Here is a 57484-nt window from a genome sequence, read left to right as displayed (position 1 = left end):
AATACCTTTTTTTATCATTAGCTTCACTATTTGAGAAGCTACATATTCACCCATACTATCATTTAAGCGTCTTCCAGCTAAAATTATTTCAGGATGATAACCAAATTCTTGTGCTCTTTGTGCTAAATAATAAGGATCTACTCCAATACAATGCCCACCAACAAGACCAGGTTTAAAAGGTAAAAAATTCCATTTTGTTGCCGCGGCTGTTAAGACTTCTTGTGTATCAATATTCATTAAATTGAAAATCTTAGCCAACTCATTAACAAAAGCAATATTAATATCTCGCTGTGAATTTTCAATAACTTTAGCTGCTTCTGCAACTTTTATTGTCGGTGCTAAATGTGTTCCTGCTGTGATTACAGATTTATACAAAGCATCTACTTTCAATCCAATTTCTGGAGTTGATCCTGAAGTTACTTTTAAAATTTTTTCAACGGTATGTTCTTTATCTCCTGGATTTATTCTCTCCGGAGAATATCCAGCAAAAAAGTCTTCGTTAAATTTCAAGTTTGAAACTTGTTCGAGAACTGGCACGCATTGTTCTTCTGTTACCCCAGGATAAACAGTTGATTCATAAACAACAATATCACCTTTTTTTAAAACTTTACCAACAGTTTCGCTTGACTTGTAAAGAGGCGTTAAATCTGGCCTATTATTTTTATCAACTGGGGTAGGAACGGTAACAATATAATAATTACAGTCCGCAATATCATTTAACGATGTTGTGCAATAAAGTCCTTTGTTTTGATTTGGCTTATCTACCAAAACTTTTTGCAAAACATCATCTTCAACTTCTAAAGTTGTATCTGTTCCCGATTTTAAGGAATTAACTCTAGATTCGTTTATATCAAAACCAATAACTGGGTATTTTGTAGCAAATAATCGTGCTAAGGGAAGGCCTACATAACCTAGACCAATAACTGCAATTTTTACATTATTTTCCAACTTCATATTTTTTTAATTTAATTTGGTCACTAAAACTCACAGCTTCGCCGTTCTCAGTCACATAACCCTGACTCAGATACCTAAATTAATGATTTTCGCGCAAATATAGTATATTAAGTCTAGTAATTCAATACGGTTTCCCGTATTACACTGAAAACCTTTATTTGCACTAAAAATTAACATTTACAATCATCTACTAATCAGACCGTAAATAAATACTTTATAAAAAAAACAGAAGAAAAAAATTCTATAAAGATTTTTCCTCCTGTTATATTGCATGAAATTTCACAACTATTTATACTTTATTTTCAATACGCACCCCAAAGCCTCCAATACTAAAATATAGTAATTATTAGACACTTCTTGTACAATTGCATTCTGATTACTAAATGCCCCTGATTCTAATTTAATTTTATCTCCAACCTGAATACCAGATACGGAAACTTCACTTAAATTCGGAGCTTTTAAACTTGTTTTAATAATTTCGATCTCTTGATCTTTTACAATTGCTGGTTTTCCTAACCAGAATAAATATCTCACAACTCCAGCAACTTGAAAAACCAAATTACGTTCTGAATCGGGTAATTGAACAAAAACATAGGAATTAAAAAGAGGAGTCTCAACTTTCTTTTTTCGGTCTGACCACTGTTTTACCTGAGTAATCATCGGGCAATAACATTCTATTCCCAACTGATTAAGCTTATCTGCAACTTTTTTTTCCCACTTCGGTTTTGTATAAACTACGTACCAATTCATTCTCTTTCATTTATCATTATAAAATACAAAACAATTTATGACCCGATACCGTTATAAACGAATCCGATTGCCTCTAATTGTTTAGCATCTAAAATATTTCTTCCATCAAACACAAAAGCTGGTTTATGCATAGAATCGTAGATCTTTTTCCAATCGTAAGTTGTAAATTCATCCCACTCTGTTAAAATGGCAATTGCATGAGCATCTTTACATGCTTCATAAGCGTCTTCAAAAGCATTTAAAGCTTTTATATTTTCTTCTTTTGCTCTTGTTTCTAAATAATCTAAATCGTTTAGCATTTTATTTTTAGAAACTTTCGGATCAAAAACCGAGATTTTAGCCTGTTCATTTATCAAATCATCTGCAACATAAATTGCCGCCGACTCTCTTGTATCGTTTGTGTCTTTTTTGAAAGCCCAACCTAAAAAAGTAATTTTTTTATCGGCTACTGTATTGTATAATGTCTGAACAATTTTATTAGAAAATCTTCTTTTTTGATGATCATTCATGATAATTACCTGCTCCCAATAATCTGCGACTTCGTTCAATCCGTATGACTTAGCAATATAGACTAGATTCAGAATATCTTTTTGAAAACAAGAACCACCAAATCCTACTGAAGCCTTTAAGAATTTTGGCCCAATTCTGCTATCCATACCAATCGCTCTAGCTACTTCATTTACATCTGCTCCTGTTTTTTCGCAAAGCTCAGACATTGCATTAATTGAAGAAATTCGCTGTGCCAAAAATGCATTTGCTGTAAGTTTAGATAATTCAGACGACCAAACATTTGTTGTCAAGATTTGATCTTTTTTTACCCAATTCGAATAAACTTCTACTAACGAATTAATAGCCTCTTCACCTTCTGGAGTTGTGTCGCCACCAATCAAAATTCGATCTGGATTTAACAAATCTGTTACTGCTGTTCCTTCTGCCAGAAACTCTGGATTAGATAAAATTTGGAACTGAACACCATTTCCTGTATTGTCTAATATACTTTTAATAGCTTCTGCGGTTCTAACTGGCAAAGTGGATTTTTCGACAACTATTTTATTTTGCTTCGCAACTCGCGCAATTTGTCTTGCACATAATTCGATATATTTCAAATCAGCTGCCATTCCTTTACCTTTTCCATAAGTCTTCGTTGGCGTATTTACGGAAATAAATATCATTTGAGCTTCATCTATTGCTTTATCTACCTCTGTAGAAAAAAACAGATTTCGCCCTCGTGCTTCTGCAACAATCTCAGAAAGACCTGGTTCATATATCGGAATATTTTCAGGATTTGGATCATTCCAATCTGCTATTCTTTGTTCATTTAAATCAACAACTGTAACTTGAATATGCGGGCATTTTTGAGCAATAACCGCCATTGTAGGTCCACCAACATATCCTGCACCAATGCAGCAAATTTTTGTAATTTTCATTTGATCTATTTTATCTTGATCTTAACTTTATTTTAAATTATTCCAATACCATTCAACAGCTTCCTTTAATCCATCTTGCAAAGAATATTTTGGATTGTAACCCAGATTCTGTTTTGCTTTTTCGATACTTGCTAATGAATGCGGTATATCTCCCGCCCTATTCTCTCCGTATATAACTGGAACATCTTTTATTTTTGGATCAAACTCGGATAGATATTCTTTTAAATATTTAACTAAATCATTTAATGTATTTCTATCGCCAAATGCAGTATTGTAAACGGAATTAATAGCTTCTGGATTTTGACTAGTCATTGCCAGCTCATTCATTTGAATTACATTATCTATGTATGTAAAATCACGAGAGTAATTTCCATCGCCATTGATTACTGGACTTTCATGATTCATAAATTGCTTTACAAACTTTGGAATGACAGCTGCATAAGCTCCATTTGGATCTTGCTTTCTTCCAAAAACATTAAAATATCGAAGTCCAATTGTTTCTAATCCGTAAGTTTTGCTGAAAATTTCTGCATAGAGCTCATTCACATATTTAGTAATTGCATACGGAGACAATGGTTTTCCAATAACCTCTTCTACTTTTGGCAATCCTTGAGAATCTCCATAAGTTGAAGAACTTGCGGCATATACAAATCGTTTTACTTTAGCATCTCGTGCTGCAGTAAGCATATTTAAAAACCCAGAAACATTTACGTCATTTGTAGTAATCGGATCTTTTATGGATCTTGGAACAGAGCCTAAAGCTGCTTGATGCAAAACATAATCTACACCTTCAACCGCCAAATTACAATCGGCCAAGTTTCGAATGTCTCCTTCTATTAATTTAAAATCAGAATTATTTAAAAAATCTTTTAAATTATGACGGTGACCTGTAGAAAAATTATCCAGACAAACTACTTTATAACCTAAACCTAAAAAATACTCAGTCAAATTTGAACCTATAAATCCAGCTCCTCCTGTAATTAAAATTGTATTTTTTGTTTTACTTTCCATTTATAAAAGTTTAGCTTTTTTTAATTCGATTTAAAAATTTCTTCCAAAATCCATTTTTAACCTCTTCTTCGTGATAACCATTCGAATAAGCTCCGTAACCATATCCGTAGCCATATCCACTACCATATTTGGCTTTATTTTCATAACCATTCAAAACAATACTCACATTATTCAATTCCCCACGCTTAAGTCTGGTATTTAACAACGTTATCATATCCTTCTTAGTATAATTTTGTCTCACAATATACAAAGTTACATCTGCAAACTGAACTAACTCTAAAGAATCTGCTACCAAACCAACTGGCGGAGTATCCAAAACTATATAATCATATTTCTGTTTCAATTCGTCAATCAATTCTTTCATTGCATCACTTAAAATTAGCTCTGAAGGATTTGGAGGAATTGGTCCAGAAAGTATTACATCTAAATTTGGAACTGGTGTCGAATTAGTAATCTCTTCTAAGGTATTTTGCCTTATTAAATAATTGACAACTCCCAAAGATGATTGTATTTGAAATTCATCTGCTAGTCTTGGTTTTCTTAAATCCAAACCAACGATTACTGTTTTCTTTTCGCTTAAGGCAAAAACTGTAGCTATGTTTATAGAACAGAATGTTTTACCTTCTCCACTAATTGACGAAGTTATCATTAACGTTTTGGATCCGTTTACTTGCTGTTTTTTATACAAAAACTGAAGAGAAGAACGTATCCCTCTAAATGATTCCGAAAGAGCAGATTTTGGTTTTTCAAAAACCGCCATACTACCTGAATCTTTATTAAGACCAACTACACCAAGCAATGGAATTTGAGTCAGTTTACTAATATCTTCACTATTCTGAATTGAATTATTAACGAAGAAAATCACTAAAACAAAAAGCAATGGAACCAGAATCCCTAAAAATAAAGCCATTATATAATTTACAGAAGTTTTAGGGCCTATTAATCCTCCGCCAATATCTTTTGCAGGATCAATAAAATGAATATCTGATAAGTTAGACGCTCTTACTATTTCAGCTTCATTTCTTTTCTGAAGAAATTCTGTATAAATATTATCATTTAAATCATATTTTCTTTTGATTTTCAATAATTCTTGCTGTTCAGCAGGAAGTCTTTTAACAGTGCTTTCAGCCTGGCCAATTTTTGCGTTTACTAGAGATAAATCATATATTAAAGATGCTTTTGCTGTAACAATATTCTCTTGAAGAACATTTTTTACCGCAGCCATTTGATTATCAAAATCTTTAAATATTTTTTCACTTTTAACGGCATAAGCCATTTCTGATCTCTGAGTAGAAAGTGCAATCAGCTTAGAAACATTTGCAACAATATTTGGATCCTCAATTCCTGCAACAGAAGGTGCTGGCAATCTTGAATAATCTACACTACTGTTTAAATAAGATTTTAACGAATTATAGTAGGCTATTTTTCTAGTCAATTGATCTTTTTGAACATCAAAATCCATTATTTTTTCTGAAACTTTAGAGCCTCCGTCTTCAATTTCATAGATATTTTTATCCTTTTGAAAAGATTTTAATTCATTACCTGTTTGCTTGAGCTGTGATTCCATTGCAACAAGAGTACTATCAATAAATCTAATGGTATTAGTTGCAAATTGGTTTTTGCCATCAAGCTGTATTTTAATAAGCATTTTTACAGTAGAATTCAAATAATCAACCATTCTGGTTTTATTTGTTCCCTGCATTGACAAAGTTAGTAGCGATCCACCGCTTTTTCCTGCATCTACATTTATTCCTCTATATCCAGATACAGTTCCATCAAAATCATTGAATCGAACAAAATATTCTTTTCCTTTATAGAAACCTGGATTATCTGTTATTTGAAGTTTCCAATTCAAAAATGGTAAATTAACACGCTCTCCTACTTTATATTTTTTAATAAAAGTTACAGGCTGTACTGATGTATTACTATAAGAATTGTTACTATAAGTTATGAGCGAAACCGAATTATTTTCAAATGGAATTTGAATTTGATATTCGTTTTCACTTAAAAACTTTATGCTAAGTAGTGTATTTGCAAGCTGTCCTTTCGTTTTATCAATATCGATATAAAAAGGAACGGCTCCATAAGAATCTATTAAATTATATTTTCCTTGCTCTAAATAATCTATATAAAACTGAAGCTTATCGACCACCAATTCGTTATGAGATCTTGACTGAAGAATTGTAGAAATACCATTTACTTGATCTGAAATTCCTCCCCAATTGAAAACCAAACTTGTATTTGAAGTAAAAAAAGGATTGCTTTCTTCTTTTATAGAAATCATCGTCTGCATTCCGTAAATTTTTTCTTTACGAATGTTTATTTGGTAAGCAATTGTGAAAGTAATAATCAAACTGACAAGAAACCATTTCCAGTAACTTGCAATTTTTAACAGAAACCCCTTAAAATCAAAGTGAGAATGATTTTCAAAAATGGCAAAATCTTTAATGTCTAACATTTTAAAAATCTATTTTTATTTTATAATTAGGTAAACTGTTGTTGCTAAAGACAACAATGTAATTATTGTCCCTACAGATTGTATCCCTGTCTGTCCTGTTCCCCAAGTTTTTTGTTTCAATGGCTTTACATAGATATAATCATTTGGCTGTAAATAATAATATGGAGATTTCATTACGTTTACATCTGTCAGATCAATATTATGCATTTGAACTCCAGTAGGTGATTGGCGAATTACTGTTACTTCTTTTCTATTTCCAACTGTAGTAATATCTCCCGCATTTGCAACAGCTTCTAAAATGGTTACATTATCTTTAAATAATGTTTTAGTTCCAGTACTTCCAACTTCTCCATTTATAGTATACCTGAAACCAGCTAACTTAACCGTAACAAAAATATTAGCTTCACTTTTAAAATATTCTTCGAGTAATTTTTTTTCAATTTTTACTCGAACCTCTTCAAGAGTGTACCCAATAACATTGATTTCCCCTAAAATTGGCATTCTAATATTTCCATGATCATCAACTGTAAATCCGTCAAAATAGAGCCCTGCTTCTGATTTTGAAGTTTGACCTCCCTCACCCTCTGTTGTATTAAAAATAGAAACCAATTTTGGATCAATTGCTTTTATATTAACACTTATAATATCATTTACCTGTAATCTATATGGCTTTGATTCTACAGCTGCAATAGATGTTTGCTCACCCGAATCGTTTTTATCCTGTAGATAAACCAAATCTTTAATTGGAATACATGAGGTAAATAACACTGAAATTAATAAGAATAGAAAAAAGCTCTTTTTTGTCATTCGTTCAATTTTATCGCAAATATAGTTTTCCTTTAGTGTAGATAAAAACTATATATTATTTGGGGGTTAGTTATTTAATTATTTTTAAATGTTTTTTCAAAAGGCACTCTATGTAAAATACTTCGGCCAAGTGTTATTTCGTCTGCATATTCCAATTCATCTCCAACAGATATGCCTCTCGCAATTGTAGAAATTATAATCTCCGAATCTGCAATTTGCTTATAGATATAAAAATTTGTTGTATCACCTTCCATTGTTGAGCTTAATGCAAAAATAATCTCAGAGACATCTCCTGATTTTACTTTTGCAACCAAACTAGAAATATTTAGCTGATTTGGTCCAACTCCTTCAATGGGTGAAATTTTACCTCCAAGCACATGATATATCCCTTTAAACTGCCCAGTATTTTCTATAGCCATAACATCACGAATATCCTCTACAATACATATTGTTTCATGATTTCTAACTGGGTTAGCACAGATTTCACAAATTTCAGTATCAGAAATATTATGGCAACTTTGACAAAACTTAATATCCTCACGCATATTTAACAATGCTTGAGACAAAAAACCAGTTTGCTCTTTCGGCTGTTTTAACAGATGAAGAACTAGTCGAAGAGCCGTACGCTTACCTATACCAGGTAATTGTGACATTTCGTTTACTGCTTTTTCAATTAATTTTGATGAAAATTCCATGACGACAAAAGTAATACTTTTAATGGTTCAGCCTACATTAAAGCCATTAAATTCAAGGCTTAACAATATTGAAAAATCATCAAGAAATAAAACCTTTTTCAGCACTTTAAACAATTTATCATTATCGCTTTATTGTATTTTCTTTAAGACCTTTGCAATATTTTTTAATATTGATTTGTAGCTAACAAAACCAATGTACAAGCCACTTCTTTTTCAATATTGTTTAAATCCAACAATTGATATAATTCTGGGTTTTCAGTTCCTGGATTAAAAATTACCCTTTTAGGTTGCGCTTCAATTATATAATTATAATAGTCTCTTTGACGAGCTGCATTTAAATACAAAGTAATAGTATCAATATTTTTTACTGGTATTGCTTTAGTCTGAATTTTTACTCCAGCAACTTCTCCTGCTTTTTGACCAATTGCCAAAACAGAATGTCCTTTTCCAACCAACATATTAACGGCTCTATATGAATAACGTTCCGGATTTGTAGATGCTCCTATAACCAATGTTTTTTTACTTTTCATAGTTTTTATTTAGACTGCAAAAGTAATCAAAAAGAACGATTTAATTTTATGCCTTTGATTTAGAATCAATAACAAATAAAAATATTATCATAACATAAATTCATGTAAAAGCATCAAAAAATAACTACATTTACTTCACTAACCAATATAATATGGAATTATTTATTTACTTATTTGCCGCTTTATTTTCGGTACTAAACCCGATTGGAACCGTACCAATCTTTGTCGGATTAACTCAACATGACTCTCAAAAGGAAAGATCTCGAATCTCACTTTGGACAGCAATCAATGTTTTTATCATATTACTGGTTTCTTACTTCATAGGCCAATATGTTTTAACTTTTTTCGGAATCAGTATAGATGCCTTAAGAATTGCGGGTGGAATTGTAATCGTAAATTCTGGTTTTTCTTTACTTTCTGGAAAATTCAACAAAAAACGAGGAATCAATAAAAAAATTGAAAATGAAGCGCAACACAGAAATGATATTGCACTCACTCCATTAGCAATACCAATGCTTGCTGGCCCTGGATCTATGTCTCTTTTAATTGCTTTTTATCAAGAACATCATGAAATAAACGAAATCATAATTTCGTCGCTAGCTATTCTTGCTATAGCTGTAGCTATTTTTGCCATTTTAAAAAGCGCTCATTATTTGGCTAGAATTCTAGGAGCTTCTGGAATTGTTGCTATTTCTAGGATTGTCGGATTTATTGTTATCTCAATTGGCATCCAGTATATAGTAAGTGCCATTGTAAATATTATCAAAGGAAATTTTTAATATAAATAAAAATTTTCTCCAAAAAGAAAGGGCTGCTATTTTCAATAAAATATCAGCCCTTTCTTTTTATGTATTTATTTTTAGCTTCTTGGCAAGAAAACTTCTGCCATCATACATCTCGCACTTCCTCCTCCGCAAGCTTCGATTGTATCTAAACTTGAACTTAAGATTTCTGCATGATTTTCTAATTGGGCAATTTGCTTCGGAGTCAAACTCTGATGTGCAGATGCGCTCATCACTATATATCTCTTATCATCTTTTCCGCGAACTTCCAGCATATTTCCTGCAAAGTTATTTACCTGCGCTTCTGTTATTAAAATAATTTCTTTATTATCTGCTTTTAGATTATCCAAAACCATTTTGCGTTCTTTCTTATCATCAATACAATCAGCACAAATCACAGCAAAACTTTCACCTAAGCACATCATTACATTCGTATGATAAATTAGCTTGCGCTCTCCATCAACCGTTTGAAAAGCTTCAAAAATTACAGGAGCATAATCAAAATCTTCACAGAATTCGATAAACAATTCCTCGTCAGCTCTTGGTGATAATGCACAGTATGCTTTTCCGTTGGCTCTATCTAACAATAAACTTCCCGTTCCTTCTAAGAAAATACCATCTTCTTCTGCAGAAGTGTAATCCATGATATTAGAAATTTCAAATCCTTTTTCTTCCAATGTATCCAAAATATCTTCACGACGTTCCTGGCGACGATTTTCTGCAAACATAGGATAAAGTGCTACATCTCCATTTTCATGAAATGAAATCCAATTGTTTGGAAAAATACTATCCGGAGTATCGGTTTCTAAATTATCATCTACAACAGTGACATCTACCCCAACTGCTCTAAGTTTTTCAACAAAAGCATCAAATTCCTGTTGTGCTTTAGCATTAACAGTACTTGGTAAAAGTCCGTCCAATACTTTTTGATAATAATTATTTACCGCCGTCTGCTCATTCATTCTGAATGCAACTGGACGAATCATTACGATTGAATTTGTTGTCTGCTTCATGTTATTTTGTTTCAGGTTTCAAGTTTCAGGTTTCACGTTAGAAAAACATGAAACCTGAAACTTGAAACAATTATTTTTTTTAATCTCTAATTAATGGGAGCGTCGAACATCTCAACAATCCTTCTTGTTTCGCAATTTCCGCATACGGGATTTCTTCAACCGTAAAACCATTTTCACGAAGCCAGTTATTTAGTCTTGTAAAGTTTTTTTCAGAAACTACAATATTTTCATCAATAGAAAATACATTCGAAAACATATTATACATTTCGTTTCTTTCAATATGAAAAAGATTTTCTTTCCCGAAAAGATTTACTAAATACAAATAATCTGCTTCTTCACGGAAGCCTCTTTTGTAAATAATTCCTTTATCTTTTCCAACAGGCTGAAAACAGCAATCTAAGTGCAAGGCATTATCACGTGCCTCCAATTTAGATTTCACCAAATCGAATTCTTTTACAATCTTATTTGGAAATAAAGATTTAATGTAATTTACACCATGCATGTTAGTTCTGGCAGTAATGTAATCTTTATAGTCACTTCCTTTGTAAGTTCCAATAAAAATATGATCATTCCAAAGCATAACATCACCACCTTCTATATGAACTTCTTCTGGAGGTCGAACCACTTTTAATGGATCGATCTGATCAATTACATATTGTATAGCATCTAACTCATGTTCTCTATCTGGCAGAATATTCGATTTTACAAAAATATCATCAATTACAAATCCAATATCGCGAGCAAAAATCTGATTATAATTTTCAATCATTTCCGGACGATAAACAGTTACATCATACTTTTTAATAACAGCGTTAAAAGCATCCATTTCAGCAACCATATCTTTTTCTACAGGATAAGTTCCTGCCTTAATATGTTCCAATGATTTAGGGTCATAAGCCTCTTCTATAGTTGGAGTTGGCCCATTATGAACAGCAGAACCCAGAACTACAGCACGAAGTCGAGACGTTTCGTTCTTTACATTTAATTGCAACATAACTTTATTATATTTTGAGCAAATATAAAAAAAGCTTCACAGTTAAGTGAAGCTTTCGTTTTTTATTTATTAGACTTGAACTCTCTTAATGGATGTCCAGTATAAATTTGTCTTGGTCTTCCAATTGGCTCTTTATTTTCACGCATTTCTTTCCATTGCGCAATCCAACCTGGTAATCTTCCAATTGCAAACATAACAGTAAACATATCTGTTGGAATTCCTAAAGCTCTGTAGATAATTCCAGAGTAGAAATCAACATTTGGATATAAGTTTCTTGCTTTAAAGTACTCATCTTCAAGAGCGGCTTTTTCTAATTTTCTTGCGATCTCTAAAATCGGATCTTCAACACCTAAAGTTTCTAAAACTTCTGTTGCTGCTTTTTTGATGATTTTAGCTCTAGGATCGAAGTTTTTATAAACTCTGTGTCCGAATCCCATTAAACGGAACGGATCATTTTTATCTTTTGCTTTCGCTAAGAATTTATCAGTATCACCACCATCTTTATTAATTTCTTCCAACATTTCAAGTACTGCTTGGTTCGCTCCACCATGAAGTGGTCCCCAAAGTGCAGAAACTCCTGCAGAAACTGAAGCAAATAAACCAGCATGAGAAGAACCTACCATTCTAACTGTAGAAGTAGAACAGTTTTGTTCGTGATCTGCATGAAGGATAAATAATTTATCTAAAGCATTTACAATTACTGGATTTGCAGCGTAAGGTCCTGTAGGCAATTTAAACATTAATTGCATAAAGCTTTCTACATAACCTTTCGTGTTATCATAATAATTTAAAGGATAACCCATAGATTTTCTATAAGTCCATGTAGCGATTACAAGAAATTTTGCCATTGTTTTACAAATAGCCTCATACATTTCTTTTTCGTTATCAACATTTACCGCTTTTGGATTAAATGCTGTTAAAGCACTTGTTAAAGCAGATAGCACTCCCATTGGGTGAGCTGTTTTTGGGAAACCGTCAATGATATTTTTCATTTCTTCGTTTACCAAAGAATGTTTTTTAATACCATTTTCAAAGTCTTCTAATTGTTTAGCCGAAGGAAGTTCTCCAAAAATCAAAAGATAAGATACTTCTAAGAAACTAGCTTTTTCGGCAAGATCTTCGATTGAATATCCTCTGTAACGTAAGATTCCTTCTTCTCCGTCTAGGAAAGTGATTTCACTTGTACAAGATCCTGAATTTTTATACCCTGGATCAAGTGTAATATAACCTGTTAAATCACGTAATTTGTTGATATCGATAGCTGATTCGTTTTCGCTCCCCGTGATTACTGGAAGTTCAATCTTCTTACCATCTATTTCTAATGTAGCTATTTTTGACATAATATACTGGAAATAATTCTTTAAATAATAATTTATCAAATCTAATGAATTTAAGACTAATTAAAAAAAGAATACTGCTATGAATTTGTTAAAAGTCCAAAAAAAAACCATCCGCCGCGGCGGATGGTTTTTCTTCCAATATATAATTTGTTCAATTATTTGATTTTAAAAGCATTTAAACCAGGAAAATAAGCAGTACTTCCTAATTCTTCTTCAATTCTCAATAATTGATTGTATTTAGCCATACGATCTGAACGAGATGCAGAACCTGTTTTAATTTGACCACAGTTTAAAGCTACAGCTAAATCTGCAATTGTATTATCTTCAGTTTCTCCAGAACGGTGAGACATTACAGATGTGTAACCAGCATTTTTAGCCATGTTTACAGCTGCAATAGTTTCAGTTAAAGTACCAATTTGGTTTACTTTTACTAAAATTGAGTTAGCAATTCCTTTTTGAATTCCAGTAGACAAACGCTCAACGTTAGTTACAAACAAATCGTCACCAACTAATTGTACTTTGTCACCAATTTTATCAGTTAAAGCTTTCCATCCATCCCAGTCATCTTCATACATACCATCTTCGATAGAAATAATTGGATATTTTGCAGCAAGTTCAGCTAAATAATCAGCTTGCTCTTCAGAAGTTCTGATTTTTCCAGTTTCACCTTCAAATTTAGTATAATCGTATTTACCGTTTACATAAAATTCAGAAGCAGCACAGTCAAGAGCGATCATAATTTCGTCACCGAAAGAATAACCAGCTTTTTCAACTGCCAATTTGATCGTATCTAAAGCGTCTTCAGTTCCACCAGCCAAGTTTGGAGCAAAACCTCCTTCGTCACCAACAGCAGTACTTAAACCTCTATCGTGTAAAACTTTTTTCAAACTGTGGAAAATCTCAGTTCCCATTTGCATAGAATGTGTAAAAGAAGTCGCTTTTACAGGGAAAATCATGAATTCTTGGAATGCGATAGGCGCATCAGAGTGAGAACCACCATTGATGATATTCATCATTGGAACTGGCAATGTATTAGCAGAAACACCACCTACATATCTGTACAATGGCAAACCAAGTTCGTTAGCAGCAGCTTTTGCAGCAGCTAAAGAAACACCTAAAATAGCATTAGCTCCTAATTTAGATTTATTTGGAGTTCCATCTAAATCAATCATTAATTGGTCAATTGTATTTTGTTCGAAAACAGAAGTTCCAACCAATTCTTCAGCAATAACAGTATTTACATTATTCACTGCGTTCAAAACACCTTTACCTAGATAAGCTTTACCTCCATCACGTAATTCAACAGCTTCGTGTTCTCCAGTTGATGCTCCAGATGGAACAGCAGCTCTACCTAAAACTCCATTTTCAGTTACTACATCTACTTCAATAGTAGGATTACCTCTAGAATCAAGAATTTGTCTTGCGTGAACTTTAATTATAATACTCATTATTTTTGTTTTTTATTAATAAATTATATTTTTTTTTCGAAAGTATAAAAATATTTAATACTAAAAACTCATTTTAGTCATTAAGCACCTTTATTTATTAACTACATCGTTTTAGACTTTGCTAGTTTTTATATTCTCCACAAATTGATCAAATAAATAAGACGAATCGTGTGGTCCAGGACTAGCCTCTGGGTGGTATTGTACTGAAAAACAATTCTTATTTTTCATTCTCATACCTGCAACAGTATCATCATTCAAATGTATATGTGTAAGCTCTAATTCTGGATGACCTTCTAAAGCTTCTCTTTTAACAGCGAATCCGTGATTTTGAGAAGTGATTTCACCTTTACCTGTAAGAAGATTTTTTACCGGGTGATTGATTCCCCTGTGTCCTCCAAACATTTTATAAGTTTGAACCCCATTAGCCAAAGCTATAATTTGATGCCCTAAGCAAATTCCAAATAAAGGTTTATCTTCTGCTATAATTTTTTTAGCCACATCAATTACTCCATGCAACGGATCTGGATCTCCAGGACCATTTGACAAGAAATACCCATCAGGATTAAATGCAGTCAGCTCCTCGTAAGATGTATTGTACGGAAAAACTTTGATGTAACAATCTCTCTTCGCAAAGTTTCTTAGTATATTTTTCTTAATCCCAAGATCAAGCGCAGAAATTTTATAAGTCGCATTCTCATCTCCAACAAAATAAGGTTCAGTTGTTGAAACTTTTGAAGCTAATTCTAAACCTTCCATGTTTGGAACATTCGCTAATTCTTTTTTCAAATCTTCAATTGAAGTACCATCTGTACAGATTACGGCATTCATTGCACCATTATCACGAATATAGCTTACTAATGCTCTTGTGTCAACATCAGAAATGCAAATCAAATTCTGTTTTGCAAAATAATCTTCCAAACTTCCAGAAGCACCTACTCTTGAATAATTAAAACTAAAATTTTTACAAACTAAACCAGCAATTTTCACGCTGTCTGATTCAACTTCTAAATCATTTATACCATAATTCCCAATATGCGGATTAGTAGTAACCATAATTTGACCAAAATACGAAGGATCTGTAAAAATTTCTTGGTATCCTGTCATTCCAGTATTAAAACAAACTTCACCAAAAGTTTTACCGCTGATACCGATAGACTTCCCATGAAAAATAGTTCCATCACTAAGTAATAAAATGGCGCTTTGTCGTGTTGTGTATTTCATTCTTTAATTTGTATTGTTTTTTTTTAATTGGCATGAAACTCAAAAAGCTTCATTAATAATTAGATATTTTGCAAATTTACTTCTTTAAGAGAGTCCTTCCAAGATTTTTTAAAACTTTCAATCGTAAAAATAAAACCGATCATTTTAAATAAGTTACATTTTTTCAGCTTTAAAAAAATCAAAAAAAAAGGATAAACTAAAAATTAGTTTATCCTTTTAATATTATAGAATGATTACTCTCATAATTATTCAGAAGCTTCAGTAGTCGTTTCTGTTTCAGCAGCAGGAGCTTCTGGAGCAGCAGTTTCAGCTTTTTTAGCTTTACCACCACGACGGCTTTTAGCTTTTTTAACTTCTTTTTTACCTCCGTTGTAAAGTTCATTGAAGTCAACAAGTTCGATCATCGCCATATCAGCGTTATCTCCCAAACGATTTCCAACTTTAATGATACGAGTGTATCCTCCTGGACGGTCACCAACTTTAGCAGCTACATCTCTGAACAAATCAGTTACTGCATATTTGCTACGTAAGTAAGCAAAAACAATACGACGATTGTGAGTCGTATCTTCTTTTGACTTTGTGATTAAAGGCTCAACAAATTGTTTAAGCGCTTTAGCTTTAGCAACAGTAGTGTTAATACGTTTGTGCTCGATAAGAGAACAAGCCATATTAGCCAACATAGCTTTTCTATGTCCAGTCTGTCTGCTTAAGTGATTGATTTTTTTTCCGTGTCTCATGACGTGTTTTTTAAAACCTTCATCTTGCTACTATCCTCTTTGGAGAGCAAAATACGAAGTGGTTTATTCTTTATCTAATTTGTATTTAGCTAAATCCATTCCGAAAGTTAAATTCTTAACTGCAACAAGTTCATCAAGTTCAGTTAAAGATTTTTTACCGAAATTACGGAATTTCATTAGGTCATTTTTATTGAACGATACTAAATCACCAAGTGTATCAACTTCAGCCGCTTTCAAGCAATTTAATGCTCTCACAGATAAATCCATATCAACAAGCTTAGTTTTAAGCAATTGTCTCATATGCAATGACTCTTCATCATACGATTCTGTTTGTGCAATTTCGTCAGCCTCAAGTGTAATTCTTTCATCAGAGAACAACATGAAATGGTGAATTAAAACTTTAGCAGCTTCAGTAAGAGCATCTTTTGGATTAATAGATCCATCAGTTTTGATTTCAAAAACTAATTTTTCGTAATCTGTTTTTTGCTCTACACGGAAATTTTCGATTGCATATTTTACATTTTTTACCGGAGTAAAAATAGAATCTGTAAAAATCGTTCCAATTGCAGCATTCTGTTTTTTGTTCTCTTCAGCAGGAACGTATCCTCTACCTTTTTCGATTGTTAAATCGAAGTTCAATTTGATTTTAGAATCTAAATTACAGATAACAAGGTCTGGATTCAAAACTTGGAAACCTGAAATAAATTTCTGGAAATCACCTGCTGTCAATTGGTCTTTACCTGAAACAGAAATAGTAACTGATTCATTATCGATATCTTCAATCTGACGTTTGAAACGTACTTGTTTAAGATTAAGGATAATTTCTGTAACGTCCTCAACAACACCTGAAATAGTAGAAAACTCATGATCTACACCTTCGATACGAACAGATGTAATTGCATAACCTTCTAACGCTGAAAGCAAAACTCTTCTAAGTGCATTACCAACTGTCAATCCGTAACCAGGTTCTAAAGGTCTAAACTCAAATTTACCTTCAAAATCGGTTGAATCGATCATGATAACTTTATCGGGCTTTTGAAAATTAAATATTGCCATAAATTTCGACTAAGTCAATTATTATTTGTTGTACAACTCTACGATTAATTGTTCTTTAATGTTTTCTGGAATCTGAAGTCTTGCAGGTACAGAAACGAAAGTCCCTTCTTTAAGATCATTATTCCAAGTAATCCATTCATAAACATGACTTGAATTTGATAAAGAACGTTCGATAGCTTCTAAAGATTTAGATTTTTCACGAACTGCAACTTTATCACCAGGCTTAAGGTGGTAAGAAGGAATATTAACAACCTCTCCATTTACAGTAATGTGTCTGTGAGAAACGATTTGACGCGCACCTCTTCTAGATGGAGCAATTCCCATTCTAAAAACAACATTATCTAATCTTGCTTCGCATAATTGTAATAAAACTTCACCAGTAACTCCTTTAGTAGCTGATGCTTTTTCGAATAAATTTCTGAATTGTTTTTCTAAAATTCCATAAGAATATTTAGCTTTTTGCTTTTCCATTAACTGAACAGCGTACTCAGATTTTTTTCCTCTTTTTTTAGCCATCCCGTGTTGTCCAGGTGGGTAATTTCTTTTTTCGAAAGATTTATCATCTCCGAAGATTGCCTCGCCAAATTTACGAGCGATTTTGGTTTTAGGACCAGTATATCTTGCCATTTTAAAAAAAATTTAAGGTAGAAATTATGAATTCAGGTCTAATCCTTCGATAATCTTGCTCTACCTTGTTTATACTATAAATAAATAAAATTAAACTCTACGTCTTTTTGGAGGACGACATCCGTTGTGCGGCATTGGAGTAACATCAATAATTTCAGTAACTTCAATTCCACCGTTATGAATAGAACGGATAGCAGACTCACGTCCGTTTCCTGGTCCTTTTACATAAACTTTCACTTTTTTCAATCCAGCCTCAAGTGCTACTTTAGCACAATCTTCTGCTGCCATTTGAGCTGCGTAAGGAGTATTCTTTTTAGAACCCCTGAAACCCATTTTACCAGCTGAAGACCAAGAGATAACTTCACCTTTCTTATTAGTTAAAGAAATAATAATGTTATTAAAAGTGGCAGAAATATGAGCCTCACCCGTTGATTCAACGATAACTTTACGTTTTTTTGCAGTTGCTTTAGCCATATTACTTATTATTTAGTTGCTTTTTTCTTGTTAGCAACAGTTTTTCTTTTACCTTTTCTTGTTCTTGAGTTGTTTTTAGTTCTTTGTCCTCTTAATGGAAGACCAGATCTGTGACGAATACCTCTGTAACAACCGATATCCATTAAACGTTTAATGTTTAAAGAAATTTCAGAACGTAATTCTCCTTCGATTTTATAAAAAGAAACAGCTTCACGAATTGCTCCGATTTCGTCGTCATTCCAATCTTGAACTTTTTTATCTTGGCTTACTTGAGCTTTTTCTAAAATCTCAATAGCTCTACTTTTTCCTAATCCGAAGATGTAGGTAAGTGCAATAACACCTCTTTTGTTTTTTGGGATATCTACCCCTGCTATTCTTGCCATAATTATCCTTGTCTTTGTTTAAATCTAGGATTCTTTTTGTTTATTACGTACAGTCTCCCTTTTCTACGCACGATAATGCACTCGGCACTTCTCTTTTTTACTGATGCTCTAACTTTCATAGTGAATATCCTTTAATATCGATAAGTAATTCTTGCTTTTGACAAATCGTAAGGACTCATTTCTAGTTTCACTTTATCACCAGGTAATAATTTGATGTAATGCATTCGCATTTTACCAGAAATATGAGCAATTACAATATGTCCATTTTCTAACTCTACACGGAACATTGCATTAGATAATGCTTCTATAATTGATCCGTCTTGTTCTATTGCTGATTGTTTTGCCATAAATATATTAAGCTACCGCTTTTCTATTTTTACCAGTCTTCATTAAACCATCATAATGTTTATTTAACAAGTATGAATTGATCTGTTGAATAGTATCTATTGCAACACCAACCATAATTATTAAAGAGGTACCTCCAAAAAACATTGCCCAAGATTGTTGTACATCCATAATACTTACAACAATAGCTGGGAACACAGCAATCAAAGCAAGGAATAAAGATCCTGGGAAAGTTATTAAAGACATCACTTTATCAAGGAAATCAGAAGTTTCTGCTCCCGGACGAACGCCTGGAATAAAACCACCGCTTCTTTTTAAATCATCAGCCATTTTGTTAGTAGGAACGGTGATTGCAGTATAAAAGAATGTAAATACAATAATTAAAGTTGCAAAAACAAAATTATACCAGAAACCAAACATATTACTAAATGCACCAACAATAGATTGTGATGTATCTGATTTAGACAATCCAGCCACCGCTGCAGGGATAAACATAATTGCCTGAGCAAAAATGATTGGCATAACTCCAGAAGCATTAAGCTTTAGAGGAATCCATTGTCTATTACCACCTGCTAAATCTTGTTCGTAATCTCCAGTTGTTGTACGACGAGCATACTGAACCGGGATTCTACGTACTGCCATTGTAAGCAATACACAAGAAATGATAACTAACAGCCACACAATAATTTCAATAACTAATAACATTGGACCTCCATTGTTATTGGTAACACGTGTTGTAAACTCTTGAATAAAAGCTTGCGGTAAACGTGCTAAAATACCAACCATAATTAACAATGAAATACCATTTCCAATACCTTTATCTGTAATTTTCTCACCAAGCCACATAGCAAAAATTGTACCAGTAACTAAAATGATAACTGACGAGAACAAAAATTCAGGTGAATTAAAGCCTAGCAAAAATGCATTACTAGGCAATGTTCTGTATAAATTATAGATATAAGTTGGACCTTGAACCAATGTGATAGCGATTGTCAACCAACGAGTGATTTGATTAATCTTTTTTCTACCACTTTCCCCATCATTTTGAAGTTTTTGTAAATATGGAATCGCAATCCCCATTAACTGAACAACAATAGACGCAGAAATATAAGGCATGATACCTAAGGCAAAAACTGAAGCCTTAGAGAAAGCACCCCCGGTGAACATGTCTAGAATAGATCCTAGACCATTTTTAGTTTGTCCCGCTAAACCAGTCAATTGCGTTGCGTCAATTCCAGGAAGCGTAACGTGTGCTCCAAAACGATATACTAAAAGTAATCCTAAAGTAATTAAGATTCTATTCTTTAGTTCTTCGATTTTCCAAACATTACTTATTGATTCAATAAATTTCTTCATCTTAATAGATAAGTTATATAGTTACAGCTTCTCCTCCAGCAGCTTCGATAGCAGCTTTTGCAGTAGCAGTAAATTTGTGGGCAGTTACTTTTAATTTTGCTTTCAATTCTCCTCTACCTAAAATCTTAACGATTTCATTTTTAGAAGCTAGACGATTTGCTACGAAATCTGTCATAGAAACAGAATCAGTAATTGCACCATTGTCAACTAATAATTGAAGAGTATCTAAATTAACACCTTCGTATTCTTTACGATTGATGTTTTTGAAACCAAACTTAGGTACACGTCTTTGAAGTGGCATTTGCCCTCCTTCGAAACCAATCTTTTTAGAATAACCAGAACGAGATTTAGCTCCTTTGTGTCCTCTTGCAGCGGTACCACCTTTTCCAGAGCCTTCTCCTCTACCTAATCTTTTATTTTGATTGTGTGTAGATCCTTCAGCAGGCTGTAAGTTACTTAAATTCATAACAGTATTTGTTATTTAGCTTCTTCAACAGAAACTAAGTGTTTAACTTTGTTTATCATCCCAAGGATAGCAGGATTTGACTCATGCTCCACAACTTGTCCAATTTTACGTAGACCTAAAGCTTCTAAACCTCTCTTTTGAGAAAGAGGGCAGTTGATTTTGCTTCTTACTTGTTTTACTAATAATTTAGCCATAATTTCCTAATTAACCTTTAAAAACTTTTTCTAAAGAAACGCCTCTTTGTTTTGCAACAGTATGAGCGCTTCTCATTTGCAATAAAGCATCAAAAGTTGCTTTTACTACGTTATGTGGATTTGATGATCCTTGAGATTTAGACAATACATCGTGGATACCTACCGACTCAAGAACTGAACGAACAGCTCCACCAGCAATAACTCCTGTACCATGAGATGCAGGAATTAAGAATACACGCGCACCACCAAATTTACCTTTTTGTTCGTGAGGAACAGATTGTCCGTTCAAAGGAATTCTAACTAAGTTTTTCTTAGCATCTTCTACTGCTTTCGCAATTGCTTCAGAAACGTCTTTAGATTTTCCTAATCCATGACCAACTACTCCATTTTCATCACCTACAACTACAATAGCAGAAAAACCGAAAGCTCTACCTCCTTTTGTAACTTTAGTAACACGATTAACACTAACTAGACGATCTTTTAATTCAAGACCACTAGGTTTTACCAATTCTACATTTTTGTATTTAGACATAATATATTAGAATTTAAGTCCAGCGGCTCTTGCGCCTTCTGCTAATGATTTAATACGACCGTGATATAAATATCCACCTCTATCAAAAGTGATGGTATCAATCCCAGCTTTTAACGCTTTCTCAGCAACTAGTTTTCCAACAGCAGCAGCGATTTCAACGTTAGTACCTTTTCCTATTTCTTTTTCTCTCGAAGATGCAGCTAATATAGTAACTCCATTTACATCATCAATGATTTGAGCGTAAATTTCTTTATTACTTCTAAATACAGAAAGTCTAGGTCTTGCAGCAGAACCACTAACCGATTTTCTAATTCTGAATTTAATTCTCTGTCTTCTTTCAGATTTTGTTAATGACATAATCTTATGTTTTAAGCTGATTTACCTGCTTTTCTTCTTAATACTTCACCTACAAATTTAACACCTTTTCCTTTATATGGCTCTGGCTTACGGAAACCTCTGATTTTCGCAGCAACCTGACCTAAAAGTTGTTTATCAAATGATGTTAATTTTACGATAGGATTCTTTCCTTTTTCAGATATTGTTTCTAAACTTACTTCTGGAGCAATTTCCAAAACAATATTGTGTGAATATCCAAGAGCTAAATCTAACTTTTGTCCTTGGTTTGAAGCTCTATAACCAACTCCAACTAATTCAAGTTCTTTTGTAAAACCTTCAGATACACCAACAATCATGTTATTGATTAAAGATCTGTATAATCCGTGTTTTGCTCTTTGGTCTTTATAATCAGACGATCTCTCTACAACGATTTGATCACCTTCAACTTTTACAGTTACGTCCGAAAACTCCTGAGTAAGTTGACCTTTCTTTCCTTTTACTGTAATAACACCTTCGTTAACTTCAACAGTTACACCAGCAGGGATTACAATTGGACTTTTACCTATTCTTGACATCTTATTTAGTCTTTAAAAATTAGTATACGTAACAAATTACTTCACCACCTACATTTAATTGTTTCGCTTGTTTTCCAGTCATAAGACCTTTTGATGTAGAAACAATTGCAATTCCTAATCCGTTAAGGATTCTTGGTAATTTGGCAGCACCTGCATATTTACGTAAACCAGGTTTACTAATTCTTTGGATATCTTTAATTACAGGCTCTTTAGTATCTTTATCATACTTTAAAGCGATTTTGATAGAACCTTGAACTGTGTTCTGCTCAAATTTGTAACTTAAGATATAACCTTGATCAAATAAGATCTTAGTTATTTCTTTTTTAAGATTAGAAGCTGGAATTTCAACAACTTTGTGGTTTGCAGCCACAGCGTTACGAACTCTAGTCAAATAATCTGCAATAGGATCTGTATACATATGTATTTGATTGCGATTATGGTTTTCAGGAAGCACTCTGCCTCCTGAACCTTTAATCAATTTATAAACTTTTTAAATTACCAGCTGGCTTTTTTCACACCAGGAATTAATCCATTGTTAGCCATTTCACGGAAAGTTACACGTGAAATACCGAATTGACGGATATAACCTCTAGGTCTACCTGTTAATTTACAACGATTGTGTAAACGAACTGGTGAAGCATTTTTAGGTAATCTTTGTAAACCTTCGTAGTCTCCAGCTTCTAATAAAGCTTTTCTCTTCTCAGCATACTTAGCTACCGTTTTCTCTCTTTTCACCTCGCGGGCTTTCATTGATTCTTTAGCCATGTCTTAATTCTTTTTAAAAGGTAATCCTAATTCAGCCAATAATGACTTTGCCTCTTTGTCTGTTTTTGCAGTAGTAACAAAAGTAATATCCATTCCTGAAATTTTGTTTACTTTGTCAATATCAATTTCTGGGAAAATGATTTGCTCTAAAACTCCAAGATTGTAGTTACCTCTTCCGTCGAAACCAGTAGCTTTAATACCACCAAAGTCTCTAACACGTGGTAAAGCAGAAGTAATAAGTCTATCTAAAAACTCATACATTCTTTCTCCACGTAAAGTTACTTTTGCTCCAATAGGCATCCCTTTTCTTAATTTGAAAGACGCAACGTCTTTCTTAGAAATTGTAGATACTGCTTTTTGTCCAGTGATCTTTGTTAACTCATCAACTGCATAGTCAATAAGTTTTTTATCAGATACAGCTGCACCAACTCCACGGCTCAAAACGATTTTTTCAAGTTTTGGAACTTGCATTACGTTTGTATATCCGAACTCTTCTTTAAGAGCAGAGATCACTCTACTCTTATATTCTTCTTTTAGTCTAGGTGTATATGCCATTACTATAGTACTTGATTAGATTTTTTTGAAAATCTTACTTTCTTATCTCCTTCTACTCTAATACCTACTCTAGTTGTTTCCTTAGTTTTAGGATCAATTAGAGAAATGTTAGAAATTTGAATAGAAGCCTCTTTCTTAACGATACCACCTTGAGGGTTTTTAGCACTTGGTTTAGTGTGTTTTGAAACCAAGTTCACACCTTCAACTATCGCTTTGTTTTTTTCACGGTAAACACGTAAAACTTTACCTTCAGCACCTTTATGGTCTCCAGCAATAACTCTTACGATATCTCCTGATTTTATTTTTAGCTTTATCATCTTAAAACGAATTAAAGCACTTCTGGTGCTAATGATACAATTTTCATGAATTGTTTTTCACGAAGTTCTCTTGCTACCGGACCAAAAACACGAGTTCCTCTCATTTCCCCTGCAGCATTCAAAAGAACACATGCATTGTCATCGAAACGGATATAAGAACCATCAGCTCTTCTCACTTCTTTTTTAGTACGTACAACAACTGCAGTTGAAACAGCTCCTTTTTTCACGTTTCCGTTTGGAGTTGCATCTTTGATAGAAACTACAATTTTGTCACCAACAGAGGCATATCTTCTTTTAGTACCTCCTAAAACACGAATAGTTAAAACTTCTTTAGCTCCCGTGTTATCTGCTACTTTTAGTCTTGATTCTTGTTGTACCATAATTATTTAGCTCTTTCTAAGATTTCAACTAATCTCCAACATTTTGTTTTACTTAAAGGACGCGTTTCGCTAATTCTTACAGTATCTCCAATGTTACAGTCGTTTGTTTCGTCGTGTGCAACATATTTCTTAGTTTTCAACACGAACTTACCGTATAATGGGTGTTTTACTTTTCTTACTTCAGAAATAACGATAGATTTATCCATCTTATTTGAAGTAACAACACCTATTCTTTCTTTTCTTAAATTTCTTTTTTCTTCCATCTTTCAGCAGAATACAATTATTGTAACTCTCTTTTAGTTAACTCTGTAGCTAATCTTGCAACTGTTCTTCTAACGCTTCTAATTTGAAGTGGGTTAGCAATTGGAGAAATAGCGTGAGCCATTTTTAGGTCAGCATATACTTTCTTAGTTTGACTAAGCTTTTCTTGCAACTCCGCTGCAGAAAGATCTTTTATTTCTGATTGTTTCATAATAAATATAAATTATGCTTCGAAATCTCTAGCAACGACGAACTTAGTTTTTACTGGAAGTTTTTGAGCTGCAAGACGTAAAGCCTCTTTTGCAACTGACAATGGAACTCCTCCAACTTCAAACATAATTCTTCCTGGTTTAACAACAGCAGCCCAATACTCAACTGCTCCTTTACCTTTACCCATACGTACTTCAAGAGGTTTCTTAGTAATAGGTTTGTCTGGGAAAATTTTAATCCATAATTGTCCCTCTCTCTTCATGTAACGAGTTGCAGCAATACGTGCAGCTTCGATTTGACGAGATGTTAAGAACATTCCATCTTCATGTACAGATTTAATACCAAACATTCCATTTGAAAGTTCATGCCCTCTTTGAGAGTTACCTTTCATTCTACCTTTTTGTACCTTACGGTATTTTGTTCTTTTAGGCTGTAACATTTTTCTTTAGTTTAAAAATTTACTTTCTTTTACGAGCGTCCGGTTTACCGCCTTTGTTAAAGTTAGATTTGCCTCTAGGAGCATCTCCACCTTTACCACCACCTGTACCAGATTGTTTTTTGTCCATTCCAGCAAGTGGAGAAAGTTCTCTCTTACCGTAAACTTCACCTTTCATGATCCATACTTTAATTCCCATTCTACCATAAGTAGTATGAGCTTCAGCAAGAGCATAATCGATATCAGCTCTGAAAGTTGATAGAGGAATTCTACCTTCTTTGAAACCTTCTGAACGCGCCATCTCAGCACCATTCAAACGACCAGAAATCAAAACTTTGATACCTTCAGCGTTCATACGCATAGAAGCAGCAATAGCCATTTTGATTGCACGTCTGTAAGAAATACGGCTTTCGATTTGACGAGCGATGCTTGTAGCCACAAGATAAGCATCTAACTCAGGTCTTTTAATTTCAAAGATGTTAATTTGAACCTCTTTATCAGTAACTTTCTTAAGTTCCTCTTTTAACTTGTCTACCTCTTGTCCACCTTTTCCGATAATGATACCAGGTCTAGCAGTAGTGATAGTAACGGTTACAAGCTTTAAAGTTCTCTCGATGATTACTTTAGATACACTAGCTTTTGATAAACGAGCATGGATATACTTTCTGATTTTGTGATCCTCAGCTAATTTATCGCCGTAATCATTTCCACCATACCAGTTTGAGTCCCATCCTCTGATGATACCAAGTCTATTTCCAATTGGATTTGTCTTTTGTCCCATGCTGCTTAAGAATTGCTTTGTGTGTTATTGATAGCTCCAAGCACGATTGTAACGTGATTAGAACGTTTTCTTATTCTGTGTGCACGACCTTGTGGAGCTGGACGAAGTCTTTTTAACATCATTCCACCATCTACTCTGATCTCTTTAACAAATAATCCAGCTTCTTCTAAATTACCTTCACTATTTTTTTGCTCCCAGTTGTTGATTGCAGATAATAATAGTTTTTCTAATTTTCTTGAAGCTTCTTTAGAACTGAATCTTAAAATGTTAAGTGCTCTTTCTACCTTCTGACCTCTTACCAAGTCCGCTACTAAGCGCATTTTTCTAGGTGAAGTAGGGCAGTTATTCAATTTTGCGAAAGCGATAGACTTATTAGCCTCTTTTCTCGCATCTGCTGTTTCTCTTTTACGAACTCCCATTGCTTCTTTTATTTTTTACCTTTATTTTTTGCTCCAGCATGACCTCTAAAAGATCTAGTTGGCGAAAACTCTCCTAATTTGTGACCTACCATGTTTTCTGTAACGTAAACTGGTACAAATTGACGACCGTTATGAACTGCGATTGTTTGCCCAACAAAATCTGGAGTAATCATAGAAGCTCTAGACCAAGTCTTTACTACTGCGTTTTTACCACTCTCTACGTTTTCTTGAACTTTCTTATCTAATTTATAATGAACGAAAGGTCCTTTTTTTAATGAACGTGCCATATCTTATTATTTCTTTCTACGTTCTACGATATACTTGTTACTCGGGTTTTTCTTAGAACGAGTTCTGTAACCTTTAGCTGGCAATCCGTTTCTTGAACGTGGGTGCCCTCCAGAAGAACGTCCTTCACCACCTCCCATAGGGTGATCAACTGGGTTCATCGCTACTGGTCTAGTTCTAGGTCTTCTTCCTAACCATCTTGTTCTACCTGCTTTTCCAGATACAACTAATTGGTGGTCAGAGTTAGAAACAGCTCCAATTGTAGCCGAACATGTTAACAAGATTAATCTTGTCTCTCCAGATGGCATTTTAATTGTTGCGTATTTCCCGTCTCTTGCCATTAACTGAGCAAAAGTTCCAGCTGAACGAGCGATAACAGCTCCTTGTCCTGGACGTAACTCAATACAAGATATAACAGTTCCAAGAGGAATTCTGCTTAAAGGTAAAGTATTACCAATCTCTGGTTGAGACTCTGGACCAGAAACTAATTTCTGACCAACTTTCAATCCGTTTTGAGCGATAATATAAGTTTTCTCTCCATCAGCGTAAGCTAATAAAGCGATAAATGCAGTACGATTTGGATCGTATTCAATTGATTTCACTGTAGCTGGAATTCCATCTTTAGTTCTTTTGAAATCAATAATACGATATCTCTGCTTGTGACCACCACCCGTATAACGCATGGTCATCTTTCCTTGACTATTTCTACCTCCTGAGTTTTTTATCGGCGCTATCAAAGAGCGTTCCGGCTTATCAGTTGTAATAGCGTCATAACCATTCACAACTCTAAATCGCTGACCCGGGGTAATAGGTTTTAATTTTCTTACTGACATTTTTCTATCTTAGATATTGTTGTAAAAATCAATTGTTTCTCCTTCTTGTACTTGAACAATTGCTTTTTTGTATGCATTTGTCTTTCCACTGATTAAACCACTTTTAGTGTATTTAGTAGATCTATCTGGTCTCACATTCATTGTGTTAACAGAAACGATAGTTACTCCATAAGCAGCCTCAACAGCTTTCTTAATTTCAACTTTGTTTGCTTTTTTGTTAACAACGAATCCGAAGCGGTTTAGAACTTCACTTTCTTTGGTTACTTTTTCCGTTACTATAGGCCTAATAATGATGCTCATATTCCTATTATTTACTTAAATTTTCTTCAATTAACTCTAAAGAACCTTCCAAAAGCACTAAATTATTAGCGTTTAATATTGCGTAAGTGCTTAATTCTGAGCTAGTTACGACGTTTGAAGCCTTTAAATTACGTGACGACAAATATACGTTTTTATTTGACTCACCCAACACAAATAAAGATTTTTTATTCTCTAACCCTAAAGCTTTCAAAACGTTAATGAAATTTTTAGTGTTTGGCGCTTCAAAATTAAAGTCTTCTAAAACTACTATATTTGACTCTTTTGCTTTGATTGAGAAAGCTGATTTTCTAGCCAATCTCTTCAATCCTTTATTCAATTTAAATGAATAACTTCTTGGTCTTGGTCCGAAAACTGTTCCACCACCTTTAAACAATGGACTCTTAACACTTCCTGCACGAGCAGTACCAGTTCCTTTTTGTTTTTTAATCTTACGCGTACTTCCTGTTACTTCAGCTCTTTCTTTAGCTTTATGAGTACCTTGTCTTTGATTAGCAAGATATTGCTTAACATCAAGATATACAGCGTGATTGTTTGGTTCAATTGCGAATACTGAATCAGAAAGTTGAACTTTTCTTCCAGTATCTTTTCCGTTGAAATCTAATACTTTTACTTCCATTACTTCTGAATGATTACATAAGAGTTTTTGTGCCCAGGAACACATCCTTTAACAACAAGTAGATTCTTTTCAGCAACTACTTTTAAAACTCTAAGGTTTTGAACTTTTACATTTTCTCCTCCCATTCTTCCAGCCATACGCATTCCTTTGAATACTCTAGATGGATAAGAAGAAGCTCCTACAGAACCTGGCGCTCTTAAACGGTTGTGCTGACCATGAGTAGCTTGTCCAACACCACCAAAACCGTGACGTTTAACAACACCTTGGAAACCTTTACCTTTAGACACACCTTGTACATCTACAAATTCTCCTTCTTCAAAAATAGTAACATCAATAAGATCTCCTAATTTTTGTTCAGTTGCAAAATCTTGGAATTCAACGACTTTTTTCTTAGCAACAGTTCCAGCTTTTTTAAAGTGACCTAAAGCCGCTTTAGTAGAATGTTTCTCGTTTTTGTCATCGAAACCAAGTTGCAACGCTTCATACCCGTCAACCTCGTTGGTTCTGACTTGGGTAACAACGCATGGTCCAGCTTCGATTACTGTACAAGGAATGTTTTTCCCGTTTTCATCGAAAATACTAGTCATGCCGATTTTCTTACCAATTAACCCAGACATAAATATTAATTATTAATTACTAAAATTCCCTTCAATTTGAAAATAACAGAAATTTCCAAACAGGGAGTGCAAAAGTAGATATTAAAATTGAATATACCAAACAGTTACAAAAATTAAATCGCTCATAATCAAAATCCAACGATCAAAACAGCAAGAAAACACACCTTCTACACACCAAAATTTAAGGCATAATTTTCAATTCGCCAACACTTTTCACCTTAACAATTAAACAATAAAAACATAACAAGAAACACTCAAACCACCTTAAAACAAAGGACTTTACAAAAAATTAAAAAATAAAAACACGTTAAAATTTACAAACCAAAACAACTTCTAAAAACAAAAAAAGCGAGACAAAAAATGTCTCGCTTTTTATATAAAAAAAATATAAAAAAATTATACTTTAATCTCTACTTCAACTCCACTTGGCAATTCAAGTTTCATTAAAGCATCAATAGTTTTAGATGAAGATGAATAAATATCAATCAATCTCTTGTATGACATTACTTCAAATTGCTCTCTCGCTTTTTTATTAACGTGCGGAGAACGCAATACAGTGAAAAGTTTTTTGTGAGTTGGCAACGGAATAGGACCTGTTACAACCGCTCCAGTAGTTTTTACTGTTTTTACGATCTTTTCAGCAGATTTATCTACCAACATGTGATCGTAAGATTTTAGTTTTATTCTGATTTTTTGACTCATTTTCTTAAGAATTAAGCGTTACCTTTTGCTTTTTTAATTACCGCTTCTGAAATATTAGAAGGCGTTTCTGCATAGTGAGAAAACTCCATTGTAGACGTTGCTCTACCAGATGACAATGTTCTCAATGTAGTAACATATCCAAACATCTCAGCCAATGGCACATCTGCCTTAATAGTTTTCGCTCCGTTTCTATCACCCATGTCATTAACCTGACCTCTACGACGGTTCAAGTCACCTACGATATCACCCATATTTTCTTCTGGAGTAATAACTTCGATTTTCATGATTGGCTCCAAGATAACAGCTCCAGCAGCTTTTCCAGATTCTTTATACCCCATTCTAGCAGCTAATTCAAAAGAAAGAGCATCAGAATCCACAGGGTGGAAAGATCCATCCAATAAAGTAACTTTTAAACTATCCACAGCATATCCAGCTAAAGGTCCAGTTTTCATAGCTTCACGGAAACCTTTTTCAACAGCAGGAATATATTCTTTAGGAACGTTACCTCCTTTTACTTCATTTACGAACTGTAATCCAACAGGAACTTTTCCATCAACTTCATCAGCAGGCTCGATTCTAAATACGATATCACCGAATTTACCACGACCTCCAGATTGTTTTTTGTAAGTTTCTCTATGTTGAGCAGATCTTGTAAACGCCTCTTTGTACTCTACTTGTGGCTCACCTTGATTAACCTCTACTTTAAACTCACGTTTCATACGGTCAACTAAGATATCTAAGTGAAGCTCACCCATACCAGAGATAATAGTTTGACCAGAAGCCTCGTCAGTTCTAACTGTAAACGTTGGATCTTCTTCAGCTAATTTAGCCAAAGCCATACCCATTTTATCAACGTCAGCTTTAGTTTTAGGCTCAATAGCAATACCAATTACAGGATCTGGGAATTTCATAGACTCCAAGATAATTGGATTCTTTTCATCACATAAAGTATCTCCTGTTTTGATATCTTTAAATCCTACTGCTGCTCCAATATCTCCAGCCTCAATAAATTCGATTGGGTTTTGTTTGTTAGCGTGCATTTGGTAAATACGAGAAATTCTCTCTTTATTACCAGAACGAGTATTTAAAACATAAGAACCAGCATCTAAACGACCAGAGTAAGCACGGAAGAAAGCTAAACGACCTACGAATGGGTCAGTAGCAATTTTAAATGCTAAGGCAGCGAATGGCTCTTTTACATCTGGCTTACGCAAGATTTTAGTTTGATCTTCTTCTAATAAATCAGCATCATCAGGATGAATACCTTCAATACCTTCTTTATCTAAAGGAGATGGTAAATATTTACAAACTGCATCTAACATAAATTGAACTCCTTTGTTTTTGAAAGAAGATCCAGCAAGCATAGGAATGATTGCCATGTCGATTGTTGCAGCTCTTAAAGCGTTATTGATTTCCTCCTCTGTAATAGAGTTCTCATCTTCCATGTACTTATCCAAAAGATTTTCATCATAAGTAGCAATTTCTTCAATAAGAATAGAACGGTAATGCTTAACATCATCAACCATATCAGCTGGGATATCAACAATATCAAAAGTAGCTCCTTGAGTTTCATCATGCCATACAATAGCTTGATTTTTCACTAAGTCAACGATTCCTTTGAAATCAGCCTCATCACCAATAGGTAAAGTAATTGCAACCGCATTCGATTTCAACATATCTTTTACCTGACCACAAACTCCTAAAAAGTTCGAACCCTGACGGTCCATTTTATTTACGAATCCCATACGAGGAACTCTGTATTGATCCGCAAGTCTCCAGTTAGTTTCTGACTGAGGCTCAACACCATCAACAGCACTAAACAAGAAAACTAAACCATCAAGTACACGTAAAGAACGGTTTACCTCTACAGTAAAGTCAACGTGCCCAGGAGTATCAATAATATTAAAGTGGTATGGTAATGATTCTGGAAGAACTTTACCTTGCTCCGTTGGAAAGTTCCAAGTACAAGTTGTAGCAGCAGAAGTAATTGTAATACCTCTTTCTTGCTCTTGTGCCATCCAGTCCATTGTTGCAGCTCCATCGTGAACCTCACCAATTTTATGCGATTTTCCAGTATAAAAAAGAATACGCTCAGTTGTTGTTGTTTTACCAGCATCAATGTGAGCAGCAATCCCGATATTTCTTGTATATTTTAAATCTCTAGCCATTTCTTTACGAATTAAAATCTAAAGTGAGAGAATGCTTTATTAGCTTCTGCCATTTTGTGAGTATCCATTCTTTTCTTAACCGCAGCACCTTCTTCTTTAGCAGCAGCTAAACACTCAGAAGCTAAACGTTGTGCCATAGATTTTTCGTTTCTTCTTCTTGAATAAAGAATCAACCATTTCATCGCCATAGAAATTTTTCTATCTGGACGTATCTGCATTGGAATTTGGAATGTAGCTCCACCAACTCTACGGCTACGTACTTCTACGTGAGGCATAACGTTTGTTAAAGCATCTTTCCAGATTTCTAATGAAGTTTTTTCATCATTTTGTTTTTTAGTTTCAATGATATCAATAGCATCATAAAAAACTTTAAAAGCTGTAGACTTCTTACCGTCCCACATTAAGTTGTTTACAAAACGTGTTACCAATTGATCATTAAATCTTGGATCTGGTAAAAGTGGTCTTTTCTTTGCCGCTCTTTTTCTCATGTCTTTTTCTTAAAAGTTTTTAAATTACTTTTTTGCTTCTTTTGGGCGTTTAGCACCGTACTTAGATCTTCTTTGCGTTCTTCCTGCAACACCTGACGTATCAAGCGCTCCACGAACGATGTGATATCTAACACCTGGTAAATCTTTTACCCTTCCACCTCGCACTAATACTATCGAGTGCTCTTGTAGATTGTGTCCTTCTCCTGGGATGTAAGCATTCACCTCATTACCATTTGTCAAACGTACACGCGCAACTTTACGCATTGCAGAGTTTGGTTTTTTTGGTGTAGTAGTGTAAACACGCGTACAAACCCCTCTTCTTTGAGGACAAGAATCTAAAGCAACCGATTTACTCTTCTTAGTGATCTGAGTTCTTCCTGTTCTTACTAATTGTTGAATTGTTGGCATAATTAATACTAAAAATTATTATGTTTATTAAATTCCCGCTTTTTACGGGGTTGCAAATGTATAAAATATTTTTCAGTATACAAACGTTAAATCATTAATTTTCAATATCATTATTTAGCCTTTTCATTTTTCAATCAAACAACAGATATTTGCTTTACATTTAACGAATGAAATATTCTACTTTGAAACATCTTTTTTACATATTACTCTGTTTCGCAAGTTATTCCGGTTTTGCACAAACTTTTTATTTAAAAATACAGGGAACAAACAAAACTCAGACTCAAATTATCGATTCTGTAAATTACAGCCCAAAGCATAAAGACGTAACATCATTACTTAAAGAAATAAAAAACACTGAAAAAAAAATATCCAATTTAGGCTACTTGGATTTGCAAACTTTAGAAATAAAAAAAACAAATGACTCAACTTATAATGCATTATTCGATTTAAAAAAGCAAATAAAATATATACATATATATATAGGAAGAAATATCGATAGTTTTGATTCTAAGATATCTGCAAATGACAGCATTGTAATTCCTTATTCAGAACTCGAAAATTTCTTATACCAAAAAGTATTAAACAATGAAAAAAAAGGATTTGCTTTTACAAAAATAAAACTTGAAAACATCAGGCGTAAAAATTCAATAATTTATGCCGACTTAAATTTAAACACTGAAAAGAAAAGAACGATAAGTTCGATTATTATAAATTACACAAATCCAGATACTAAAGACTATTTCCCAAAAGGAGCTCTTAAACAACTAAATAAGAAATATATAAACAAAACCTTTAATCAGGAAATAACTCAAAAACTATATAATGATATTGGAAGTTTTGAATTTATCACACAACCCAAATATCCCGAAATTTTATTTACTCAAGATTCAACAAAAATCTATACATACTTGGAAAAAAGAAAAGCCAATACTTTTGATGGATACATTGGATTTTCTAATGATGAAAACAAAAAATTAAAGCTAAATGGCTACTTAGACATTAGCCTCGTAAATACGTTACGAGCTGGCGAAAAGTTTTCATTATACTGGAAAAGTGATGGAAATGACCAAAAAACTTTTAATACCAAAATAGAAATCCCATATCTATTTCAATCTTCTCTTGGAATAAAAGCACAATTAAATATCTTCAAGCAAGACAGCACTTTTCAAAATACTAAAACAGACATTAACTTCGTGTATTATTTAAATTACAATTCAAAACTTTACTTAGGCTATCAATCAACAGAGTCAAGCGATATTCAAAATACTAACAACAGCAGTTTAAGCGACTTCAACAACTCTTATCTCACTGCTAACTATGATTATAAAATACTGGAAAATGAAAATCTTTTTTCAACAAAAGCTATAATTAATGCTACAATAGGACATGGCAAAAGAGAAACTCCTAATGATGCAGAAACAGCAGGATCTAGCAAACAATTATTAGCATTGTTAAATGTGGCCTACAATTTTGAGTTAAACAAAAAGAATTATGTTTATTTAAATTCGCAAAACTACTATTTACAAAGCAAGAATTATATCACCAATGAATTATTTCGATTTGGAGGAATGAACTCAATTAGAGGCTTCTCAGAAAATAGTTTACAGGCAAATTATGCCAATCTACTTCTTACAGAATATCGATATTTACCCACTTCTAATTTTTATGTTCATTCAATTTTAGATTATGGCATTTATCAAGATCAGACTTTTAATAAAAAAGTAAGAAATATATTATCTTTTGGCGTAGGATTAGGATTATTAACTAAGGGTGGATTATTAAAAATTCAACTTGCGAATGGCTCTGCAAACAAAGGGAAAATCAAATTTTATAACAGTATTTTAAACATTTGTTATAATGTTAAATTTTAAGCTTAGTTAAAAAAACCTTAAATAAAAAGTTGGAATATTAACAAATAATTATGAGATTAGTAATACTAATTCAAAATAATTATTAATTATGAAACCAAAGTTTAACGGATTTTTAGTGCTTTTTATAGTACTAATCGCGCAACTAACCTTTGCGCAAGAACGAACTGTCTCGGGAACTGTGACCGACGATGCAGGAATGCCGCTACCAGGCGTAAGTGTATTAGTCAAGGGAACTAAAAACAGTGCTCAAACAGATTTTGATGGAAAATATTCCCTTAAGGCTTCACCAAATCAGGTATTAGTGTTCAGCTACATCGGAATGAGATCTCAAGAGGTAACTGCAAGTTCAACTCAAATCAATACTAAACTTTCAGGAGACACAATGCAACTGGAAGGTGTTGTAGTAACAGCTCTTGGACTTTCGAGAGAAAAAAAATCTCTAGGATACGCAACGCAAGAAGTAAAAGGAGAAAATTTAGCAGCTGTTAAAAGTGACAACTTCGTAAATGCAATCTCAGGAAAAGTTTCTGGTGTACAAGTCAAAAGAACTACAAATTTTGGGGGTTCGACAAATATTGTAATTAGAGGAAATTCATCTTTAACAGGAAATAACCAAGCCTTGTTTGTTATTGATGGAGTTCCGGTAAGCAACAATAATTCGAACTCAAGAGATCAGGAGCAATCTGGATCTGGTTACGATTACGGAAGTGCAGCTTCTGATATAAATCCAGAAGACATCGAGTCTATAAACATACTTAAAGGATCTGCGGCAAGTGCCTTGTATGGTTCAAGAGCCGCAAATGGCGTTGTAGTAATTACAACCAAAAAAGGAAACAAAAAAGCGAAAGGCTTCTCCATTACCGTTAACTCTGGTATTACTACCGGCTCAGTTGACAAAAGCACATTTATAAAATATCAAAACCAATATGGCGGTGGTTACGGTCCTTATTATGGCCCAGACGAAGATTCTTATCTAGATCGTCAAGACATTAATGGCGACGGTGTTCTTGATTATGTTACTCCACTAACAGAGGACGCCTCTTATGGAGCAAGATTTGATCCTAGTTTAATGGTCTATCAATGGGATGCATTTTACCCAGAATCTCCAAACTACATGAAAGCCACACCTTGGACGGCAGCAAAAAACGGCCCTATTACTTTTTTTGAGAAACCAGTAGCGCTAACAAATGCTATCTCTATAGATAAAGGTCTTGAAAATGGATATTTAAGATTGGGAATAAACAATCTTGACCAGCAAGGTCTTTTACCAAATAGTACATTAAAAAGAAATACAATAACCTTAAACGCTTCAACATTAATCAACGACAGACTGACTGTTGCAGGGTACGGAAACTTTACCAGAACAAGTACTATTGGTAGAAATAACACAGGTTATAATGATAATATTGCTGGGAATTTTAGACAATGGTGGCAAACTAACGTTGACATAAAAGGGCTAAGACAAGCTTACGAACTAACAGGAAGAAATGTATCTTGGAATCCAAATTCAACTACAAATCCTACTCCGATTTTCTGGGACAATCCATATTTCCAGCGTTACGAAAATTACGAATCTGACAGCAGAAACAGATTTATTGGTAATGTCTCTTTAAATTACAAAATTACAGACTGGTTAGATGCTTACGGCAGAATGTCTGTTGATACTTATGATGAACTACAAGAAGAAAGAAGAGCTGTAGGAAGCGTACCTTCAAATTTCGGAATCGGAACTGGCGGTGGTGACGGAAGTACAAATAGAAGTCCAGCTCCATCAGGATATTCTAGAAAAAATATTGGATTTAGCGAATACAATTATGACTTCATGTTAAACTATAATGTAGATTTAACAACAAAACTTAACTTAAAAGGAGTTGCCGGTGTAAACATAAGAAGAAGCTACTACAACTCTATATGGGCCGCAACAAATGGAGGACTTGCAATTGCAGGTTTATATTCCTTACAAAATACGGCCGCTCCAATGCTAGCTCCAATAGAAAGAGACGAATCAATCGGTGTTGACGGTCTTTATGCTAGTGCCTCTTTTGGATATGACGACTACTTATTCCTTGAGGGGACAATAAGAAGAGATCATTCTTCTACGCTACCTGAAGCTAACAGCTCTTACTATTACCCTTCTGTTTCAACCAGTTTTGTGTTTTCCAAATTTGTAAAAGCTGATTGGCTTTCTTTTGGTAAAGTAAGACTTAATTATGCAGAAGTTGGAAATAGCCCAGGTTTTGACAGAATCTTGGATACGTATGCAGTAAATACAGCTTTTGGAGCTTCATCTGCATCTGTAAAAGACACTAAAAACAATCCAAACTTAAAACCAGAGCGTACTAAGAGTTATGAAGCGGGTGTAGAGTTATCATTTTTCAAAAAGAGATTAGGACTTGACGTTTCTTATTACAAATCTAATTCAATTGATCAAATCATACCTTTAAGATTGACTTCTTCAACTGGTTATTTATATGAATTAATTAATGCTGGAGAAATCCAAAATCAAGGAGTCGAGGTTTCATTGAACGGAACTCCTGTTAAAACGGAAAATTTTTCATGGGATATTAATTTAAACTGGGCAAGAAACAGAAATAAAGTAGTAGAACTTTTGGATGGAATTGACAATCTTCAATTAGGTTCTTTCCAGGGAGGAGTTACTATTAATGCTCAGGTTGGTCAACCATATGGAGTTATCTATGGAACTCAATACACCTATCTAAATGGCCAAAGAGTTGTTGATCCTGATAATGGTCAATACATCAAAACTTCGACTTCCGATAATGTTATTGGAAATGCAAACCCTGAGTGGACGGGAGGTCTAAACAATAAATTTACATACAAAAACTTCTCCTTTGAGTTTTTGATTGACATGCAAAAAGGCGGACAAATCTTTTCACTAGACCGTTATTATGGACTAGCAACAGGTTTGCCTGATGACACCGCTTTTATAAACGAACTAGGAAATCCTATAAGAGATCCTTTAACTTCTGGAAGTGACAGTGGTGGTTTTATAAATCCGGGAGTAAATCCTGACGGAAGTACAAATACAACGAGAATTGAAGCCAGCCGTTTTGGAGCACAAGGATATAGAAGAGGTTTACCAGACGAAGCATTTGTTTATGATGCGAGTTATATCAAACTAAGACAAACTTCAATTTCATACTCTCTTAGCGAAAAAGTTTTAAAAAACACTTTTATGAATGGAGTTACATTTAGCCTTGTTGGAACAAATCTATGGATAATACATAAAAACTTACCAGATGCAGATCCAGAATCAGGACTAGGAGCAGGTAATTTACAAGGATACTCAACAGGATCACTACCATCTACCAGAGATGTAAGTTTCAACGTCAAAATCCAATTCTAAAACAAGAAATCATGAAAAAAATATTCTTACTTCTATTCACCACAGCTCTGTTGATCTCATGCTCTGATGACATAGAAAATTTAAACACAAACGTAAAAGATCCGTCAGTCGTTCCTGGCGAAGCTTTATTTACAAGTGCTCAAAAAAGTTTAGTAGATCAAATGATGAGCACAAATGTTAATGACAATGTATTTAGACTATTAAATCAATATTGGACAGAAACAGTATATACAGACGAAAGCAATTACGATTTAGTTACAAGAACTATTCCTGAACAACACTGGCAATATTTATATAAAGACGTGTTGAAGGATTTAGATCAAAGTGCCATAAACATCAATAATACTCCGGTACCTGTTACAGAAAATCCTTTAAACAAACCTAATAAACTTGCTATCATTGAAGTTTTAAATGTTTACACCTATGCAATATTAGTGGAGACTTTTGGAAACGTTCCATATTCTCAAGCATTAAATCTGCAATATAAAACTCCAAAATACGATGACGGTTTAACTATTTATAAAGATTTAATTTCGAGATTAAATAAAGCAATCGCAAATCTTAATCCTGCCGGAGCAAGCTTTGGAGACAACGATCGTATTTACAATGGTGATGTATCAAAATGGATAAAATTTGCAAACACTTTAAAATTACGATTAGGAATTACTATTTCTGACATTCCTTCAGAAGCTGCTTTAGCGCAAGCAACTGTAGCTAGTGCCGCGCCGAATGTTTTTACTTCTAATCTTGATAATGCAGATTTAAAGTATTTAACCGCAACACCAAATACAAATCCGCTTTATGTTGATCTTGTTGCAAGTGGACGTTCAGATTTTGTACCTGCCAATACATTGGTTGACAAAATGAATGAATTGAACGATCCTAGAAGAGCTAAATATTTTGACAATAACTTAGATGACCCTTCTACTCCAGAAGTAGAATACGTTGGAGGAACATATGGAGCAAGTAATACATTTTCAAATTATACTCATATCACTCCAACAATTCAAGTTCCAGATTATCCAGGAACAATACTAGATTATGCGGGAGCAGAATTCTTACTAGCAGAAGCCGCAGAAAGATCATTATATGGAACACCTGCAGACGCGGAGGCACATTATAATGCTGCCATCACTGCTTCTATATTGGACTGGGGCGGCACACAAGCTGATGCAACTACCTATCTTGCAACTTCAGAAGTCGCATATGCAACAGCGACAGGAAATTGGAGAGAAAAAATTGGGCATCAAGCTTGGATAGCATACTATAACAATCCGTTTGAAGGATGGTCAACTTATAGAAGATTAGACTACCCTGTTTTAGTGGCACCACAAGATGCAGTTTCTGATGTTCCGCAACGATATACCTATCCAATTATTGAACAATCATTAAACAAAAGTAGTTATACAGAAGCCAGTCAAGCAATTGGCGGAGATGCTGTTGAAACTAAACTTTTTTGGGATAAATTTTAAAAATAAAACATTTTAACAATGAAGCCACTCAATTTTGGGTGGCTTTTTCTGTATAAAAGTTATAAAAAAAGGCATTTATATAGCATTCATCATAAAATTTAACATTTATCTTAAATAGAATATATTTCATTATTATCATAATTAGAGCAATAAACTGAGAATTTTAAATCTGAACGCTTTATTTAACTATAAAAAAACAATATCCTATTGTAAAATCATAATTTAACTAAAAAAAAAGCTTTATATATTAGGAAAGTTAACAAATTATTAAGAGTTTTGCGATACTAATTCAAAATATTTAAAAATGAAACTAAAGTTCAATGGATTCTTAGTGCTTTTATTAGTACTAGTTGCGCAACTATCATTTGCGCAAGAAAGAGCTGTTTCTGGAACAGTTTCTGACAATGCAGGAATGCCTTTACCAGGTGTTAGTGTATTAGTTAAAGGAACTAAAACAGGAACACAAACTGACTTTGATGGTAAATTTTCGATCAAAGTATCACCAAGCCAAATTTTGGTCTTCAGCTACATTGGGATGAAAACTCAAGAAGTAGCGGCAAGTTCATCTACTGTAAATGTTAAAATGGCAGATGCAGGAGCTCAAGAACTTGAAGGCGTAGTTGTAACTGCATTTGGTATCAAAAGAGAGAAAAAATCTCTTGGATACGCAACAACAACTTTAAAATCAGACGCACTTACTCAAGTAGTTAATGCAAACCCTTTTGAAACACTTTCTGGTAAAATTGCAGGGGTTGATATTACTTCTCCTTCTCAGCCAGGAGCTTCTACAAAAGTTGTTATCCGTGGTTTAAATACAATTACCGGAAATAACGGACCTCTTTATGTAATTGACGGAACACCTATTAACAACACACCAACAGGTACAGGAAATAATGGAGTAGCTACTTCTACAAGATCTTATGACGCTGGTAACGGTGTTAGTGACCTTGACCCTAACAACATTGAAAGTATGACAGTACTTAAAGGTGCTGCCGCTTCTGCTTTATACGGATCAAGAGCTGGTGGTGGTGTAATCATCATTACAACTAAAAAAGGAAAAGCAAACAGCGGAATTAAAGTTGACTTGCTTGCTTCTACAGAGTTAAGTGAAGTAGCTAGAGTTCCTCATAACCAAACTCAATTTGGACAAGGTTGGAATGGTGTAAGTTATTCAGGCGCTAACTCTTACAGTAATGAAAATGGTTCTTGGGGACCTGCATTTAATGGACAAATTAGACCTTGGGGATCTGTTTACGAAAACAGCCAACAAATTAAACCATACGTAGCTTTAAAAGATAACGTTAGAGACTTTTACAATACAGGTGTTATGTCTACACAATCTGTAAACTTAAGCGGTGGTGGAGATACTTCAGATTTCTCTTTGATCTTCTCTAATGTTAACAGCGATGGTGTTGTACCAACTGATGCTGATTTATACAAAAAACAATCTATTGCTTTCAATGGAGGATTAAAAGGTAAGAGATTTACTTTAAGAACATCTTTAAACTACATCTACAAAGATCAAAGTGTAGTAAACACTGGACAAGGTGATGACGCAGGACAAGGTTCTACATTACAACAAGATTTATTACAGATCCCTACTGATATTAGTATCGTAGACTTGAAAGATTACAAAAATAATCCTTTCAACTCTCCATCTTACTACTTTACTCCTTATGCTACTAACCCATATTTCTCAATTAATGAGAATAGCACAAAAATTTATGGTGGTAACTTTTTTGGAAATGCTAACTTAAGCTACAAAATTACAGATAAATTAACTGCTACATGGCAAATTGGTGGTAACGTTAGAACTGAAAGATTCAAAAGTTACGGAGCTATCGTTGACTACTTACCAGGAAGCCCTCAGGCTGCAGCTGGAAGTTTAACAGTAGGTGGAGTTACAGAAGGAAGATCTGAATTCTCTGAATTTGATACTTTCTTCAACCTTAACTATAACACAAGCTTAGGCGAAGACTGGACATTAAACCTTTTAGGTGGTGTTAACTTTAACAAAAGAGAGTCTGATCAATTATTCAACACGATCACTAACTTAGGTATCCCTGGATATTATGAACTTTCAAACTCTGCTGTTAGACCAACAATTACTCAATCTAATAGTGTAAGAAAAACTGGAGCAGTTTATGCTTCTGCAGAATTTGCTTTCAAAAACAGATACTTTGCTACTATTACAGGTAGACAAGATGTTACATCTACATTACCAATCGGAAATAATAGTTATTTCTACCCATCAGCATCTTTAGGTGCAATTGCAATTGACAATGGAGATACATTCTTAAAATTAAGAGCTGCTGCTTCTAAAATTGCAAATGATACAGACCCTTACAGAACAGCTAATTCTTACATCCCTGGATCTGCTGCGGCTAATTTCGGTATTATCGCATCTCCAATTGGAGGAGTTAGTTTTTACGAAGCTAATGGTAGATTAGGAAACCCAGAATTAAAACCAGAAAGTACTGTTGAATATGAAGTTGGTGCTGAAGGATCATTCTTCAAAAACAGAATCAGTTATGACGTAGCTGTTTATCACAAAACAACTAAAGATGCAATTGTTAACTTACCTTTAGACCCATCTACTGGTTATACGCAAAAAACAATTAATGCTGCTACAATCCAAAATAAAGGTATTGAACTTTCTCTTAGTGCAAGTCCAATTAAAAACCAAGACTTTACTTGGAACTTAACTTATACTTTTACTAAAAACTGGAATGAGGTAACTGAAATCAATGGTGGACTTCCATATGTTGATTTAGCGGCAGGTTACAACGTGTTTTTTAGAGCTGTAAAAGGGCAGCCAATTGGATCATACTACTCATTAGTTGAAAAAACTACTGCAGCTGGCCAACCAATTGTAAGTGCAGCAAACGGTGTTAACGTTGCTAGTGCTGAAGCTCAAAACATAGGTAACAGCCAACGTGATTTCGTTATGGGATTACAAAACACTTTCAAATACAAAAACTTTAACTTAGGACTATCTTTAGACTGGAAACAAGGAGGAGAAATGTATTCTTACACAAAAAGATTGGCACATTTCGTAGGAAATGGTATTGAAACTACTTATAATGACAGAGCTCCTTTTATCGTACCAAATTCTGTTAACGAAATTGTTGGTACTGACGGATCTGTAACGTATGTAGAAAACACAACACCGGTTTCTTTTGATAATGTTGCAAACTACTATAACACTCAAACTAATATCGGATACGAGAGAAATCACGTAATTGACAAAACATTTGTACGTCTAAGAGAGGTAAATTTAAACTACGACTTCCCTTCTGCACTTAGTAAAAACATGGGATTAAACAAAATCTCGTTAGGAATCTACGCAAGAAACTTATTTATGTGGACTCCTGGTGACAACCCTTACGTTGACCCAGAGGTAAGTACTTACGGAACTGGTGTACTTTCAGATTTAGGAGAATTTGGAGCAAATCCATCACAAAGATCAGTAGGTGGAGTTTTAAAATTATCATTCTAAAAAAAATTATTATAAAATGAAAAAGATAGCAACAATAATAACAGCTCTTTTCTTATTAGTGTCATGTGATGAAACATTTGACATTAATAGAGACCCGGATTTATTGCCTCCGGGACAAGCAAATAGCACGATCTTTCCTGCAGGAATCGCAGGTCTTGCAGGTGCTCAAGGATCGTACTACGCGATAATTGGCGGATTTTGGTCTCAATTCTGGACACAAAACAATACTTCTAATCAATATAAAGATGTTGACCAGTACAGTATTGGAACTAACGATTATCAACAGGGATATGCAGCAATGTATGATGCGTTAAATGATATCAGAACTGTAAAAGCACAAGCTGCTGCTGAAGGTAATACAAAATATTTCTTAATGGCAACTGTACTTGAGGTTGAAGCTTCACAAGTTTTAACAGATTTATACGATGCCATTCCTTATACAGAAGCAAATAGTACAAGTATCTTATATCCTAAATTCAATACAGGTAAAGAAACATATGACCTAATGATTGCTGATTTAAAACTAGCTTTATCAAAAGATTTAAATGCTTCTGTTGGTGACAATCCAGGTAAAGATGATTTCATCTTTGGTGGAGATATGACAAAATGGACAAAATTTGGTAATACTTTATTGTTAAAATTATATACAAGATTAACAGAAGTAGATCCTACATTAGCTCAATCTGGAATTACTACATTGATCAACTCAGGCGCTCAATTTTTAGATGTTGATGCTGCAATGACTCAATTTGAAGATGCTGCAGACAGAAGTAACCCATTATACGAAACAGATAGAAGACAGTTAAATACTACTTTAAACCTTAGAGCTAGTAAAACATTATATTCTTACCTACAAGCAAATACAGATCCACGTAAAGATTTGTACTATGGGCCAGGAAACCCTAATAACCAAGGTGATTTCTTAAATAGTGCAACTAACCTTTCTTTAGTTACATTAAAAGCAACTACTCCTTTCTATTTCATTAGCGCTGAAGAAAGTTACTTCCTACAAGCAGAAGCTCTTGTAAGATATTATAATGGCGCTGGAGCTCAAAGTAAATATAACTCAGGAATTACCGCTAATTTCGCTAAATATTTTGGAAATGCCACTGCTTCTACTGTTGCACCTTTCATCAGTGTTGGAGGTGAATATGAATTCCCAACAACAGGAACAACTGCACAACAAATCGAAGCTATTATTACTCAAAAATGGATTGCTAGTTTCCCTGGAAACGGATACGAATCATTCTTTGAACAAAACAGAACAGGATACCCTAGAGTTTCTTCAGTACCTCAAACAAGCGAATCTTACGTACCAGGTCAATTTGCAATTTCTGTAAACAGCCAAACAGGAAATCTATTCCCAAAAAGAGTTGTTCTTCCTAATAGTGTAAAAACAAGAAATCCAAATGCACCTGCTTTAAAAGCAATCACAGATCCAGTTTGGTGGGATGTTAACTAATTAAAAATAAGAAAATGAAAAATATATTCATAAAACTGATGACAGTAGTAGTTAGTGCTTTACTACTTACTTCTTGTGATGCTGATTCAAGCGCAGGAGTATCTAGAGTAACTAATTACCCGGTATTTAAAGTTAATGGCGAAAGCACATTATTTGTACCACTAGGTGGCACATACAATGACCCAGGAGTTATAGCTACTGAAAACGGAGCTGTAATTCCTACAGAAACATCATTCGCTGGAAAATACAGAGGAGCTAAAACTCTTGATACAAGTAAATTTGACGAATATACTCAAACTTATAGCGCTACAAACGTTGATGGTTTCAAAGGAAGTACTACAAGAAAAGTGATTGTATACAAAACTGGAGATCTTGTCACTAGTATCGAGGGTGTTTATATAGCTACGACAAGAAGAAATGGAACTTTAATGGCTGCATCTCAAGGTAGTTCTGTAGACGTTAAATACATTTATATCTGGAAAAACGCAGATGGTTCTTTTCAAGTATCTGATGCTTTTGGTGGATGGTATGATATCTCAAGAAAAATTGGAGCAACATCTGCTGCTGTAGGTGGAACAATTACAGGGGATATTCCTACTAACAACTTTACCTTCCCTGGAATCCCAGTGAATGCATACTTTGGAGGATCTGCAAAGATATCAGGCTTAACTGTTAATCCTGCTACAAAAACACTTGTACTAACAACTGATTGGGCTGCCGATGCGACAACTAATTATAAGTTTGTTTCAACATTAACTCAAGTACAACTTTAAAATTATTACAATGAAAAAATTAAAATTAAATATAACACGTGTACTTGTAGCAATGCTTGTACTAACGTCATTTGTAGCTTGCGATGAAGTTGGAGATACTGATCCAGGAGGAACATCAGTTGAGGCTTTAGCAGGAGACTGGTACGTTCAAACTTTAGTTAATGGGGAAGTAGTTGTTGACTATAGACTTATTTCAACTTACAATACTGCTTCCAATGATGCAAACATGTTTATCGATGATCATGGCAATATTTGGGATTTTAAAGTTAAAACACCTGTAACTGTCAATGCATTATCATTTGCAGGAAATAATCTACCGAGTAGCGTTGACGGATATAATGTTAACGTAACCATCACAGAAGGAAAAGTAACTAAAAATGATACTAAAACTTCTGGTGGTAATACTACTGACGGGATTTCTTTTAAAGCTGTATTCTCTGATGATACAGATGCAGGAACTGTTTATGAGATCAAAGGTTACAAGAGAACTGGTTTCAAAGAAGACGAACACTAATACTTAATTCAAGTATAGTAATATTAAACCGCCCTGTTAATTCAGGGCGGTTTTTTTATAGAAACATATTACCTATATTTGTCCAATGGAAAAAGAACATCAAATATTTGGCATTAGAGCCATTATAGAAGCAATTAAGACAGGAAAAGAAGTAGATAAAGTCTTCATACAGAAAGATATTTCTGGTGAACTTATGAAAGATTTAATGAAAGTGATGAAACGTGCAAACGTGAACTTCTCGTATGTTCCTGTAGAAAAACTAAACCGACTTACGCCAAACAATCACCAAGGTGCAGTAGCTACCATCTCTCCTATTGGTTTTATGGATTTAGAACATTTAGTTGAATCTACAGTTGAGTCGGGTAAAAAACCTCTTTTTCTTATCTTAGATCAGATATCAGATGCTAGGAACTTTGGTGCTATTATTAGAACAGCTGAATGTACTGGCGTAAATGGAATAATTGTTCAAAAAGCTGGTTCTGCTCCTGTAAATGGAGATACTGTTAAAACTTCTGCCGGTGCGGTATTCAATGTGCCTATTTGCAAAGTTGAGCATATCAAAGATGCTATTTTTTACTTGCAAGGTTCTGGAATTAAAACAGTAGCTGCAACTGAAAAAACAGATCAAAACATATATGATATTTCTCTTTCAGAACCTTTAGCTATTATTATGGGATCTGAAGATCGAGGAATCAATCCATCAGTTTTAAAAATAGTAGACGAAAAAGCAAAACTACCGATGTTTGGCTCAATTGGATCTTTAAATGTATCTGTTGCCTGTGGCGCCTTTTTATACGAAGCTGTTCGACAAAGAACCTAAAAAACACATTGAGATTAAGATGCGAATGAAATAATTAAATACCTTTAATTAATGCTTTCAAAATCTAATTCAAATCTAAAAATTACATTATTCCGTTGCCTGTTTGTAGTTTTGCTAATTACAAACAGCTACGGACAAAACACTACGTATAATCAGTTTTGGAATGAATTTCAGTTTAACCAAAGCATAAATAAAAAATGGGCAACTGAAATAGATGTCGCAGCAGCTTACAGCAGTAAAGAATCTTCACCAAATTTATTCGAAAATACTACTCAGAGATCTTTAAGAGCTTGGGGGCATTATTACTTTTCTCCAAGATGGAAATTTTCAGCTTTTGCCGCCTATTACAATAACAAAGATGTTCCGGAAATTGGCCAGTTCGAATCTCCAGAATGGCGATTTGCTCTTCAAGGCACTTATTACTTTCATAAAACAGGCTACACTTTGAGTACAAGAATGCGTACTGAATTTCGTCATATTAAAAATGGAGATGATGAATATGAAAATGTCATTAGATATCGTCAGCAGATTAAATATATACAGCCAATCAACAGTAAATTTTTAAGAGCTGGAGTTGTCTATGCAATTGCATCTGATGAAGTTTATTTTAAATCGGGAGCAAAAGTTACGGGTGAGAGTTTCTTTGATCGAAATCGACTAAATATTGGAGCTGGTTATTTGTTTTCGGATGATTTGCAGGTTGAATTAACGTACTGTAATGAATATCTGCCAAGAAGTAAAGGAAACCAAACTACAAATGCTGCTTCGCTTACCATATCTTTCAACAATCTTTTTCGAAATCTTCAAAAGAAAATCCAAGACAAAAAACATCCCGAAGCAAAAGACGAAGAGTAAATTAATTTTCCTCTTTCTTTAAAAAACACTTAAGCTGTTCTAAAATAGCTTTTTTATAAAGCTTAAAATTATAGCTCCTCACAAATTCAGTGCCCTGCATATTGATTTCTGCGCTGACAGCCTCATAATTAGAAAAAGCTTCAATATCTTTAACATCAATTAGATAAAGAACCTGCATTATAGAATCGTTACGTTGATATTGTGTATCGTAATGGGCAAGTTTATAAGTATTATTATCTGCAAGATGAATAACTAAATCATCTTTAATTTTTTTTCCTTCTTTCTTTTCTGGAAACGGTGTGGGCTGTAAAGCAACAAAATAATGTTCTTTGTCAGTAACAATATTAATTTTCAACGATTTTGATTTTGTAGAATAAAAAACTGCAGGTTCAAAATAGTACATCATACTTCCGTCTGCCTGCACTTTATTTTTTATTTCACATTGAGCAATTCCTTTTGCATTATAAACAAAACACAAGAACAAAACCAAAAACTTCATTTTCATAATGCTCAAAATTAAATTGTTAGTATAACAAATTTACTCTTTTTATTTTAAAGGCAATTCTTGATCCGTTTCTTCACTTGAATCTGCTTTTTTGACTAAGATATAATTTACGGGATGACTTGCTGAAAAATACTCAATCTGCTCCTCTTCATCTTCATATGAAATAGGAACAAAATTTCCATTCTCGTCAAAATGCTTCATAAAAGGATCATTGCTAGCATCAAAATCTGGTCGTTGCCAATCGTAAACAATGGGTTTTGCATATTCGGGAGCTTTATAAAATAAAGTCAAAACAAAACCTGTAATAAGTCCCGCTAAATGCCCTTCCCAAGAAATAGATTGATCTACATCTGGAAAAACATACCAAATCATTCCGCCATAAAGTAAAATTACAGTTAAAGACAAAGCTACTAGTCTGTAATATTTAGTTTGAATTCCTTTAAAAAAAATAAAACTCACCAGAACATAAATTAATCCACTGGCACCAATATGAAAATTCTCTCTTCCGACCACCCACGTAATTAATCCTGAAAATAGTATCCCGTAACCAATAACACCAAAAGTCTGCTTTGGATAAAAGAATTGCATCGCGGCCAATAATATTAAAAGTGGAATACTATTGTTGTATAAATGATCTAAATTCTCATGAATAAATGGACTGAACAAAACACCTTGTAATCCTAAAAAATCTCTAGGATAAATTCCGTATCGATAAAAATCAAAATCAAAGCGAATCTGAATCCAATATATTATCCACAAAAAAAGGACAAAAAACAACGGTAATCCAATTACCGAATTTGAAAACTTAAAATTAGTATCGCTCATATTTTTCGAAAATAACATTTAATTGAACTCAAAAAACTATCCAAAAATATTTTACTGATAATTTGTCATATCAGAGAATAAAAAATTGTCTCAAATTGGAACAATCCTTCTCTCTTTGAAGTGTTTTAACTTTTGAATGAATGAAATTTAAATCTTAAAATAGTAATTTTGTAATTATGGAAGCACCTTTAGCAGAGCGTATTCGTCCGCAGAAATTAGAAGATTATATAAGCCAGCACCATTTGGTTGGACCAACTGGTTCTTTAACACAGCAAATTTCAAAAGGAATAATTCCTTCTCTAATTTTCTGGGGGCCTCCTGGTACAGGAAAAACTACATTGGCACAAATTATTGCGCAAGAATCAAAAAGACCTTTTTATATTTTGAGCGCCATAAATTCTGGCGTAAAAGATATTCGCGATGTTATTGAAAAAGCAAAACAAAGCGGTGGACTTTTTACTGCTAAAAATCCTATTCTATTTATTGATGAGATTCACAGGTTTAGTAAATCTCAACAAGATTCACTTTTAGCGGCAGTCGAAAAAGGTTGGATAACTTTAGTCGGTGCGACAACCGAAAACCCAAGTTTTGAGGTGATCCCTGCATTATTGTCACGTTGCCAAGTTTATATACTAAATGCTTTTACAAAAGCCGATCTAGAAGCTCTATTAGAGCGCGCAATGAAAACTGACACCTATTTATTGACAAAAAAAATAAATTTAAAAGAAACAGAAGCTTTATTGCGTATTTCAGGAGGTGACGGAAGAAAACTCTTAAATGTATTTGAACTTGTTATTAATGCTTCTACAGGAGATGACATTACTATAACTAATGATCGCGTTTTAGAATTGGTACAGCAGAATACTGTTCTTTATGACAAAACTGGCGAACAGCATTATGATATTGTTTCTGCATTTATCAAATCTATTCGAGGCAGTGATCCTAACGGAGCAGTTTACTGGCTCGCCAGAATGATCGAAGGTGGCGAAGATGTAAAATTTATTGCTCGAAGAATGCTTATCCTCGCAAGCGAAGATATTGGCAATGCTAACCCAACAGCACTTATAATGGCCAATAACACATTTCAGGCTGTTACCACTATCGGATATCCAGAAAGTCGGATTATATTGAGCCAATGTGCAATTTATTTAGCGACTTCTCCAAAGAGTAATGCGTCATACATGGCAATTGGAACTGCACAGCAATTGGTTAAACAAACGGGCGATTTGCCTGTTCCGCTTCATTTGCGAAATGCACCTACCAAACTAATGAAGGAATTAAGTTATGGAGACGAATATAAATATTCGCACGATTATGCCAATAATTTTGCCGAACAAGAGTTCTTGCCAGATGCCATAAAAAAAACGGTTCTTTACAATCCCGGGAACAATTCTAGAGAGAATAGCACGCGCGAATTTTTAAAGAACCGCTGGAAAGATAAATACGGTTATTAAACCGTATTTTATATTTAAAATTTAACTACAACTTTTTCTGAAACCAATTTATCATTTTGAATAGATTCAAAATACCACTGTCCATCTTCTTTTAAGATTAAAGAACCTTGAACATTATCTTTGGTAGCGATGTAAACATTTGCTTGCGAAGTTTTGAAAAGCTTCATAACTACTTTTGGAGTTTTATCGATCAATTGATACCCCGACTCTGTTGGTTGAGCATATAATAAATTTGGATCTTTTAAATCTATTGTAGGAGCAGATACTGTATTTGCTGGCGCAACTTTTATTGCCGCTGCAGCAGGAGCAACAGAAGCAGCCGCTGCTAAAGTTTCAGCAGTACGCTTTTGTGCAACTGGTGCTTTAGCCGATGTTGCAGGCGTACCACTGTATTTATAATGCAATGCATAAATTGATTTAAAAGCATCATCTAAAGCTTCTCTATAAGCAACGTCATAATCTTTTTCTCTACTTTTCCCTATTTCAGATGTATAAACAAGTTGTCCATAACAATCTTTTAATTCTACAAAAAGTTTAGTTACCAAAAATGCATTATCTTTTTTTACATCTGCATATAAAACGTGGCAACGATCTGTAAGCCCTTCTGGTAATTGCTCATTGGTGTAATAAGCTTCAAAACCCGCTTTCAATAAATTTGACTTTGTTAATGTAGACAAACGATATTGATTATCTGTTTTTATAAAATCATATCTCAAAGGCACAATTACAGCTTTGTAATCATTAACAGACTGTGCTAATCCAGCAACTGAACATAAAATGGCAGTAAGTAAAAGTTTAATTCTCATCTCTATAAATATTTTTTTAGTTCTAATAAATGGTTAATTTGTTTATAATCTCCAGAAACATCTAATTTTTTCTCATTAAAAAAGATTGCATCTAGCCCCGCATTTAAAGCTCCGTTTACATCAGCTTCAAAATCGTCTCCAATCATGATACTATTCTCTTTCGAAGTATTGGCCAGCTTTAATGCATAATCAAATATAATACTATTTGGTTTTTTAACCCCAGCTAATTCTGAATTTGTGATTGTGCTGAAATAACTTCCAAGCGAAGCATTATTAATTTTCTTATCCTGCACATTCGCAAATCCGTTTGTTATAATGTGAAGATTATATTTTGGCTTTAAATATTCCAAGACTTCAATCGCTCCGTCAAAAAGATAATTATTGTCGGTTAGAAACTCGATATAATCATTGGCAATTTCCAAAATACTTTCTTCTGAAATCACATAATTCAAAGCATCAAAAGAATACCTCAAACGATTATAACGCAATTCTTGATGTGTAATTTTGTCATTCTGATACAATCTCCAGCATTCTTGATTGATCGGAATATATTCTTTAATAAAATCTTGGGTAGTGATTTCTTGGTATTTACTTTTAAAAATACGATCAAAAGCCATTTCTGAATTTTTATCAAAATCCCAAAGCGTATGATCTAAATCAAAAAAGATGTCGGTAATATTGGTATTCATGGATTAAAAGTTTCCTTCATCTACAAAACTATAATATTTTGATTCAGTAATAATCAAATGGTCTAAAACTTTAACATCTAACTTCTCTCCTGCTTCACGAATCTTTTTGGTAATCTGTTTATCAGCATCACTTGGAATCAAACTTCCGGAAGGATGATTATGGCACAAAATCAAGCCAGTAGCACATTTCTCAAATGCCAATTTAAAAATCAACCTGATATCAACAGTTGTACCTGCAATTCCACCTTTACTCAATTGTGCCTTAGAAATTACATTATTAGAATTATTAAGAAAAAGCACCCAAAATTCTTCATGAGATAATTCACCAATTAAAGGTTGCATAACTTTAAAAACCATTTTACTGGAAGTTATTTTCACTGTTTCCTCCATTTTTCCCGATCTTCTTCTAATCGACAATTCAAGAGCGGCGACAATTGTAACGGCCTTTGCCTCTCCTATTCCTTTAAATTTCATCAATTGCCCTGTTGACAATTTCGATAAAGAATTAAGTCCTCCAACATTAGCTAAAATCCGTTGGCTCAATGCAACCGCAGATTCATTACGGCTTCCGGAACCAATTAAAATCGCTAATAATTCGGCATCGCTTAAGGCATCTTTTCCTTTATGCATTAATTTTTCGCGAGGCTTATCATCTTCTGACCAGTCTTTTATAGCGAAATGAGATTTTTCCATACTTATAAATTTTCGAGAGCGAAGATATAAAAATTAAGAAAAATCCTTCAATCAATAATTGGGTAATTAGAAAATTTGTCAATTAGATCATTGACAACACCTATAAATAAAAATGCCAATTGTATAACAATTGGCACATTATCTAATTTTCTAATTGACTAATTATCTAATTAACCAACCCTTTTACATCATCAAAATTCAAACCTCCATAATTTCCAGAACTCATTAATAAAAGTGCTGAATTATCAAGATTTAAATTGAACAAATATTCTTTAAACTCAGTTGGATTCGTATAAATAATTAAATCTTTTCTATTGAATGCTGTAGCAATCTGATCGTAAGTCACTTCTTCCAATTGTTTGATTTTTACCGCATCTGGCGAATAGAAAACAACAGCAACATCGGCATATTCTAAAGCGCCTTCGTATTCTTTCAAAAATGCAGCATTTAAACTACTGTAAGTATGCAATTCCAAACAAGCTACTAAAGTTCTGTTTGGATATTGTTCTTTTACGGCTTTTGTCGTCGCTGCAACCTTACTCGGAGAATGTGCAAAATCTTTATAAGCTACTTTTCCTTTTCCTTCAGCAATTTTTTCTAAACGTTTAGATGCACCTTTAAAACTTGCAATTGCCTCGTAGAAATCTTCTTCGTCAACGCCCATATTTTGGCAGATCCATTTTGCTCCGGCAAGATTATTTAAATTGTGAGCTCCAAAAACTTCAATCGGCATATCGCCTTCTGGAGTTTTTAATAAAGTCACACCATCGTTTACCGAATATTCTGGGGTTGAATACGCAATTTTTCTAATCGGATTTGTTGCCGCTTCTGCAACACGTTTTACTTCTGGATCATTTTCGTTGTAAACCAAAATTCCGCCGTTTGTAATTTTTTCGATGAAAATCTCAAACTGCTCCACATAATTTTCATACGTTGGAAAAACATTAATATGATCCCAAGCAATTCCAGAAATCAATGCAATGTTTGGCTGATACAAATGAAATTTAGGACGTCTGTCAATTGGTGACGACAAATATTCATCGCCTTCCAAAACCATAAAATCATTTTCTTCCGTCAAGTGCACCATGGTATCAAAACCTTCTAGCTGTGCTCCTACCATATAATCTACTGCAATATTGTGATAATGCATTACATGAAGAATCATAGAAGTAATCGTAGTTTTTCCATGCGAGCCACCAATTACAACACGAGTTTTATTTTTAGACTGTTCGTATAGAAATTCAGGATACGAATATATTTTAAGTCCCAATTCTTGTGCTTTCAACAATTCCGGATTATCTGCTTTTGCATGCATTCCTAAAATAATTGCATCAATATCGGCAGTTATTTTTTCTGGAAACCATCCCATTTCGGCAGGAAGAATTCCTTTTTTCTCCAATCTTGATTTTGAAGGTTCAAAAATAGCATCGTCACTTCCTGTAACTTGATATCCTTTATTGTGTAAGGCTAATGCTAGGTTGTGCATAGCGCTTCCGCCAATGGCGATGAAATGTGTTTTCATTTAAAATTCCAAAAAATTAAAAATCCCAAACTCCAATTGAATCTGGTATTTGATTATTTATGTTTTGTAGATTCTGTGTTTTATTCTTCAAAAATAAGGAAATATAATATCTCCCATTTGGTTTTGGAGATAAATTAGTACTTTGTACGAAAATTAGTTGCAAATATTTCACCCAGTTCCCAACCTTTTTTGAAATTTAAACATCTTTAGATTAAAACTTATTTTATGAAAAATATATTATTTGTACTACTGCTATTCTCGACAGCTTTATTTGCACAGCAAAATGACAAAAAATGGAAAAAAGTAAATGCTCTTGAAAGTGAAGGCAAAATAAAATCGGCAAACGAAGCTGTTGCTAAGATTTATAAAAAAGCAGTTTCAAAAAAAGACGAAGTACAAATGATAAAATCTTTTTTTTATCAATCAAAATATCTTCAAGTTCTTGACGAAAATTCGAAAACTAAAATTATAGCGAATCTAAAAAAAGATATTTCCCGCGTTTCGATTCCTTCACAAGCCATCTTAAATCTGATTTATGCGAAATGTCTCGATCATTATTCTAACTACGAAGAAGCTTATATTACTGTAGATAGCGCCGCTGCAATAGTCGATAGCGCAGCCGCCACAATAGACACTGCAGCTGTTGACGGAATTGCTGTTGTTGACACGACAACTGTTGTAGTTGATACGTCTGAAGACGCAGAAGCAAGTATTGAATTTACTTCAGAAAAAGAAGTGATCGCTGTTTTGAATAAAACACTAGAAAATGAAGCCATCCTTAAAGCGACACCTTTAACCAATTATCAGGATATTTTCGAGTTTCTGACTTTGGAAAAAATCAAAAACGAAAACTTGTATGACTATTTACTAAAGGAAAATATTGACTTTTTTACCTCAAAAATACATAGATGGGAAATCGACAATAGCCAGATTCAACAGCATGCAACTGAATTATTAGACGATAGCGACACCTTTCTAAAGCTTGATCTGAGTTTTATTACAGAAGAAAATCTCAAAAGGGTTTTGGCACTTTACCAAAAAGCAGAATTAAATAATCCATCATTAGAAAATCGTTTTAATCGCATTGATTACATCAGTGGCTTTTTGACTGATTCAAAAGACGATTTAATGAATGTGCTAAATGAATTGGAACAAAAATCTAACGATACACTATTAACTCAAAAAATCTTATTCAAAAAAGCGACAATCTTACACGAACAGGCTTCAAAACAATTACATCCGACTTATAACATTGATGCTTTAAAAATATTAGACCAAATTGAAAAACTGGACAATCAATCGAACATAGCCAAAAAAGCGCAGCAGGCAAAAAGTGAAGTTGTATGGAAAACGATGCAGGTTCAGATGGAAAAATATACTTATAGTAATGAAAACACCAGAGCTTTTATTACTTATAAAAACTTAAATCGCCTAAACATTTCTTTTTACAAAATAGATTCTAAAAAATTAACCGAAATAAGAAGCGCAAGATATAAAGCGGACAGTCTATCAACCGCATTTATAAAAAATAAAACTAAAATCGCATCAAAAGAATATGAGTTTCAAAACAAAAATGACTTTTTTGAATATACTACCGAGGTTCTTTTACCAAAATTAGAAACTGGAATCTACTTAGCTTATTTTGAAAGTGATTCTGAAGTAGACGGACAAAAGGCATTTGCTTTTGAAACTATTACGGTTTCAAATCTCAGTGTATTGGCTTTTCAGGAAAATGGCAAACAAAATTTTCAGGTTCTGGATCGAAAAACAGGAAAACCTCTTGAAAATGTTAGTATAAAAACAAAAAATTATACTTTAAAAACAGATTCAAACGGTTTAGCTACTTACTTTGGTACTAACAATTACAGATATAGCGATAAAACCGAATTTTCATTACAAAATGACACCATCATTCCAGAAGAAAATTATGTTAGATATGCCGAACAATACAAAAAAGACGAGGATAAAACTTTAAACGGAAAAGTTGAGTTTTATCTGGATCGCGCCATTTATCGTCCGGGTCAAACGGTTTATTATAAAGGTATTGCCTTTCAAAAACAAAATAACAAAACAAATATCGTTGCTCAAACTTCTTTCAAGATTACCGTTAGAGATTCTAATTATCAAAAAATCAAAGAATTTGACGTTACTACAAATGAATTTGGTTCCTTTTCTGGCGAATTTACTTTACCAAAAAATGGCTTAACCGGCTATTTTGAAATTGAAGCTGAGCAACCCGAAAATATAACCAAAGGAAACTCATTCTTTTGGGATAATGTAACAATGGAAAACTCAACAACAAATTTCAGCGTTGAAGAATACAAACGTCCAAAATTTAAAGTAGATTTTGATGCTAAAAAAGAAAATTATCAAGTAAATCAATCTGTCAAAATAAAAGGAACAGCCAAAGCATTTGCAGGAAGTAACATTTCTGATGCTAGAGTTACCTATACGGTTACCCGTTATTTAAGTTATTTTAGAAATTATTACGGTCAGGAACAAAATGAAATTATTGCGACAGGAGAAACCACTACTGATGCTTCTGGAAAATTTGTAATTGACTTTATTGCCCAACCTTCAAAAAATGCAGTAAAAGAACAATTGCCTGTTTTTAATTATAGAATTAATGCAAATGTTACTGACATTAACGGCGAAACACATTCTTCTGAAACTATAGTAAAAGTAGGTTATCATGATTTGATTCTTAATGCTACTGTACCCAACAGCATTAATACAAAAAATAAAAACAAAATCACGCTTACGAGTACCAATTTGAATGGAGAATTTGTTGCGACAAAAGGAGAAATTAAATTGTATTTTATGAATGCTTTTAAGAATAAATTCAAAAATCCAATCTTTGAAAAACCAGAAATCGAAACAATTTCAGCATCTGAATTTGAACGACTATTTCCTTATGAACAAAGACAAAATGAGTTTGCAGAAAAAACAAATAATGTTCTAGTATTTTCTAAAAAAGTTGATACTGAAAAAGAAAAAACTCTAGTACTTGACTTTATTTCAAATTACAAATCAGGAAACTATAAAATTGTTTTTTCTTCAAAGGATTCATTTAATAATCCTATAGAAGCGATTTCAGTTTTTCAAATCAAACAAAGCAAAGACAAATTTGATCCTGGAAAATTGTTTACTGCAACACAACTGAATGCCGATCCTAAAAAAGATGGTTTTATAGAAGTCCAATTATCTTCTGTAATTCCGGAGCTTTATATTATGGCAAGCGGCAATTACGAAAACAAAAGGTATTTTGAAAACACGTATCATTT

The 57484-nt window shown here is 33.7% G+C and carries 63 protein-coding genes (2 of these 63 only partly in view); 12 read left to right on the top strand and 51 right to left on the bottom strand.

The window, feature by feature from the left end; translation table 11 throughout:
• From AC3E9W_RS11815 to AC3E9W_RS11780, 8 genes are all read right to left on the bottom strand, one after another.
• A protein-coding gene (locus tag AC3E9W_RS11815) for a nucleotide sugar dehydrogenase (RefSeq protein ID WP_488768480.1) crosses the window boundary here: on the bottom strand, positions 1–954 show its 5' portion. Its footprint begins 336 nt before the window's first position; 954 of the gene's 1290 nt are visible here — the first part of the coding sequence; its start codon is at positions 952–954; the stop codon falls past the left edge of the window.
• 285 nt (positions 955–1239) lie between these two features.
• On the bottom strand, positions 1240–1704 hold the full coding sequence (locus AC3E9W_RS11810) for a UpxY family transcription antiterminator (protein WP_488768479.1): 465 nt from the start codon (positions 1702–1704) through the stop codon (positions 1240–1242).
• 35 nt (positions 1705–1739) lie between these two features.
• Positions 1740–3131, bottom strand: a complete 1392-nt coding sequence (locus AC3E9W_RS11805) for a UDP-glucose 6-dehydrogenase (protein ID WP_488768478.1) — start codon at positions 3129–3131, stop codon at positions 1740–1742.
• 27 nt (positions 3132–3158) lie between these two features.
• Positions 3159–4142: an SDR family oxidoreductase gene (locus AC3E9W_RS11800; RefSeq protein WP_488768477.1), complete on the bottom strand. Its 984-nt coding sequence runs from the start codon at positions 4140–4142 to the stop codon at positions 3159–3161.
• 10 nt (positions 4143–4152) lie between these two features.
• Positions 4153–6600, bottom strand: a complete 2448-nt coding sequence (locus AC3E9W_RS11795; protein WP_488768476.1) for a polysaccharide biosynthesis tyrosine autokinase — start codon at positions 6598–6600, stop codon at positions 4153–4155.
• 15 nt (positions 6601–6615) lie between these two features.
• Entirely contained in the window at positions 6616–7407 is a 792-nt protein-coding gene (locus tag AC3E9W_RS11790; RefSeq protein WP_306158129.1) for a polysaccharide biosynthesis/export family protein, read from the bottom strand.
• 74 nt (positions 7408–7481) lie between these two features.
• On the bottom strand, positions 7482–8102 hold the full coding sequence (recR, locus tag AC3E9W_RS11785) for a recombination mediator RecR (RefSeq protein WP_456895566.1): 621 nt from the start codon (positions 8100–8102) through the stop codon (positions 7482–7484).
• A 164-nt stretch (positions 8103–8266) separates the two neighbouring features.
• Complete coding sequence (locus AC3E9W_RS11780) at positions 8267–8632, bottom strand: CoA-binding protein (RefSeq protein ID WP_488768475.1); 366 nt, start codon at positions 8630–8632, stop codon at positions 8267–8269.
• 152 nt (positions 8633–8784) lie between these two features.
• On the opposite strand from AC3E9W_RS11780, the gene AC3E9W_RS11775 reads away from it, so the two are divergent.
• A complete protein-coding gene (locus tag AC3E9W_RS11775) occupies positions 8785–9411 on the top strand; it encodes a MarC family NAAT transporter (protein ID WP_095931487.1) in 627 nt (208 codons plus the stop codon).
• Between the two features lie 80 nt (positions 9412–9491).
• Here the strand turns inward: AC3E9W_RS11775 and ctlX are convergent, their stop codons facing one another.
• The 37 genes from ctlX to rpsL form a co-directional block, all read right to left on the bottom strand.
• Complete coding sequence (ctlX, locus tag AC3E9W_RS11770) at positions 9492–10427, bottom strand: citrulline utilization hydrolase CtlX (RefSeq protein ID WP_488768474.1); 936 nt, start codon at positions 10425–10427, stop codon at positions 9492–9494.
• A 79-nt stretch (positions 10428–10506) separates the two neighbouring features.
• The gene (locus tag AC3E9W_RS11765) at positions 10507–11421 is read right to left on the bottom strand and encodes a dimethylarginine dimethylaminohydrolase family protein (RefSeq protein WP_488768473.1); all 915 of its coding nucleotides are present in this window, start codon (positions 11419–11421) and stop codon (positions 10507–10509) included.
• A gap of 62 nt (positions 11422–11483) precedes the next feature.
• Positions 11484–12761: a citrate synthase gene (locus AC3E9W_RS11760; protein WP_456895559.1), complete on the bottom strand. Its 1278-nt coding sequence runs from the start codon at positions 12759–12761 to the stop codon at positions 11484–11486.
• A 155-nt stretch (positions 12762–12916) separates the two neighbouring features.
• Positions 12917–14209 (bottom strand): phosphopyruvate hydratase, encoded by a 1293-nt coding sequence (gene eno, locus AC3E9W_RS11755; RefSeq protein ID WP_379816016.1) that lies wholly within the window; start codon positions 14207–14209, stop codon positions 12917–12919.
• Between the two features lie 111 nt (positions 14210–14320).
• Positions 14321–15430 (bottom strand): glutamine-hydrolyzing carbamoyl-phosphate synthase small subunit, encoded by a 1110-nt coding sequence (gene carA / locus AC3E9W_RS11750; protein ID WP_306158146.1) that lies wholly within the window; start codon positions 15428–15430, stop codon positions 14321–14323.
• Between the two features lie 245 nt (positions 15431–15675).
• The gene (gene rplQ, locus AC3E9W_RS11745; RefSeq protein ID WP_306158148.1) at positions 15676–16167 is read right to left on the bottom strand and encodes a 50S ribosomal protein L17; all 492 of its coding nucleotides are present in this window, start codon (positions 16165–16167) and stop codon (positions 15676–15678) included.
• Positions 16168–16230: 63 nt separating this feature from the next.
• Positions 16231–17223: a DNA-directed RNA polymerase subunit alpha gene (locus tag AC3E9W_RS11740; protein ID WP_008464329.1), complete on the bottom strand. Its 993-nt coding sequence runs from the start codon at positions 17221–17223 to the stop codon at positions 16231–16233.
• Between the two features lie 21 nt (positions 17224–17244).
• The gene (gene rpsD, locus AC3E9W_RS11735; RefSeq protein ID WP_008464326.1) at positions 17245–17850 is read right to left on the bottom strand and encodes a 30S ribosomal protein S4; all 606 of its coding nucleotides are present in this window, start codon (positions 17848–17850) and stop codon (positions 17245–17247) included.
• Positions 17851–17940: 90 nt separating this feature from the next.
• A complete protein-coding gene (gene rpsK / locus AC3E9W_RS11730; RefSeq protein WP_026727866.1) occupies positions 17941–18324 on the bottom strand; it encodes a 30S ribosomal protein S11 in 384 nt (127 codons plus the stop codon).
• An 8-nt stretch (positions 18325–18332) separates the two neighbouring features.
• Positions 18333–18707 (bottom strand): 30S ribosomal protein S13, encoded by a 375-nt coding sequence (gene rpsM / locus AC3E9W_RS11725; RefSeq protein ID WP_008464322.1) that lies wholly within the window; start codon positions 18705–18707, stop codon positions 18333–18335.
• Positions 18708–18709: 2 nt separating this feature from the next.
• A complete protein-coding gene (gene ykgO / locus AC3E9W_RS11720; RefSeq protein ID WP_002987490.1) occupies positions 18710–18826 on the bottom strand; it encodes a type B 50S ribosomal protein L36 in 117 nt (38 codons plus the stop codon).
• 12 nt (positions 18827–18838) lie between these two features.
• The gene (infA, locus tag AC3E9W_RS11715) at positions 18839–19054 is read right to left on the bottom strand and encodes a translation initiation factor IF-1 (protein WP_007136545.1); all 216 of its coding nucleotides are present in this window, start codon (positions 19052–19054) and stop codon (positions 18839–18841) included.
• A 7-nt stretch (positions 19055–19061) separates the two neighbouring features.
• A complete protein-coding gene (gene secY / locus AC3E9W_RS11710; protein ID WP_007803669.1) occupies positions 19062–20408 on the bottom strand; it encodes a preprotein translocase subunit SecY in 1347 nt (448 codons plus the stop codon).
• Between the two features lie 13 nt (positions 20409–20421).
• On the bottom strand, positions 20422–20874 hold the full coding sequence (rplO, locus tag AC3E9W_RS11705) for a 50S ribosomal protein L15 (RefSeq protein WP_306158220.1): 453 nt from the start codon (positions 20872–20874) through the stop codon (positions 20422–20424).
• 11 nt (positions 20875–20885) lie between these two features.
• The gene (gene rpmD, locus AC3E9W_RS11700; RefSeq protein ID WP_008464315.1) at positions 20886–21068 is read right to left on the bottom strand and encodes a 50S ribosomal protein L30; all 183 of its coding nucleotides are present in this window, start codon (positions 21066–21068) and stop codon (positions 20886–20888) included.
• Positions 21069–21078: 10 nt separating this feature from the next.
• A complete protein-coding gene (gene rpsE / locus AC3E9W_RS11695) occupies positions 21079–21603 on the bottom strand; it encodes a 30S ribosomal protein S5 (RefSeq protein ID WP_085949269.1) in 525 nt (174 codons plus the stop codon).
• Positions 21604–21606: 3 nt separating this feature from the next.
• The gene (rplR, locus tag AC3E9W_RS11690; RefSeq protein ID WP_109190655.1) at positions 21607–21957 is read right to left on the bottom strand and encodes a 50S ribosomal protein L18; all 351 of its coding nucleotides are present in this window, start codon (positions 21955–21957) and stop codon (positions 21607–21609) included.
• Between the two features lie 11 nt (positions 21958–21968).
• The gene (gene rplF, locus AC3E9W_RS11685; protein ID WP_456895548.1) at positions 21969–22511 is read right to left on the bottom strand and encodes a 50S ribosomal protein L6; all 543 of its coding nucleotides are present in this window, start codon (positions 22509–22511) and stop codon (positions 21969–21971) included.
• Between the two features lie 19 nt (positions 22512–22530).
• On the bottom strand, positions 22531–22929 hold the full coding sequence (rpsH, locus tag AC3E9W_RS11680) for a 30S ribosomal protein S8 (protein ID WP_008464306.1): 399 nt from the start codon (positions 22927–22929) through the stop codon (positions 22531–22533).
• Positions 22930–23006: 77 nt separating this feature from the next.
• The gene (gene rpsN / locus AC3E9W_RS11675; RefSeq protein WP_008464305.1) at positions 23007–23276 is read right to left on the bottom strand and encodes a 30S ribosomal protein S14; all 270 of its coding nucleotides are present in this window, start codon (positions 23274–23276) and stop codon (positions 23007–23009) included.
• 3 nt (positions 23277–23279) lie between these two features.
• Complete coding sequence (gene rplE, locus AC3E9W_RS11670) at positions 23280–23831, bottom strand: 50S ribosomal protein L5 (RefSeq protein ID WP_012022484.1); 552 nt, start codon at positions 23829–23831, stop codon at positions 23280–23282.
• 2 nt (positions 23832–23833) lie between these two features.
• On the bottom strand, positions 23834–24148 hold the full coding sequence (gene rplX / locus AC3E9W_RS11665; RefSeq protein WP_053470828.1) for a 50S ribosomal protein L24: 315 nt from the start codon (positions 24146–24148) through the stop codon (positions 23834–23836).
• An 11-nt stretch (positions 24149–24159) separates the two neighbouring features.
• Complete coding sequence (gene rplN, locus AC3E9W_RS11660; protein ID WP_007803649.1) at positions 24160–24528, bottom strand: 50S ribosomal protein L14; 369 nt, start codon at positions 24526–24528, stop codon at positions 24160–24162.
• Positions 24529–24530: 2 nt separating this feature from the next.
• A complete protein-coding gene (gene rpsQ / locus AC3E9W_RS11655) occupies positions 24531–24791 on the bottom strand; it encodes a 30S ribosomal protein S17 (protein WP_012022485.1) in 261 nt (86 codons plus the stop codon).
• Positions 24792–24808: 17 nt separating this feature from the next.
• Complete coding sequence (rpmC, locus tag AC3E9W_RS11650; protein ID WP_008464297.1) at positions 24809–25000, bottom strand: 50S ribosomal protein L29; 192 nt, start codon at positions 24998–25000, stop codon at positions 24809–24811.
• A 12-nt stretch (positions 25001–25012) separates the two neighbouring features.
• Positions 25013–25438 carry a 50S ribosomal protein L16 gene (gene rplP, locus AC3E9W_RS11645; protein WP_008464295.1) on the bottom strand — a complete coding sequence of 142 codons (426 nt, stop codon included), beginning with the start codon at positions 25436–25438 and terminating at the stop codon, positions 25013–25015.
• A 19-nt stretch (positions 25439–25457) separates the two neighbouring features.
• Entirely contained in the window at positions 25458–26216 is a 759-nt protein-coding gene (gene rpsC, locus AC3E9W_RS11640; RefSeq protein WP_008464292.1) for a 30S ribosomal protein S3, read from the bottom strand.
• Between the two features lie 5 nt (positions 26217–26221).
• Positions 26222–26635, bottom strand: coding sequence for a 50S ribosomal protein L22 (gene rplV / locus AC3E9W_RS11635; protein WP_007803631.1), 414 nt, complete (start codon positions 26633–26635; stop codon positions 26222–26224).
• 8 nt (positions 26636–26643) lie between these two features.
• A complete protein-coding gene (gene rpsS, locus AC3E9W_RS11630) occupies positions 26644–26922 on the bottom strand; it encodes a 30S ribosomal protein S19 (protein ID WP_008464288.1) in 279 nt (92 codons plus the stop codon).
• Positions 26923–26928: 6 nt separating this feature from the next.
• On the bottom strand, positions 26929–27753 hold the full coding sequence (gene rplB, locus AC3E9W_RS11625) for a 50S ribosomal protein L2 (protein WP_008464287.1): 825 nt from the start codon (positions 27751–27753) through the stop codon (positions 26929–26931).
• A gap of 9 nt (positions 27754–27762) precedes the next feature.
• On the bottom strand, positions 27763–28053 hold the full coding sequence (rplW, locus tag AC3E9W_RS11620; protein ID WP_008464286.1) for a 50S ribosomal protein L23: 291 nt from the start codon (positions 28051–28053) through the stop codon (positions 27763–27765).
• Positions 28054–28060: 7 nt separating this feature from the next.
• The gene (gene rplD, locus AC3E9W_RS11615; protein WP_111424376.1) at positions 28061–28690 is read right to left on the bottom strand and encodes a 50S ribosomal protein L4; all 630 of its coding nucleotides are present in this window, start codon (positions 28688–28690) and stop codon (positions 28061–28063) included.
• Complete coding sequence (rplC, locus tag AC3E9W_RS11610; RefSeq protein WP_008464284.1) at positions 28690–29307, bottom strand: 50S ribosomal protein L3; 618 nt, start codon at positions 29305–29307, stop codon at positions 28690–28692. Before rplC ends, rplD begins: the two co-directional genes overlap by 1 nt.
• A 396-nt stretch (positions 29308–29703) precedes the next feature.
• Positions 29704–30009, bottom strand: a complete 306-nt coding sequence (gene rpsJ / locus AC3E9W_RS11605; protein WP_007803605.1) for a 30S ribosomal protein S10 — start codon at positions 30007–30009, stop codon at positions 29704–29706.
• Positions 30010–30020: 11 nt separating this feature from the next.
• A complete protein-coding gene (gene fusA / locus AC3E9W_RS11600; protein WP_456895537.1) occupies positions 30021–32177 on the bottom strand; it encodes an elongation factor G in 2157 nt (718 codons plus the stop codon).
• An 11-nt stretch (positions 32178–32188) separates the two neighbouring features.
• Positions 32189–32665: a 30S ribosomal protein S7 gene (rpsG, locus tag AC3E9W_RS11595; protein WP_026727879.1), complete on the bottom strand. Its 477-nt coding sequence runs from the start codon at positions 32663–32665 to the stop codon at positions 32189–32191.
• A gap of 24 nt (positions 32666–32689) precedes the next feature.
• Positions 32690–33073: a 30S ribosomal protein S12 gene (rpsL, locus tag AC3E9W_RS11590; protein ID WP_007136570.1), complete on the bottom strand. Its 384-nt coding sequence runs from the start codon at positions 33071–33073 to the stop codon at positions 32690–32692.
• Between the two features lie 167 nt (positions 33074–33240).
• On the opposite strand from rpsL, the gene AC3E9W_RS11585 reads away from it, so the two are divergent.
• From AC3E9W_RS11585 to AC3E9W_RS11545, 9 genes are all read left to right on the top strand, one after another.
• Positions 33241–34944: a ShlB/FhaC/HecB family hemolysin secretion/activation protein gene (locus AC3E9W_RS11585; RefSeq protein ID WP_488768472.1), complete on the top strand. Its 1704-nt coding sequence runs from the start codon at positions 33241–33243 to the stop codon at positions 34942–34944.
• A gap of 88 nt (positions 34945–35032) precedes the next feature.
• Positions 35033–38311: a SusC/RagA family TonB-linked outer membrane protein gene (locus AC3E9W_RS11580; RefSeq protein WP_488768471.1), complete on the top strand. Its 3279-nt coding sequence runs from the start codon at positions 35033–35035 to the stop codon at positions 38309–38311.
• 11 nt (positions 38312–38322) lie between these two features.
• On the top strand, positions 38323–39783 hold the full coding sequence (locus AC3E9W_RS11575) for a SusD/RagB family nutrient-binding outer membrane lipoprotein (protein ID WP_488768470.1): 1461 nt from the start codon (positions 38323–38325) through the stop codon (positions 39781–39783).
• A gap of 304 nt (positions 39784–40087) precedes the next feature.
• Positions 40088–43282 carry a SusC/RagA family TonB-linked outer membrane protein gene (locus tag AC3E9W_RS11570; RefSeq protein ID WP_488768469.1) on the top strand — a complete coding sequence of 1065 codons (3195 nt, stop codon included), beginning with the start codon at positions 40088–40090 and terminating at the stop codon, positions 43280–43282.
• A gap of 16 nt (positions 43283–43298) precedes the next feature.
• The gene (locus tag AC3E9W_RS11565) at positions 43299–44744 is read left to right on the top strand and encodes a SusD/RagB family nutrient-binding outer membrane lipoprotein (protein ID WP_488768468.1); all 1446 of its coding nucleotides are present in this window, start codon (positions 43299–43301) and stop codon (positions 44742–44744) included.
• A 14-nt stretch (positions 44745–44758) separates the two neighbouring features.
• Positions 44759–45517 (top strand): BT_2262 family domain-containing protein, encoded by a 759-nt coding sequence (locus AC3E9W_RS11560; protein WP_488768467.1) that lies wholly within the window; start codon positions 44759–44761, stop codon positions 45515–45517.
• A 52-nt stretch (positions 45518–45569) separates the two neighbouring features.
• Complete coding sequence (locus tag AC3E9W_RS11555; protein ID WP_456895521.1) at positions 45570–46031, top strand: lipid-binding protein; 462 nt, start codon at positions 45570–45572, stop codon at positions 46029–46031.
• 85 nt (positions 46032–46116) lie between these two features.
• Entirely contained in the window at positions 46117–46851 is a 735-nt protein-coding gene (rlmB, locus tag AC3E9W_RS11550) for a 23S rRNA (guanosine(2251)-2'-O)-methyltransferase RlmB (protein ID WP_488768466.1), read from the top strand.
• A gap of 51 nt (positions 46852–46902) precedes the next feature.
• Positions 46903–47706 carry a DUF2490 domain-containing protein gene (locus AC3E9W_RS11545; protein ID WP_488768465.1) on the top strand — a complete coding sequence of 268 codons (804 nt, stop codon included), beginning with the start codon at positions 46903–46905 and terminating at the stop codon, positions 47704–47706.
• Between the two features lies 1 nt (position 47707).
• Here the strand turns inward: AC3E9W_RS11545 and AC3E9W_RS11540 are convergent, their stop codons facing one another.
• Both AC3E9W_RS11540 and AC3E9W_RS11535 read right to left on the bottom strand, forming a co-directional pair.
• Positions 47708–48211, bottom strand: a complete 504-nt coding sequence (locus AC3E9W_RS11540) for a hypothetical protein (protein ID WP_488768464.1) — start codon at positions 48209–48211, stop codon at positions 47708–47710.
• 42 nt (positions 48212–48253) lie between these two features.
• Positions 48254–49036 (bottom strand): rhomboid family intramembrane serine protease, encoded by a 783-nt coding sequence (locus AC3E9W_RS11535; RefSeq protein WP_488768463.1) that lies wholly within the window; start codon positions 49034–49036, stop codon positions 48254–48256.
• A gap of 176 nt (positions 49037–49212) precedes the next feature.
• Here AC3E9W_RS11535 and AC3E9W_RS11530 point away from each other — a divergent pair, with 176 nt between their 5' ends.
• On the top strand, positions 49213–50490 hold the full coding sequence (locus AC3E9W_RS11530) for a replication-associated recombination protein A (RefSeq protein WP_488768462.1): 1278 nt from the start codon (positions 49213–49215) through the stop codon (positions 50488–50490).
• A gap of 14 nt (positions 50491–50504) precedes the next feature.
• Here the strand turns inward: AC3E9W_RS11530 and AC3E9W_RS11525 are convergent, their stop codons facing one another.
• The 4 genes from AC3E9W_RS11525 to AC3E9W_RS11510 all read right to left on the bottom strand — a co-directional run bounded on the left by AC3E9W_RS11525 (position 50505) and on the right by AC3E9W_RS11510 (position 54200).
• Positions 50505–51296, bottom strand: coding sequence for a hypothetical protein (locus tag AC3E9W_RS11525; protein WP_488768461.1), 792 nt, complete (start codon positions 51294–51296; stop codon positions 50505–50507).
• A 2-nt stretch (positions 51297–51298) separates the two neighbouring features.
• Positions 51299–51985 (bottom strand): YjjG family noncanonical pyrimidine nucleotidase, encoded by a 687-nt coding sequence (locus tag AC3E9W_RS11520; protein WP_488768460.1) that lies wholly within the window; start codon positions 51983–51985, stop codon positions 51299–51301.
• Between the two features lie 3 nt (positions 51986–51988).
• Positions 51989–52678: a RadC family protein gene (radC, locus tag AC3E9W_RS11515; protein ID WP_306158276.1), complete on the bottom strand. Its 690-nt coding sequence runs from the start codon at positions 52676–52678 to the stop codon at positions 51989–51991.
• A 166-nt stretch (positions 52679–52844) separates the two neighbouring features.
• Positions 52845–54200: a UDP-N-acetylmuramate--L-alanine ligase gene (locus AC3E9W_RS11510; protein WP_488768459.1), complete on the bottom strand. Its 1356-nt coding sequence runs from the start codon at positions 54198–54200 to the stop codon at positions 52845–52847.
• A 225-nt stretch (positions 54201–54425) separates the two neighbouring features.
• Between AC3E9W_RS11510 and AC3E9W_RS11505 the strand changes: the two genes are divergently transcribed.
• Positions 54426–57484, top strand: the 5' portion of a protein-coding gene (locus tag AC3E9W_RS11505) for an alpha-2-macroglobulin family protein (protein ID WP_488768458.1). Its footprint extends 3232 nt past the window's final position; the window shows 3059 of its 6291 coding nt (coding positions 1–3059); it begins with the start codon at positions 54426–54428; the stop codon falls past the right edge of the window.

The sequence above is a fragment of the Flavobacterium sp. 38 genome, from assembly GCF_057799715.1.
This window is presented reverse-complemented; position numbering and strand designations above follow the sequence as displayed.

Coding starts and splice junctions, on each gene's coding strand:
- rpmD (WP_008464315.1), bottom strand. CDS start 21,068: ATGGCTAAATTATTAGTAAAACAAGTAAGAAGCAAAATCAACTGCCCT.
- rplW (WP_008464286.1), bottom strand. CDS start 28,053: ATGAGCATCATTATTAGGCCTATAGTAACGGAAAAAGTAACCAAAGAA.
- rplX (WP_053470828.1), bottom strand. CDS start 24,148: ATGATAAAGCTAAAAATAAAATCAGGAGATATCGTAAGAGTTATTGCT.
- AC3E9W_RS11540 (WP_488768464.1), bottom strand. CDS start 48,211: ATGAAAATGAAGTTTTTGGTTTTGTTCTTGTGTTTTGTTTATAATGCA.
- rplF (WP_456895548.1), bottom strand. CDS start 22,511: ATGTCAAGAATAGGTAAAAGTCCAATTGTAATCCCTGCTGGTGTAACT.
- rplE (WP_012022484.1), bottom strand. CDS start 23,831: ATGGCATATACACCTAGACTAAAAGAAGAATATAAGAGTAGAGTGATC.
- rplC (WP_008464284.1), bottom strand. CDS start 29,307: ATGTCTGGGTTAATTGGTAAGAAAATCGGCATGACTAGTATTTTCGAT.
- AC3E9W_RS11580 (WP_488768471.1), top strand. CDS start 35,033: ATGAAACCAAAGTTTAACGGATTTTTAGTGCTTTTTATAGTACTAATC.
- rpsS (WP_008464288.1), bottom strand. CDS start 26,922: ATGGCACGTTCATTAAAAAAAGGACCTTTCGTTCATTATAAATTAGAT.
- AC3E9W_RS11800 (WP_488768477.1), bottom strand. CDS start 4,142: ATGGAAAGTAAAACAAAAAATACAATTTTAATTACAGGAGGAGCTGGA.
- rplV (WP_007803631.1), bottom strand. CDS start 26,635: ATGGGAGTTCGTAAAAGAGAAACAGCAGATGCGAGAAAAGAGGCTAAT.
- AC3E9W_RS11810 (WP_488768479.1), bottom strand. CDS start 1,704: ATGAATTGGTACGTAGTTTATACAAAACCGAAGTGGGAAAAAAAAGTT.
- rpsJ (WP_007803605.1), bottom strand. CDS start 30,009: ATGAGTCAAAAAATCAGAATAAAACTAAAATCTTACGATCACATGTTG.
- AC3E9W_RS11575 (WP_488768470.1), top strand. CDS start 38,323: ATGAAAAAAATATTCTTACTTCTATTCACCACAGCTCTGTTGATCTCA.
- AC3E9W_RS11780 (WP_488768475.1), bottom strand. CDS start 8,632: ATGAAAAGTAAAAAAACATTGGTTATAGGAGCATCTACAAATCCGGAA.
- AC3E9W_RS11740 (WP_008464329.1), bottom strand. CDS start 17,223: ATGGCAATATTTAATTTTCAAAAGCCCGATAAAGTTATCATGATCGAT.
- rpsN (WP_008464305.1), bottom strand. CDS start 23,276: ATGGCTAAAGAATCAATGAAAGCCCGCGAGGTGAAAAGAGAGAAAACG.
- AC3E9W_RS11525 (WP_488768461.1), bottom strand. CDS start 51,296: ATGAGAATTAAACTTTTACTTACTGCCATTTTATGTTCAGTTGCTGGA.
- rplB (WP_008464287.1), bottom strand. CDS start 27,753: ATGTCAGTAAGAAAATTAAAACCTATTACCCCGGGTCAGCGATTTAGA.
- AC3E9W_RS11555 (WP_456895521.1), top strand. CDS start 45,570: ATGCTTGTACTAACGTCATTTGTAGCTTGCGATGAAGTTGGAGATACT.
- AC3E9W_RS11565 (WP_488768468.1), top strand. CDS start 43,299: ATGAAAAAGATAGCAACAATAATAACAGCTCTTTTCTTATTAGTGTCA.
- AC3E9W_RS11545 (WP_488768465.1), top strand. CDS start 46,903: ATGCTTTCAAAATCTAATTCAAATCTAAAAATTACATTATTCCGTTGC.
- rplO (WP_306158220.1), bottom strand. CDS start 20,874: ATGAATTTAAGTAACTTACAGCCTGCTGAAGGATCTACACACAATCAA.
- ctlX (WP_488768474.1), bottom strand. CDS start 10,427: ATGAAGCAGACAACAAATTCAATCGTAATGATTCGTCCAGTTGCATTC.
- rpsK (WP_026727866.1), bottom strand. CDS start 18,324: ATGGCTAAAGCAACTGCAAAAAAACGTAAAGTTATCGTTGAATCAACG.
- rpsH (WP_008464306.1), bottom strand. CDS start 22,929: ATGTATACAGATCCTATTGCAGATTATTTGACTAGAGTTCGTAACGCT.
- AC3E9W_RS11520 (WP_488768460.1), bottom strand. CDS start 51,985: ATGAATACCAATATTACCGACATCTTTTTTGATTTAGATCATACGCTT.
- rplR (WP_109190655.1), bottom strand. CDS start 21,957: ATGTCATTAACAAAATCTGAAAGAAGACAGAGAATTAAATTCAGAATT.
- rpsC (WP_008464292.1), bottom strand. CDS start 26,216: ATGGGACAAAAGACAAATCCAATTGGAAATAGACTTGGTATCATCAGA.
- AC3E9W_RS11775 (WP_095931487.1), top strand. CDS start 8,785: ATGGAATTATTTATTTACTTATTTGCCGCTTTATTTTCGGTACTAAAC.
- rpsQ (WP_012022485.1), bottom strand. CDS start 24,791: ATGGAAGAAAAAAGAAATTTAAGAAAAGAAAGAATAGGTGTTGTTACT.
- AC3E9W_RS11510 (WP_488768459.1), bottom strand. CDS start 54,200: ATGAAAACACATTTCATCGCCATTGGCGGAAGCGCTATGCACAACCTA.
- rplP (WP_008464295.1), bottom strand. CDS start 25,438: ATGTTACAGCCTAAAAGAACAAAATACCGTAAGGTACAAAAAGGTAGA.
- eno (WP_379816016.1), bottom strand. CDS start 14,209: ATGAGTATTATAATTAAAGTTCACGCAAGACAAATTCTTGATTCTAGA.
- recR (WP_456895566.1), bottom strand. CDS start 8,102: ATGGAATTTTCATCAAAATTAATTGAAAAAGCAGTAAACGAAATGTCA.
- AC3E9W_RS11530 (WP_488768462.1), top strand. CDS start 49,213: ATGGAAGCACCTTTAGCAGAGCGTATTCGTCCGCAGAAATTAGAAGAT.
- AC3E9W_RS11765 (WP_488768473.1), bottom strand. CDS start 11,421: ATGTTGCAATTAAATGTAAAGAACGAAACGTCTCGACTTCGTGCTGTA.
- infA (WP_007136545.1), bottom strand. CDS start 19,054: ATGGCAAAACAATCAGCAATAGAACAAGACGGATCAATTATAGAAGCA.
- secY (WP_007803669.1), bottom strand. CDS start 20,408: ATGAAGAAATTTATTGAATCAATAAGTAATGTTTGGAAAATCGAAGAA.
- rplN (WP_007803649.1), bottom strand. CDS start 24,528: ATGGTACAACAAGAATCAAGACTAAAAGTAGCAGATAACACGGGAGCT.
- AC3E9W_RS11760 (WP_456895559.1), bottom strand. CDS start 12,761: ATGTCAAAAATAGCTACATTAGAAATAGATGGTAAGAAGATTGAACTT.
- AC3E9W_RS11790 (WP_306158129.1), bottom strand. CDS start 7,407: ATGACAAAAAAGAGCTTTTTTCTATTCTTATTAATTTCAGTGTTATTT.
- AC3E9W_RS11535 (WP_488768463.1), bottom strand. CDS start 49,036: ATGAGCGATACTAATTTTAAGTTTTCAAATTCGGTAATTGGATTACCG.
- rlmB (WP_488768466.1), top strand. CDS start 46,117: ATGGAAAAAGAACATCAAATATTTGGCATTAGAGCCATTATAGAAGCA.
- rpsG (WP_026727879.1), bottom strand. CDS start 32,665: ATGAGAAAAAGAGCGGCAAAGAAAAGACCACTTTTACCAGATCCAAGA.
- AC3E9W_RS11805 (WP_488768478.1), bottom strand. CDS start 3,131: ATGAAAATTACAAAAATTTGCTGCATTGGTGCAGGATATGTTGGTGGA.
- rpsM (WP_008464322.1), bottom strand. CDS start 18,707: ATGGCAAGAATAGCAGGGGTAGATATCCCAAAAAACAAAAGAGGTGTT.
- AC3E9W_RS11585 (WP_488768472.1), top strand. CDS start 33,241: ATGAAATATTCTACTTTGAAACATCTTTTTTACATATTACTCTGTTTC.
- radC (WP_306158276.1), bottom strand. CDS start 52,678: ATGGAAAAATCTCATTTCGCTATAAAAGACTGGTCAGAAGATGATAAG.
- rpmC (WP_008464297.1), bottom strand. CDS start 25,000: ATGAAACAATCAGAAATAAAAGATCTTTCTGCAGCGGAGTTGCAAGAA.
- rplQ (WP_306158148.1), bottom strand. CDS start 16,167: ATGAGACACGGAAAAAAAATCAATCACTTAAGCAGACAGACTGGACAT.
- fusA (WP_456895537.1), bottom strand. CDS start 32,177: ATGGCTAGAGATTTAAAATATACAAGAAATATCGGGATTGCTGCTCAC.
- AC3E9W_RS11560 (WP_488768467.1), top strand. CDS start 44,759: ATGAAAAATATATTCATAAAACTGATGACAGTAGTAGTTAGTGCTTTA.
- AC3E9W_RS11795 (WP_488768476.1), bottom strand. CDS start 6,600: ATGTTAGACATTAAAGATTTTGCCATTTTTGAAAATCATTCTCACTTT.
- ykgO (WP_002987490.1), bottom strand. CDS start 18,826: ATGAAAGTTAGAGCATCAGTAAAAAAGAGAAGTGCCGAGTGCATTATC.
- carA (WP_306158146.1), bottom strand. CDS start 15,430: ATGAAATACACAACACGACAAAGCGCCATTTTATTACTTAGTGATGGA.
- rpsD (WP_008464326.1), bottom strand. CDS start 17,850: ATGGCAAGATATACTGGTCCTAAAACCAAAATCGCTCGTAAATTTGGC.
- rpsL (WP_007136570.1), bottom strand. CDS start 33,073: ATGCCAACAATTCAACAATTAGTAAGAACAGGAAGAACTCAGATCACT.
- rplD (WP_111424376.1), bottom strand. CDS start 28,690: ATGGAAGTAAAAGTATTAGATTTCAACGGAAAAGATACTGGAAGAAAA.
- AC3E9W_RS11570 (WP_488768469.1), top strand. CDS start 40,088: ATGAAACTAAAGTTCAATGGATTCTTAGTGCTTTTATTAGTACTAGTT.